Below are 54993 nucleotides of genomic sequence, written 5' to 3' on the forward strand. Positions count from 1 at the left end.
GGGCCGGCGCTCATGGACGTAGAGCGCCGGCCCGCCGCTTTCTCGTGTGTACGGCCGCCTTCCTGGCCGGTCACCAGGCGGTGCCGGTCACCAGGCGGTGCGCTGGTCCTCGTTCGGGAGGAAGATCCACAGCGCGAGGTAGAGCAGGAACTGGGGGCCGGGGAGCAGGCAGGAAAGCAGGAAGATCACCCGCATGGTGGTGGGCTTCATGCCGAAGCGGTGGGCCAGTCCGGCGCACACACCGCCGATCATCCGGCCATGACGAGGGCGGGCAAGTGCGGACATGTCGGTGACTCCTTCGCTTCGTGAGGTATGTGTGCCTTGATGCTTCGACGGTAAGCCGCACGGCACCTCGTGGGCGTCGGTCTACGGGGCGATCCCGACCCTGGGAGCTCTCGGGGTCGAACCCTGAGCGCCCTGCGCCCCGTGGCCTGTGCCGCGCCCCGCGCCGTGGCCCGTGCCGCCGCGCCGGGCGAGCGGGCCCTTCGGCCGCGCCTCACCGGCGGTCCTGCGCAGCAGCCAGGCCCGCAGCGGAGGGAAGAGCAGCAGGCAGCTCAGGGCCACCCCCGCGGTGTTCAGCAGTACCGTGTCCACATTCACGACCTGGCCGGGGATGCCCGTCTGGAGCAGCGCCGTCCCCAGCGAGATCATCGCCCCGGCGAAGACCGTACGGGCACAGGTACCCGCCAGTCCGCGGTGCAGTCGTCCCGCGGCCAGGGGAAGCAGCACGCCGAGCGGCGCGAACATCAGCAGCCCGCAGCCGATGCTCTCCAGCGCGGCGTGCGGTCCGGCGGCGAGGTCGGAGCGGATCGTGGCGAAGGGCCGCAGGTTGCCGGGCGCGACCCAGGGCACGGCCAGGGGCCGCAGCGTCAGCCACCCGGCGATCAGCAGATGCGCGGTCAGCAGGACGAGTCCTGCGACGCGGATACGGGGAGTGGCGGTACCGCCGCCACTGACATCACGCTGCACGCCGGAGAGGACGCCACGACCGGCGGGCGCGGTTCCGGTGCTCTCCGTCACGCCCCTGTCACGCCCGTGTCACCGCGTGCGCCGCGTGCGTCCCGGCGTCGCCCCGTGCCCGTGTCCGTGCCCGTGTCCGACGTCAGACCCGGGTGCCCGCCGTTCTGGCCGCCTCCGGCCGCGTGCGCAGCGCTGTCTCGCACTCGTAGCGGCGCGGCGGTTCGTCCGCCTTGGCCGGGCCGCCCAGGGTCACCGACTTCTCGGCGTCCCCCGCCGGGGTGTTCGCGTAGGTGCAGACGATCTGCGCGAGCGCGAAGGCGGGCAGTTCGTCCGGGGCCGTGCTCAGCCGCAGCGTCGCGTCGGGGTCGCCCTCGCGGGGGGCCTCGGCCTCCAGGTCGCGCGGCACGGCCGTCTCGAAGCCTGCCGCGTGCTCCTCGGGGTACGGCTCGGCCTGCAACTCGTCCAGGAGTGTGCGCGCCGCGGTGAGCCGGTCCTTGTCCGTGGTCCCGTCGGGCAGGTCCACGCGGCGCTCGACGTGGGAGACGCGGGAGCTGCACACGAGGTAGATCCGTACCTGCGGATTCCCCTTGGCCTCGTCCGCGCTGTCGTCGTCCGCCCTGTCGACGGGCATGACGCAGCCCACCCGCGAGGGCGCGGCGCCCGCGTCCACGGGCACGGACGTGGCCCGGATGCCGCACCCGGCGAGGAGCAGCGCGGCCGTCGCGGTCCCGGCGGCGAGGGCCACGAGCCGCCAGGGTCCGGCAGCGCGCGCGGCCCCGGCAACGCGTCCCGTCGTCCCGTCGCCCCTCATCGGCTGCCCCCTTCGTCGCCGTCACCGTCGCCCCGGCCCGTGCCGGGGGTGTCGTCGCCCGGGTCCGCGTCCGGGTCGCCGTGGGCCTCGTCGTCCTCGGGGAGCGCGTTCGCGCCGTGGGGGAGGCGGAGGGTGAAGACGGCGCCGCCCTCGGGCGCGTTGTGCGCGGTGATCGAGCCGCCGTGGATGTGCGCGTTCTCCTGCGCGATGGACAGGCCCAGGCCGCTGCCCTCGGAGCGGGGGCGGGAGGCGCTGGCCTTGTAGAAGCGGTCGAAGACGTGCGGCAGCACCTCTTCGGGGATGCCGGGGCCCCGGTCAGCGACCTCGATCACCAGCACGTCGGGCTCCGTACGCACTGAGATCCGCACCGGCGAACCGCCGTGCTTCAGCGCGTTGCCGATCAGGTTCGCGAGGATGACGTCGAGCCTGCGGGGGTCGAGCCGCACCATGATGCCCCGGTCCGCGTCCAGCTCGACGGCGTCCAGCCAGGCCCGCGCGTCGATGCAGGCGGTCACCTGGTCGGCCACGTCCACGTCGTCGAGCACGACCTTGGCGGTGCCCGCGTCGAACCGGGTGACCTCCATCAGGTTCTCCACCAGGTCGTTGAGCCGACGGGTCTCGCTGACCACCAGCTGGACGGCGGGTGCGATCATCGGATCGAGGTTGTCCTGCTCCTCCTCCAGCACCTCGGTCACCGCCGAGATCGCGGTCATCGGGGTGCGCAGCTCGTGCGACATGTCCGCGACGAAGCGTCGGCTGGACGCCTCGCGGGCGCTCAGCTCGGCCACCCGCCGCTCCAGCGACGAGGCGGTCTGGTTGAACGTGCGCGACAGCTCGGCCAGTTCGTCCGTGCCCGACACCTTCAGCCGGGTGTCCAGCTTGCCCTCGCCCAGCCGGGTCGCCGCGTCCGCCAGTCTGCGCACGGGGCGCAGCACCGTGGTGGCGGCGGCCTGCGCGATGAGCATCGCGCCGATCAGCGCGAGCCCGGTGGCGATCCCGAGGGACCAGGCCAGCGAGTTGAGGTCGTCGCGCTCCGGCGCCAGCGACTTGAGCATGTAGCCCGAGGGCGTGCCCGTGTCGCTGTCACCGATGAGCTTCGCGCCGCCGACGAGATAGGGGTCGCCGTCGCTCTTCTTCGTGATCCGCTGCCAGTAGAGGTGGTACGGGTAGGAGTTGCCGTCGTCCACGGGGCGGCGCTTGGCGACGGCCTTGCGCAGCGCGGACGGCACGTCGGAGACGGCGAACGCGCTACGGTCCGACGCGACCGCGCACGGCTCGCCGCGCGCGTCCTCGCCGAAGAGGAGGACCTGGTAGTTCTGCGTGGTGCCCGCCATGTTCCGCGCCGCGTCGCGCAACTGCTCGCAGTCGAACTTGCGCGGCAGGCTGCCCGCGTTGTCCTCCATGGACTTGCGGAAGTCGTTGAGCGCGGCGTTCTGGGCGCGGGTGAGGACGGCGTCCCTGTTGAGCCAGTAGGCGATGCCCGAGGCCGAGACGGCGGCCGTCAGCGCGACCAGCGCGAACACGACGACGAGCCGCAGCCGCAGCGTCGGCAGCACCCCCGCGAACCACGCGCGCAGCCGGCCCGGCCGCGTCGCGTCTGTCACGAGGGAGTGTCCAGCCGGTAGCCGACGCCGCGCACGGTACGGATCAGGGTCGGGGACGAGGGCACGTCCTCGACCTTGGCGCGCAGCCGCTGCACACAGGCGTCGACGAGCCGCGAGTCACCGAGATAGTCGTGCTCCCACACCAGCCGCAGCAACTGCTGCCGCGACAGGGCCTGTCCCGGGCGCCTGCTCAGCTCCAGCAGGAGCCGCAGCTCCGTGGGGGTGAGCTGGAGGTCCTCGCCGTTCTTGGTCACCGTCATCGCCGAGCGGTCGATGACCAGGCTGCCGAACGTCGCCGCGTCGTTGGACTCCCGCTCGCCGCGCCGCATCACCGCGCGGATACGGGCGTCGAGCACCCGGCCCTGCACGGGCTTGACGACATAGTCGTCGGCGCCGGACTCCAGGCCCACCACCACGTCGATGTCGTCGCTGCGCGCGGTGAGCAGGATGATCGGCAACTGGTCGGTGCGGCGGATGCGGCGGCACACCTCGAAGCCGTCGATGCCCGGCAGCATCACGTCCAGCACGATCAGATCCGGCCGCTGCTCGCGCAGCAGTTTGAGGCCGTCCTCGCCGGACGCGGCGGTCACCACGCGATGACCCTGACGGGTCAACCCCATCTCCAGGGCCGTACGGACAGCGTCGTCGTCCTCGATCAGCAACAGGAAAGGCACGCGCGCCATTCTGGCCCATGGGCGGCCCGGACTTCGACCGCGGGCCTGTGAGGGGGCTGTGGCGGGTGCCGCGGTGGTGGGGGAGACGGGTGGCGGGGACGGGTGGCGGTAACGGATCACGCAACGATCACGGCGCACGGGAGATCCGGCCTGTGACACCCCTGTGACAGTCGGGGGACCTCGCGATGAAACTGGCGCGGCAAGGTTTACCGCATCGAGCAAGCGACCGGGATGGCTCCGAGGGGGGCGCAAAGATGAACACACTGCACCGCACCACTACCAGCGCAGTTATTCACACGCGCCTGCACACCCCTGCGGTTCCAACGAGCCGGATCGCGGAGAAGTCCGGTGCCGTGAGCGGGCGGGGGTGCGCTCGCGGCACCGGGCGTCAGCGTCCACAGCACATCGGTGCGGTGGAGGGTCTCAGGGGAGAGACCAGGGGGGAAGCGGAGTACAGGGAGGAATCGGGGGAGCGGAGCGAGAGCGTCTCGGAAGCGGAGTTCACCGCCTACGTACGCGAGCGCCGTGCCTCCCTGTACGCCACCGCCTACCACCTGACCGGTGACCGCTTCGAGGCCGAGGACCTGCTCCAGAGCGCGCTGTTCTCCACGTACCGCGCCTGGGACCGGATCAGCGACAAGGCGGCCGTCGGCGGTTATCTGCGCCGGACGATGACGAACCTGCACATCAGCGCGTGGCGCCGCCGCAAGCTGAACGAGTACCCGACGGAGGAGCTGCCGGAGACGCCGCACGACCAGGACGCGATGCGCGGTACCGAACTGCGCGCCGTGCTCTGGCAGGCGCTCGCCCGGCTCCCCGAACTCCAGCGCACGATGCTGGTCCTCCGCTACTACGAGGGCCGCACGGACCCGGAGATCGCGGAGATCCTCGACATCAGCGTCGGCACCGTCAAGAGCAGCATCTGGCGCTCGCTGCGCAGGCTGCGCGACGACGAGGTGCTCAGCTTCGGCCGGGACCAGGACGAGACCTTCGGCGAACTGGTCGCCTGACAGACGCCCGAGGGGGGCGTGGGGGCCACCGGGGGGTGGGGAAACGGGGATCACGGGGGATCCACGGGGGAAAGAGAGAGCGGGTCCAGCCGGCCGGGGGGTCTGGCTGGGCCCGCTCTTTCGTGTGCGCGGGTGCGTGACGTGCCCCGTCGCGCCGGGTCAGGCGCGCGGGCGCGCCGCCTCCCGGAGCCGGGCGATACGGGCCATCGCCTCGTCCCGCGCGCACGGCAGCGCTCCCAGCGCCCGGTGCCGCTCCACGATCGCGCCCTCGGCGCGCAGCAGCCGCCAGCCGCGGCGCAGCAGTACGGGCACCGACTTGCGGCCCTCGCGCAGGTCCCGCAGCAGCCGCCGCCGGAAGGTGGTGGAGGGGCGGCCGCGCAGGCAGATCGCCTCGGCCAGCACGCCCAGTTCACGGCAGCGGGCCACTATGTCGGCGGCGAAGATGCCCTCGGCGACGAACAGGGGCGCGCCGTCCAGGCGCAGTTCCTCCTCGCCGACGCGGGCGCTGGTGGCGATGTCGTACACCGGGGCCGTCGTACGGCCGCTCGCGCACAGCTCCACGACGGCGGCGACCGCCGCCTCCGCGTCCCAGGAGAGCGGGGAGTCCCAGTCGGTCCCGGCGGCGTCGGGGAGCCGGGGGAGGGTGGGGTCGTCGTGCTCCTTGTAGAAGTCGTCGAGGCGCAGCACCGGCAGCCCCGTGCGGGCCGAGAGGCGGGACTTGCCCGAGCCGGAGGGCCCGGTCAACAGGATGACGCGGGGGGCGCGGCGGGGCCCGGCGGAGGCGGGGGCGTGGGCGGTGCCGGGGGCGGTGCCGGTGTGGTGGGTGCTGGTCACGAGGAACCATTGTCGGTCATGGTTCCGAGCCGTGAACCCCCTCGGGACGGGGCGCTACGTGCCCCGTCCGCGCGGTCACTGGCGGTAGCCGTCGAGGAAGCGGCCGATGCGGCTGATGGCGGCGTCCAGGTCGTCCGCGTAGGGGAGGGTGAGGATGCGGAAGTGGTCGGGCGTGGGCCAGGCGAAGCCGGTGCCCTGGACGACCTGGATCTTCTCGCGCAGCAGCAGGTCCAGCACGAAGCGCTCGTCGTCGTGGATCTTGTGGACCTTGGGGTCCAGACGCGGGAAGGCGTAGAGCGCGCCCTTGGGCTTCACGCAGGAGACACCCGGGATGTCGTTGAGCCGTTCCCAGGCGCGGTCGCGCTGTTCGTGGAGCCTGCCGCCGGGGAGGACGAGGTCCTGGATGGACTGGCGTCCGCCGAGCGCGGCCTGGATGGCGTACTGCGCGGGGGCGTTGGGGCACAGCCGCATGGAGGCGAGCGTGCCCAGGCCCTCCAGATAGTTCTTCGCGTGCTGCTTGGGGCCCGAGACGACGAGCCAGCCGGAGCGGAACCCGGCCACGCGGTACGCCTTGGACAGGCCGCTGAAGGTCAGGCAGACGAGGTCGGGCGCGAGGGCGGCGGCGTGGTGGTGGACGGTGCCGTCGTAGAGGATCTTGTCGTAGATCTCGTCGGCGAAGACCATCAGATGGTGGCGGCGGGCGAGGTCGAGGATGCCTTCGAGGATCTCGCGCGGGTAGACGGCGCCCGTGGGGTTGTTGGGGTTGATGATCACGACGGCGCGGGTGCGGTCGGTGATCTTGGCGGCCATGTCCGCCAGGTCCGGGTACCAGTCGGAGGACTCGTCGCACATGTAGTGGACGGCCTTGCCGCCCGCCATCGTCGTCACGGCCGTCCACAGGGGGAAGTCGGGCGCGGGGATCAGGACTTCGTCGCCGTCGTCGACGAGCGCGTGCACGGCCATGGAGACGAGTTCGGAGACGCCGTTGCCGAGGTAGACGTCGTCCACGCCGGTGTCGGGCAGGCCGCGCTCCTGGTAGTGCTGGGCTACGGCGCGACGGGCCGGGAGGATGCCGCGCGAGTCGGTGTAGCCGTGGGCCTGGGGCAGCATCCGGATGACGTCCTGGAGGATCTCCTCCGGTGCCTCGAAGCCGAAGAGGGCCGGGTTGCCCGTGTTGAGGCGCAGGACGCTGTGGCCCGCCTCCTCCAGTGCGTCGGCCTGCTCGATGACCGGGCCGCGGATCTCGTAACAGACCTCGCTGAGCTTGCTCGACTGCCGGAACTCCATGGGTGGGCCTTCCTCTCGTCCCCGCCGTGTCCGCGTGGCCGTCGCGTGGCCCCCGCTTGCTTGGTTCTACCAAGTGGCCACTTGGAAAGTCCAACTTATTGCTTAGACTGCGTCGTATGCCACGCCGAACGCACCGCAGCTACGACCAGTTCTGCGCCATCGCCCGCGCCCTCGACCTCGCCGGGGACCGGTGGACCCTGCTGATCGTCCGGGAACTGCTGGCCGGGCCCCGCCGCTATACGGACCTGCACACCGATCTGCCGGGCGTCAGCACGGACATGCTGGCCACCCGGCTCAAGGACATGGAGCGCGACGGGCTCGCCGAGCGCAGGAAGCTGTCGCGGCCCGGCGCCGCGCACGTCTACGAGCTGACGGACAAGGGGCGCGGGCTGCTGCCCGTTCTCACCGCGCTGGCCGCGTTCGGCGCGCCCGAGCTGGCCGAGCGCCACGACACCGACGCGCTGCGCGCGCACTGGTTCGCGCTGCCGCTGCTGCGCGCGCTGGAGCGGGCGGCGGGGGCGTCGGGGGTGGCGGGTGCTGCGGGGGCGCATACCGTCGGCACCGTCGACGTCCAGCTGGACGAGGGCGCGTTCCATCTGCGGCTCGGCGCGGGCGGGGATGCGGGTGCGGGCGCCGTGTACGGGGAGGGTCCCGCCGAGCCCGCCGCCGACGTGCGGATCGAGCTGGACGTGGACGCGTGCGTGGGACTGGCCGAGGGTTCGCTGACGGTGGAGGCGGGGGCGAAGGACGGCACGGTCAGGGTGTGCGGGGAGGGGGCGCTGGCGCGGGCGCTTCGAGGAGAGGCGTAGGGGAGGGTTCCGGTTCGGGCGCTTCGCGTACGGCCGTCGTCCCGGGTCCGGAAACGGGGGAAGTGGCGTCGTGCGCGCGGTTATTGTCGCGGCACCGGGTGGCTCGCCCCACGAGTCACCGTGCTCTTCGCGCGAGGAGAAGCATGACCGCCGTCGCACCGCCCGCGTACTTCGACGCCTACGACGCCGTGCTGCGCCGGTGGCCCGCCGGGACCGAGACCGTCGAGGTGCCCTCGCTGTACGGCACCACCCGCGTCAACGTCCTCGGCCCGCGCGAGGCGCGCCCCCTCGTCCTGCTGCACGGGGGCGGCGCCACCTCCACCGTCTGGGCGGCGAACGTGGCCGCGCTCAGCCGTACGCACCGCGTCTGCGCCGTCGACCTCATCGGCGACCCGGGACGCAGCACGCTCGCCCCTGGCCAGCGGCTCACGGGCGTCGGGGACCTGATGGCCTGGCTGGACGGGGTGCTGGACCACTTCGCGCCCGGTGAGGGGGAGAGCGAGGGCGGCCAGGCGGTCCAGGCGGACCTGTGCGGGCACTCCTACGGTGCCTGGATCGCGCTCACCTACGCGCTGCACGCCACGGGACGCGTGCGCCGCCTCGCGCTCCTCGACCCCACCCAGTGCTTCGCGTCCTTCTCGCCGCGCTATCTGCTGCGGGCGCTGCCGCTGCTGCTGCGTCCGACGGCGGCGCGTGCGCGCGGGCTCGTCGACTGGGAGACGGGCGGCGCCGCGCTGGACCCCGACTGGCTGGAGCTGTACGCGCGGGGCACCTCCGACTTCCCCTCGGCCCGCCCCGTCACGGGCCCGCGCCCCTCCGCCGCACGACTGCGCGGGCTGACGGCGCCGTTGCTGGTGCTGCTCGCGGGGGAGAGCCGCGCGCACGACGTGCGTCGGGTCGCGGCGGGGGCGCGGCGCGCGGTGCCCGGGGCCGTCGTGGAGACGCTGCCCGGCGTCTCGCACCACGCGCTCCCGCTGCACGCGCCCGCCTCGGCGCGGCTCGACGAGCGCCTCACGGACTTCTTCGGGGACGACGGCCGCTGACGAGCGGTTCTTCGGCGGGCGGGACTTCGGTACCGGTCCCGTCGCCGTCGTCCAAGAGCCCCGCCGGGCGTGGCACGGACGGTTCGGGCAGGGTGCGGAACAGCAGCCAGCTCAGTGCGGGCATCAGGATCAGTGGCGCCAGGGCCGTCCGCAGGGACGTCGCGTCGGCGACGGCGCCGATGAGGGGGCTCGCGAGACCGCCGACGCTGACGGTCAGACCGAGCGTGATGCCGCCCGCCGTGCCGACGTGCGAGGGCAGATAGTCCTGCCCGAGCGTGACCTGGAGCGAGAACGGCACGTACAGGCCGACCGACGTCAGCGCGACGAACACGTACAGCGCCGGACCCGGCACGCAGACCACGCCTGCGACCGATCCGGCCGAGAGCAGATACGACCAGCGGGCGACGGTGACCCGGTCCCAGCGGTCGGCCAGCGCGCCGCCCAGCACGGAGCCCACCGCGCCGCCGAGGTAGAGCACGACGAGGGCCGCGGTGCCCGCCGTCGTGCTGCCGCCCATCCGTTCCCCGGCGAACAGCGAGAGGAAGGCGAGCGCGTTCATCGACGTCTTCCGGCGCACCTTCGGGCACACGCCGGGCACGCACCAGCAGGCCGCCCGTCACGGCTGAGACCGGGGCCGGGGCCCAGCCGTGACGGGCGCGACGCTCAGGCCCCCACGGGGTGCCAGACCGTCTTCGTCTCCAGGAACGCGAGCAGCCGCTCCGTGCCGGGGTCCGCGCTCCAGTCGGCGGCGCCTTCGCCGGGCCGTACGACCCGCTTCAGGTTGTCGGCCGCCGCCACCTCAAGCTCCGTCGCCAGCTCCGCGTCCCCCGCCCCTGTGCCGGTGGCGCCCGTGGCGCCCGCGAGGTCGATCGCGTTGACGTCCTGGTGCGCCGCGAGCGGGACGGCCAGCTCGCGGGTACGGCCCGCGAGGACGTTCACCACGCCGCCCGGCACGTCGGAGGTGGCCAGCACCTCGGCCAGCGCGAGTGCGGGGAGGGGACGGTCCTCGGACGCGACGACGACCGCCGTGTTGCCCGTGACGAGGACCGGGGCCAGCACCGAGACCAGGCCCAGGAACGACGACTTCTGCGGGGCCAGCACCGCGACCACGCCCGTGGGCTCGGGCGAGGAGAGGTTGAAGTACGGGCCCGCGACGGGGTTGGCCGACCCGGCGATCTGCGCCACCTTGTCCGACCAGCCCGCGTACCAGACCCAGCGGTCGACGGCCGCGTCCACCTGGGCCGCCGCCTTGGCCCGAGGCAGGCCCTCCGCCGACGCGACCTCGGCCGTGAACTGCTCGCGGCGGCCCTCCAGCATCTCCGCGACGCGGTAGAGGACCTGGCCGCGGTTGTAGGCCGTCGCGCCCGACCAGCCGCCGAACGCCTTGCGGGCCGCCGACACCGCGTCCCGCGCGTCCTTGCGGGAGGACAGCGGCGCGTTGGCCAGCCATGTGCCCTTGGAGTCGGTCACCTCGTACACCCGCCCGCTCTCGGACCGGGGGAACTTGCCCCCGACGTACAGCTTGTAGGTCTTGAAGACCGGCAGTCGCTCAGCGCGCTCAGACATCGAGGTAGCCCTCCAGACCGTGACGGCCGCCCTCGCGGCCCGAACCCGACTCCTTGTAGCCGCCGAAGGGGGAGGCCGGATCGAACTTGTTGAACGTGTTGGACCAGACGACCCCGGCCCGCAGCTCCCGCGCCATCTTGAGCATCCGCGAGCCCTTCTCCGTCCACACACCCGCCGACAGGCCGTACGGCGTGTTGTTGGCCTTGGCCACGGCCTCGTCCGGGGTGCGGAAGGTGAGGACGGACAGCACGGGGCCGAAGATCTCCTCGCGGGCGATCCGGTGCGCCTGGGTGACGCCCGTGAAGAGCGTCGGCGCGAACCAGTAGCCGCTGGAGGGCAGTTCGCACGGCGCCGACCAGCGCTCCGCGCCCTCCGTCTCGCCGGAGTCGGCCAGCTCGCTGATCCGGGCGAGCTGCTCGGCGGAGTTGATGGCGCCGACGTCGGTGTTCTTGTCGAGCGGGTCGCCGACGCGCAGCGTGGACAGCCGCCGCTTGAGCGCGTCGAGCAGCTCGTCCTGCACCGACTCCTGCACCAGCAGCCGCGAACCGGCGCAGCAGACCTGGCCCTGGTTGAAGAAAATGCCGTTGACGATGCCCTCGACGGCCTGGTCGAGCGGCGCGTCGTCGAAGACGATGTTGGCGCCCTTGCCGCCCAGTTCGAGGGTGACCTTCTTCCTGGTGCCCGCCGCCGTACGGGCGATCTCCTTGCCGACGGCCGTCGAGCCCGTGAACGCGATCTTGTCGATGTCCGGGTGCCCGACGAGCGCCGCGCCCGTCGCGCCGTCGCCCGTGACGATGTTGACGACGCCCCTGGGCAGCCCCGCCTGGCGGCAGATGTCCGCGAAGAAGAGAGCGGAGAGCGGCGTCGTCTCGGCGGGCTTGAGCACCACGGTGTTGCCGGTGGCCAGCGCCGGGGCGATCTTCCAGGCCAGCATCAGGAGGGGGAAGTTCCACGGGATGACCTGGCCCGCGACGCCCAGCGGCCTGGGGTCGGGGCCGTAGCCCGCGTAGGCCAGCTTGTCGGCCCAGCCCGCGTAGTAGAAGAAGTGGGCGGCGACGAGCGGGAGGTCGCCGTCGCGCGTCTCGCGGATCGGCTTGCCGTTGTCCAGCGTCTCCAGGACCGCCAGCTCGCGCGAGCGCTCCTGGATGATGCGGGCGATGCGGAACAGGTACTTCGCGCGCTCGGCGCCCGGCAGCGCCGACCACGTCCCGAACGCCTTGCGGGCCGCCTTCACCGCGCGGTCGACGTCCTCGGCGTCGGCCTGCGTGTACTCGGACAGCACCTCCTCGGTGGCGGGCGAGACTGTCTTGCGCAGACCGCCGCCCGTGCCCGAGCCGGTGCCCCCGCCCGTACCCTCGGTGAACTCGCCGTCGATGAAGAGGCCGTAGCTCGGGGCGATGTCGACGACCGCGCGGGACTCCGGAGCCGGCGCGTACTCGAAAGCTGCCATGGGTCAGTCCACCGTCACGTAGTCGGGGCCGGAGTAGCGGCCGGTGCTCAGCTTCTGGCGCTGCATCAGCAGGTCGTTGAGGAGGCTGGAGGCGCCGAAGCGGAACAGCGCCGGGTCCAGCCAGGCGTCGTCCAGCGTCTCGTTCACCATCACCAGGTACTTGATCGCGTCCTTCGACGTCCGGATGCCCCCGGCGGGCTTCACGCCCACCCGGGTGCCCGTCGCCGCGTGGAAGTCCCGTACGGCCTCCAGCATCAGCAGCGTGTTGGGCGGCGTCGCGTTCACCGCGACCTTGCCGGTCGACGTCTTGATGAAGTCAGCGCCCGCGAGCATCGCCAGCCAGGAGGCGCGGCGGATGTTGTCGTACGTGGACAGCTCGCCGTTCTCGAAGATCACCTTCAGGTGCGCGGCCTCGCCGTCGGCGCGGCGGCAGGTGTCCTTGACGGCGGTGATCTCCTCGAAGACCTGCATATAGCGGCCGGCGAGGAACGCGCCTCGGTCGATCACCATGTCGACCTCGTCCGCGCCAGCGGCGACGGCGTCCCTGGTGTCGGCGAGCTTGACGGGCACGGAGGCGCGCCCGGCGGGGAAGGCGGTGGCCACGGACGCGACATGGATGCCGCTGCCCTCCAGCGCCTCCTTCGCGGTGGCCACCATGTCCGGGTACACGCAGATCGCGGCGACGCGGGGCACGGTGCGGTCGGTGGGGTCGGGTCGCGCACCCTTGGCGCAGAGCGCGCGGACCTTGCCGGGGGTGTCGGCGCCCTCCAGGGTGGTCAGGTCGATCATCGAGATGGCCAGGTCGATGGCGTACGCCTTGGCCGACGTCTTCACCGAGCGCGTGCCGAGGGTCGCGGCGCGGGCCTCGAGGCCGACCGCGTCGACGCCGGGCAGGCCGTGGAGATAGCGGCGCAACGCCGCGTCGGACGAGGTCACGTCCGCCAGTGCGGGAGCAGTAGGCATGGTCACCAGGGCAGCATATCTACACGCGTAGCGTCGTGGGTGGGCCCCGGAAACGGATCGATGCCGGACCGCAACGTCCGCCATGCGGACGTTCCGGCAGAATCGGCCCTATGACGAGCGAGTCCCGGCCGCCCGAGCGCGAGTCCGCATCCGAGCCCGAATCCGCGCCCGAGGGCGTGTCCGAGGGCGTGTCCGAGGGTGGGTCCGCGCACGGGCCCGCACCCGTGAAGTACGAGGACCGCTGCTACCGCTCACCGGCCGGGATGGCCGGGGGCGCGCTGCTGCTCGCGCTGGGCGTGTGGCTCGGGGTGGACGGGGTGCTCAACGGCTCGGGCCGCACCCCCTGGGTCGCCCTCGCGGGGCTCCTGCTGATGGCCCCGCTGGTGATCGCGTTCACGCTGCGGCCCGCGGTGTACGCGGGGGACGAGCGGATGCGGGTGCGCAACCCCTTCCGCACCGTCACCGTGCCGTGGGGCGCGGTGGAGTCGGTGCGCTCCGGGTACTCCAGCGAGGTGCTGGCGGACGGCAAGAAGTACCAGCTCTGGGCGATCCCGGTCTCCCTGCGCGCCCGCAAGAAGGCGGCCCGCCACAACGAGAACGTCGCCGCCGGCCGCCCGCCCTCGCGCGGCTTCGGCCTCTTCGGGCCCGGCGCCCAGACGTCCCAGATCCACGACACCTCCGAGCGCCGCGCCCCCTCCGACCAGGCCATCGACGAACTCCGCGCCCTGGCCGAACGCCACGGCGAAGCCGCCCCGGCCCAGGGCAGGGTCACGGTCCGCTGGGCCTACGAGATCCTCGCCCCGGCGGTGGCGGGTGCTGTGGCACTGGCGGTGCTGCTGGGCATGGGGTGACGGGCCGCTGACGCCACGGGGGTGGACGCTCACCTCAAGGAGCTGCGCCCGGCGAGTTCGGGGAGCACGGAGGTCCGGATTCTCTTTGTCTTTGATCCGGAGCGGGAGGCGATCCTCTAGGGCCGAGTCGGAGGAGGGCTGATGAGCGAGCACAGCAGTTGGGGCGAGGTGAAGGGGCGGATGCGTGAGCGCTCCGCACCGGTGTCCGAGACGGAGTGGGAGTCCCGTAAGCAGGCGGCGCGTCTCGCGACGGAAGCGTATGTGCTGGGGCACCACCTGCGAGAGCTGCGGGAGGAGCAGGGGCTGACACAAGCGCAGGTAGCGGCGTCCCTGGGCATCTCGCAGGCGCGGGTGTCACAGGTCGAGCGTGGCGAGATCCACCAACTGGAGACCATGTGCACCTACGCCGCCGCGCTCGGTGCGAAGGTGACGCTGGCTCTTGAGTACGAGGGGCGCGTCATCGGGGCCGCCTCGTGACGGGCCGAAGAGTCCCAGGAGCCCGTTCTCCCGATGCGAGGGGGTCAGGGTGGGCCGGGCCGCCCCGGCGCCTTGCCCGGGGGCCGGGGGTCGGGGGCCGGGTGACCATGTCGCGAATCCGCCAGTGCTGCGCTCTCCGCGCGGTCATGCTCGACGTATGCAGGCACAGCGGGCAGCGCGAGCGAAGGCGAATCCACGGCGGGACGGAGCGAGGGTGCACGCCGTCGTCGACAGTCCCTATGACCCCCTCACGCTGGTCGCGGCGGACGGGCATCTCGTCGGGCTGTACATGGTCGACCAGCGGCACCGGCCGGACGACAGCTGCTTCGGCGAGCGTGTGCGGTCCTGTGACGAGCCCGTGCTGGCCGAGACGGAGCGGCAGTTGGGGGAGTTCTTCGCGGGGGAGCGCGAGACGTTCGGCCTTCCGCTGAAGCCCGAGGGCACCGCCTTCCAGCAGCGGGTCTGGGCCGCGCTGGCCCAGATCCCGTACGGCCGCACCTGGACCTACGGCGAACTCGCCGCGCACATCGGCAGCCCGTCGGCCTCGCGCGCGGTGGGCCTCGCCAACGGCAAGAACCCGATCGGCGTGATCCTGCCCTGCCACCGCGTGGTCGGAGCCGACGGCAGCCTCACCGGCTACGGCGGCGGTCTGGAGCGCAAGCGGGCGCTGCTGCGGCACGAGGGGGCACTGCCGTCAGGGGCGGCGCCGGGTGCGAGGGGCGTCAGGGGCGCGACGGAGCAGCAGATGCTCGCCTTCTGACGGCTCCGTTTCCGCGAGGGCGACCATGCCCCGCGCCACCGCGCCACCGCGCCGAGGCCGTTCCGCCGGTGAGCGCGGCAGCGGCCGGTGAACCGCCGACGGCGGCCCGGACCGTCAGGTCCGGGTCGGTGGTGCGCTCATCGCTGCCGTCAGGAACGTGATCGCCCAGCGCCGGGCCGCCTCGCCCGCTACGGGGGACGCGCAGCCGGGGGAGGGCCGCTGGTGGGCCTCGAGGCGGTCGACGGCCGTCACGGCGAGGATCCCCCGCATCCGGAACCGCAGTTCCTCCGGGGAGAGGCCGGGCAGTACGCGTGCGAAGGCCGCGAGGTAGCGCTCGCGGACCGTGTCCTCGGCCGGTCCTGTCCAGCCGCGTGCCTCATCGGCCGGGTCGCTGAGGATCGTCATGATCAGCCGGGATCTCCGGGCGCCGCCCTCGTCGCCGGCCGGCATCCCGTCGAACAGTGGCCCCGCGAATGCCTCCACCAGTTCGCCGACCGCCGGGTCGGGGGCCCTGGCGAGCAATGCGTCGAGCCCGGCGCACTGGGCGGCGTTGATGGGCTCGATCACGCGGCGGGCGACCGCGGCCATCAGCTCCGCCTTCGAGCCGAAGTGGTAGCCGACGGCGGCCAGGTTTGCTCCGGCGAGTCCGGTGATCGCGCGGACCGAGGTGCCGCGGTATCCGTGCTCGGCGAAGAGGTGCTCGGCCGCGTCGAGGATCTGGGTGCGGGTGTCCGGGGTCGCCACACGAGGGACTATACATGTGTTTGAATGAAACGAACGTATGATTCAAACGCTCGTGTGAAAGAGCCCCTGCGAAAGAGGTCCGCCATGAAGCTGCTCGTGTACGGCGCCGGAGTGCTCGGCAGCCTGTTCGCCGCCCGCATGCACGAGGCCGGTCACGACGTCTCTCTCCTCGCCCGGGGCGAGCGCCTGGCCGCCCTGCGCAGGCACGGGGTGCGGCTCGCCGAGGAAGACAGCCCAGCCGTCAGGCGGGTACCGGTACCGGTGGTCGAGCATCCGGACGGCGGGTACGACCTGATCACCGTCTTCGTCCGCACCCATCAGGTGGACGCGGTGCTGGAGTCGCTCGCCGGTGTCCAAGGCGACGTGCTGTTCCTCCACAACTGGGCGGCCGGAGCGCAGCCGCTGGGCGCGGTGATCGGCCACGAGCGGGTGCTGCTCGGTTTCCCCGCGAACGGCGGCACGATGGACGGCGACGTGGTCCGCTACCGCAAGAGCAACCTCGTGACACGCTGGGTCGCGATGCCGGTCGGCGAGCCCGACGGCCGCACCACCCCGCGGCTGGAGCGGATCGTGGAGACGTTCCGTAGCGCCGGGTTCAACGCCAGGGCCGAGCCGCGGATGGACGCCTGGCTCAGGACGCACGCCGCGTTCACGGTCCCGCTCGGGCAGGCGGCCCACGCGGCGGGCGGGCCGGTGGAGCTGGCCGCCGACCCGGATGCGGTCCGCGGCATGCTCCACCGCATACGGGAGAACCTCGCCGCGCTGGAGACGCCGCCGGTACCTCGCGCGTTCGCCGCGCTGCGGGCTCTGCCGCAGGGGCTCCTCGTGGCCGTGTTCCGGCGCTTCCTGAAGAGCCCGACGGCCGTGCACAGCGGACTCAGCGACTCCTCGCCCGCCACGGCAGCCGAACTCGATCGGCTGGCCGGACAGCTCCGTGTCCCCGCGGGAGGCCGCTGAGCCACCCAGGCCGGCGAGATCATCGCCGGGCGGCGCGGCGCCAGCGGTACTGGCGCGACGCCGAGGAACGCCGGCCCGACCGAACGCCGGCCCGACGGGGCAGGGCCTCAGCGCACCCTCACAGCCCCGTCGACGCCCGCAGGTCCGTCTTCATCTCCGCCAGGACCTCCGCCGCGCGGGCGCGGGCCCGCGACAGGCCGGCCGGGTCCGCGACGGGGAGCACGACCTCCAGGTAGCACTTGAGCTTCGGCTCCGTGCCGCTCGGCCTGACGACCACGCGCCCGGAGCCGACCTCCCCGCTCCCCGCGAGGTGGTAGCGCAGGCCGTCCGTCGGCGGGAGCGCGGGCGAGCCCGCGGTCAGGTCCTCGGCCGAGGCGACGGCGAGACCCGCGAGGGAGGACGGGGGCCGGGAGCGCAGGCGCTCCATCGCCGCGCCGATCAGCGACAGGTCCTCGACGCGGACGGACAGCTGGTCCGTCGCGTGCAGCCCGTACTCGACGGTGATGTCGTCGAGCAGGTCGGAGAGCGTGCGGTCGGCCTGCTTCAGCTCGGCCGCCAGCTCGGCGACGAGCAGCGCGGCCGTGATGCCGTCCTTGTCGTTGACGCCGTCCGGGTCGACGCAGTAGCCGAGGGCTTCCTCGTACGCGTAGCGCAGCTCCGGCACGCGCGCCAGCCACTTGAAGCCGGTGAGGGTCTCCTCGTACGCGAGCCCACCGGCCCGCGCGATCTTGGACAGCAGCGACGAGGAGACGATCGTCGTCGCGAACGTGCCGCGCGCCCGCTTGTGCACGAGGTGCGTGGCGAGCAGTGCGCCGACCTCGTCGCCCCGCAGCATGCGCCAGCCGTCGGCCGACTCCGCGTCGGGGACGGCGACGGCGCAGCGGTCCGCGTCGGGGTCGTTCGCGAGGACGAGATCGGGCCGCACCTCGCGCGCCGTCGCGAAGGCGAGGCCCATCGCGCCAGGCTCCTCCGGGTTGGGGAACGCGACGGTGGGGAAGTCCGGGTCAGGACCGGCCTGCTCGGGGGTGGCGACGGGGGCGGGGAAGCCCGCCCGTACGAACGCCTCGTGCACCGTCCGCGCGCCCACACCGTGCAGCGCGGTGTGCACGGTGCGCAGGTCGCGCGGGGAGCCCTCGGTCAGTACGGCGCCGCTGCGCGCGAGGTACGCGTCGATCGTCTCGTCGCCGAGCACCTGCCAGCCGGAGCCGGGCCGTGGCACCCCGGACAGCGGTCCGACGGCCTCGATCGCGGCGGCGATCTCGGCGTCGGCGGGCGGGACGATCTGGGAGCCGTCGCCGAGGTAGACCTTGTAGCCGTTGTCGCGGGGCGGGTTGTGGCTCGCGGTGACCATGATGCCCGCGACGGCGCCCAGATGCCGGATGGCGAAGGCCAGCACGGGCGTCGGCAGCGGCCCTGGCAGCAGCGCCGCGCGCAGCCCGGCGCCGGTCATCACGGCGGCGGTGTCCCGCGCGAAGTCGGCGCTCTTGTGGCGGGCGTCGTAGCCGATGACGACGAGGCCGTTGGCGTCGCCGTCGCCCTCGCCGCCTCCGTGGCCCTGGCCGCGCAGGTAGGCGGCCAGCCCGGCCGCGGCGCGGATCACCACGCTCCGGTTCATCCGCATGGGGCCCGCGCCCAGCTCGCCCCGCAGTCCCGCGGTGCCGAACTGGAGCGTGCCGGAGAAGCGCGCGGTCAGCTCGTCGAGGTCGCCCGCCTCGATGAGCTTGGCCAGCTCCTCCCGGGTCTCCGGGTCAGGGTCCTCGGCCAGCCACGTGCGGGCACGCGCTGTCACGTCCTCGTGCACGGTTCGCTCCTGCCTGTCAGCCTCTGTCGGTCACGGTCACGGTCACGGTTGCGGTACTCGCTGTGCTCCCATACTCGGCGCGGACGCCGCACGGGTTCCCTCAGACGCGCCCGAGTACCTGCGCCAGGAGCGTGCCCATCCGGGAGGCCGAGTCCCGGCCCGCCTGGAGGACCTCCTCGTGGTTGAGGGGTTCCCCCGTCATGCCCGCGGCGAGGTTCGTGACCAGTGAGATGCCGAGCACCTCCGCGCCCGCCTCGCGCGCCGCGATGGCCTCCAGGACGGTGGACATGCCCACCAGGTCCCCGCCGATCGCCCTGACCATGCCGATCTCGGCCGGGGTCTCGTAGTGCGGCCCGGGGAACTGCACGTAGACGCCCTCTTCGAGGGACGGGTCGATCTCCTGGCAGAGGGCGCGCAGGCGCGGGGAGTAGAGGTCGGTGAGGTCGACGAAGTTGGCGCCGACGATGGGGGAGGTGGCGGTGAGGTTGATGTGATCGCTGATGAGGACCGGCTGGCCGGGGCGCATGCCCTCGCGCAGACCGCCGCAGCCGTTGGTGAGGACGATCGTCTTGCAGCCGGCGGCCACGGCCGTGCGCACCCCGTGCGCGACGGCGGCGACGCCGCGTCCCTCGTAGTAGTGGGTGCGGCCGAGGAAGACGAGTGCGCGCTTGTCGCCCGCCCGGTACGAGCGGATCATGCCCGCGTGCCCGGCGACGGCGGGTGCCGGGAACCCCGGCAGATCCGTGACGGGGAACTCCTGCTCGGGCGTCCCGAGCGCGTCTGCGGCGGGCACCCAGCCGGAGCCCATGACCAGGGCGACGTCGTGGCTGTCCGTACCCGTCAGCTCGCGCAGCCGCGCCGCGGCGGCGTCGGCGGAACGGTGGGGGTCTTCGGCAATGTGTGCGGTGGCGGAAGCGTTCACGCGACGAAGGGTAGCCTGTTGTCGCCTACGCGCGTAGAAGGGTGGCCGAAGTCAAGGGGAAAGCACATGTCAGCGCGGTGATCGGCCGCTGACTCCTGTGCTTTCCCCCAGCCTCGCGGGAGAAGATCAGACTTCGTCGGTGACGAAGATGTCCTTGTCGTTGAAGACCTCGACGATGAAGATCAGCAGCCGCCCCATGGTCACCGTGTACTCGACGAGGATGTTCTGCGTGAGCCTGATGGTGCGGTCGTCGCCCGTCGCGCTTATGGGGCGGGACAGCTTCGGGAACGGGTCGCGCGCGAGCAGGGCGACGCCTTTGTCGAAGGCGGCCCGCTGCTGATCGTCCAGCCGGTCCCTCGCGGCTGCCGCCTGCTCGGTGAAATGCACCTGGTACGTGGGCATCGTGCTCTCCCCTCAGGGCCTCCCGGCCCCGTCCGGGCACAAGTCTAGGGCCGTCGCGCGAGGCGCGCGGGCCGTCGGAGGCAGTGGGCGGCGGGCGGGACCGCGGGGGTGGTCAGCAGGGGCGCTTGCGCAGTTCCATGACGTAGTCGTGGGGGGCACCGGCCGACTCCGCCGCGTCCGCGATGTCGCCGAGATAGCGGGCCGAGGGCAGGCCGCCCTCGTATCCGTTCAGGACGTAGCACCAGGCGGCCTCGTCCCCGTCGAGCGTGTGCACGCGCAGCCGGGCACGGCGGTAGATGCCCATGCCGACGCCCTCCCAGCGGTCCATCGAGTCCTCGTCCATGGGCGCGATGTCGTACAGGGCGACGAACGTCTGCGACACCGGGGCCTCGACCACGGTGGCCAGCGCTCCCTCCCAGCCCATCTGCTCGCCCCCGAACGTCAGCCGCCACCCGGAGACCCAGCCCGTGCCGCGCAGCGGGGAGTGGGGGGCGCGGCGTGCCATGAGCCGTGCGTCGAGATTGACCGCGTAGGCGGCGTAGAGCGACATAGGCACGAGGGTACGGGAGGGACGTCCGGGACTCAGGGGGGCAGAAGCCCCGAACGGAGGGGGCGGGCGGGTGGCGGCGCGGCGGGTGCGGGACACTGGAGTATGTGACTCGGATCGTGATCATTGGTGGCGGACCCGGCGGCTACGAGGCGGCGCTTGTCGCGGCCCAGCTCGGAGCGGAGGTGACCGTCGTCGACTGCGACGGTCTCGGCGGCGCTTCGGTGCTCACCGACTGCGTGCCGTCGAAGACCCTCATCGCCACCGCCGAGGTCATGACGAACTTCGACTCCTCTTACGAGGAGCTCGGCATCCGCGTCGAGGACAGCACCCACGACCCCAACGACCCGGCCCGGGTCGTCGGCGTGGACCTCGGCAAGGTCAACCGCAGGGTGAAGCGGCTCGCGCTCGCCCAGTCCCACGACATCACCGCCTCGGTCACCCGCGCGGGCGCGCGGGTCATGCGGGGCCGTGGCCGCCTGGAGCCCGCGCAGGCCCCTGACGGTTCGCGCCAGGTCGTGGTCACCGTCGCGGACGGCACGGAGGAGCGGCTGACGGCCGACGCGGTGCTGATCTCGACGGGCGGCCACCCCCGCGAGATCCCGGACGCGCGGCCCGACGGCGAGCGCATCCTCAACTGGACGCAGCTCTACGACCTCGACGAGCTGCCCGACGAACTGATCGTCGTCGGCTCCGGTGTCACGGGCGCCGAGTTCGCCGGTGCCTACCAGGCGCTGGGCTCGCAGGTCACCCTCGTCTCCTCGCGCGACAGGGTGCTGCCCGGCGAGGACGCCGACGCGGCGGCCGTGCTGGAGGACGTCTTCCGGCGGCGCGGCATGAACGTCATGAGCCGCTCCCGTGCCTCGTCGGCGAAGCGGGTGGGGGACCGGGTCGAGGTCACGCTCCAGGACGGGCGCACCATCACGGGCTCGCACTGCCTCGTCGCGGTCGGCGCCGTCCCCAACACGACGGACATGGGCCTGGAGGAGGCCGGGGTACGGCTCAAGGACTCCGGGCACGTCTGGACCGACAAGGTCTCGCGCACCTCGGCACCCGGCGTCTACGCGGCAGGTGACTGCACGGGCGTCTTCGCGCTCGCCTCGGTCGCCGCCATGCAGGGCCGCATCGCGATGTACCACTTCCTGGGCGACGCGGTCACCCCGCTCAACCTGAAGGCCGTATCCGCGAACATCTTCACCGACCCCGAGATCGCCACCGTCGGCTACAGCCAGGCCGACGTCGAGGCGGGCGTCATAGACGCGCGCGTCGTGAAGCTGCCGCTGCTGCGCAATCCGCGCGCCAAGATGCAGGGCATCAGGGACGGTTTCGTGAAGCTGTTCTGCCGTCCGGGAACGGGGATCGTCGTGGGCGGTGTCGTCGTCGCGCCCCGCGCGAGCGAGCTGATCCATCCGATCTCGATCGCGGTGGACAACAATCTGACCGTCGAACAGATCGCTAACGCGTTCACCGTGTACCCCTCGCTGACCGGCTCGATCGCCGAGGTGGCGCGGCAGTTGCACACGAGGAAGACCGCGGAAGAGGGCTGATGGGGGCCGATCAGGGCTGACGAGGGCCGATCGGCGCTGATCACGGGCCCGTTGGCGCGTACGGGCCACCGGATGACGCTTCTATACCACGCTGGGCGCTCTGGTACGAACAACTTCTGTTAATCGGCGCAAACCGCTGAAAGCAGACGGACATTGGCGTTACTGTCAGTTTCGTGTTCGCTGCGGAACGTCGTCAATTGATCCTCGAAATGGTGCGCGCGAACGGAGCCGTATCGCTCCGTGAGCTCGCACGCGTCGTCCAGACCTCCGAAGTGACCGTCCGACGTGACGTACGGGCGCTGGAGGCAGAAGGGCTGCTCGACCGCCGGCACGGCGGCGCCGTCCTCCCCGGTGGCTTCACCAGGGAGTCCGGCTTTCCCCAGAAATCCCACCTATCGACCGCGGAGAAGACGGCCATCGCCGATCTCGCCTCGGGACTCGTCGAAGAGGGCGAGGCGATCGTCGTCGGAGCGGGGACGACCACACAGGAACTGGCACGCAGGCTCGCCCGCGTGCCGGGGCTGACGGTGGTCACCAACTCGCTGCTCGTCGCCCAGGCCCTGGCACACGCCAACCGGGTCGAAGTCGTCATGACCGGTGGCACCCTCAGAGGTTCCAACTACGCGCTGGTCGGCAGCGGAGCCGAGCAGTCGCTCCAGGGGCTCCGCGTCTCCCGCGCCTTCCTCTCCGGAAGCGGCCTCACGGCCGAACGCGGTCTCTCCACGTCCAACATGCTCTCCGCGAGCGTCGACCGTGCGCTGGTCCAGGCCGCCACGGAAGTCGTCGTCCTCGCCGACCACACCAAGCTGGGCTCGGACACCATGTTCCAGACGGTGCCGACGGACGTCATCACCCGGCTGGTGACCGACGAGCCGCCCCCGCACGACGACCGTGCCGCGACGGAGTTGCAGGCCCTGGCCGATCAGGGTGTGCAGATCACCGTCGCGGGCCCCGCCGCGGGCGGCCCCGACGGGGTCGCGGGTTCGGGGGGAGCGCAGGGCGGTGCCGCCGCGCACGGGCAGCACGGTCAGCACGGGCAGGGCCGACGGGACATGCCGCTGCCCGGCCAGCGGCGCAACCACCAGCAGGGCGCGGGCGGCTCCCCGCCGTCGCCGCCCCAACTGCGCAGCGCCTCCGGCGGTCTCGCGGACGGGGCGCCGGGGCGCGTGGCCGATCTGGCGCCGAGGCGCCGATAGCGGCCGGCGGCGGACGGAGGAAGGCGGAAGGCCCGGCGCCGAGGCGCCGGGCCGCGCTGTACGGGGCTCCGGGGGCTCCGGGGAGGACCCGGGGGCTCCGGGGCCCCCGGCGTCAGTCCTTGATCTGGCAGATCACGGTGCCCGCGGAGAGCGAGCCGCCGATCTCGGCGCTGAGGTCCTTCACGGTCCCGGAGCGGTGCGCGTTCAGCGGCTGCTCCATCTTCATGGCCTCCAGGACGACGATGAGTTCGCCTTCCTCGACCTGCTGGCCCTCCTCGACGGCCACCTTGACGATGGTGCCCTGCATGGGCGAGGCCAGCTCGTCGCCAGAGGCGGCGGAACCGGACTTCTTGGCCGCCTTGCGCTTGGGCTTCTTCGCCGCGCCGTTGGCCGCCGGAGCCGCCGAGACACCCAGCGACGAGGGCAGCGAGACCTCCAGGCGCTTGCCGCCGACCTCCACGACGACGGTCTCGCGCCCGCCCTCGTCCTCGTCGGCCTCGGCACCGGCGCCCGCGAAGGGCTTGATCTCGTTGTTGAACTCCGTCTCGATCCACCGGGTGTGGACGTCGAAGGGCTCGCCCTCGCGGCCGTGGACCTCCGGCGCGAACGCCGGGTCCTTCACCACGACCTGGTGGAAGGGGATGGCCGTGGCCATGCCCTCGACGGTGAACTCGTCCAGGGCGCGGGCCGCGCGCTGGAGCGCCTGCTGACGGGTGGCGCCGGTGACGATGAGCTTGGCCAGCAGCGAGTCCCAGGCCGGGCCGATGACGCTGCCCGACTCCACGCCCGCGTCCAGCCGGACACCGGGGCCCGACGGCGGAGCGAAGGTGGTCACGGTGCCGGGCGCGGGGAGGAAGTTGCGGCCCGGGTCCTCGCCGTTGATGCGGAACTCGAAGGAGTGGCCGCGCATCGGCGGGTCGCTGTAGCCCAGCTCCTCGCCGTCGGCGATCCGGAACATCTCCCGGACCAGGTCGAGGCCCGTGACCTCCTCGGTGACCGGGTGCTCGACCTGGAGGCGCGTGTTGACCTCCAGGAAGGAGATCGTGCCGTCCTGGCCCACCAGGAACTCGCAGGTCCCGGCGCCCTCGTAGCCCGCCTCGGAGAGGATGGCCTTGGAGGCGCGGTACAGCTCCGCGTTCTGCTCCTCGCTCAGGAACGGGGCCGGGGCCTCCTCCACCAGCTTCTGGTGGCGGCGCTGGAGCGAGCAGTCACGGGTGGAGACGACCACGACGTTGCCGTGCTTGTCGGCCAGGCACTGGGTCTCCACGTGCCGGGGGCGGTCGAGATAGCGCTCGACGAAGCACTCGCCGCGGCCGAAGGCGGCCACGGCCTCGCGGACCGCGGAGTCGTACAGCTCCGGGACCTCCTCCAGCGTGCGGGCGACCTTCAGGCCGCGCCCGCCGCCGCCGAAGGCGGCCTTGATGGCGATGGGCAGGCCGTGCTCCTCGGCGAACGCGACGACCTCCTCGGACCCGGAGACCGGGTCCTTGGTCCCCGCGACCAGGGGCGCGCCCGCGCGCTGGGCGATGTGCCGCGCGGCGACCTTGTCGCCCAGATCGCGGATCGCCTGCGGGGGCGGGCCGATCCAGGTGAGCCCGGCGTCCAGGACGGCCTGGGCGAAGTCGGCGTTCTCGGAGAGGAACCCGTAGCCGGGGTGGATGGCGTCGGCGCCGGACTCGGCGGCGGCCTTGAGTACCTTCTCGACATCCAGGTAGCTGGCTGCGGGAGTGTCACCGCCCAGGGCGTATGCCTCGTCGGCGACGCGCACGTGCAGCGCGTCCCGGTCGGGCTCCGCGTAGACGGCGACGCTCGCGATACCCGCGTCCCGGCAGGCGCGGGCGACGCGGACTGCGATCTCGCCGCGGTTGGCGATGAGCACCTTGCGCACGATGACTCCCTACTTGGCGCTGCGCCGCAACAGTTGACGCTGTGATTTTAGGTACTGGCGACACCGGACGCCGAGTCGCCTTGGGGGGTGAGCTTGCCCACAGAGGCGGTGCTCCGCGGGCGCGGAAACTGCCACCGACCCTGTTGTTCCACGGTACGCCGGGTTTCGCCGCTTGCTCACCGAACCTCGGATGTGGGCAACGTCTCTGTAGGTGGACACCGGGACCGCCCGCGCATTTTTGTGGGATTCCTACGAAGTAGAGGGGGAAACTTTGCTTCGCGTCGATCCCCTTGCCGAGCCTGATACCCGTAAGTAGCGTTCGGCCTGCTGTACGACGTACTCGCGGTAACGAGCGGAAGTGGGTGGCGGGGTGGTGCTCAGACGTCCAGTGGCGGCGGTCGCGGCGCTGGTGCTGGTGCTGGAGGCGGCGGGGATCGTGCTGATCAACCTCGTCCTCGGCCTGGTCGTTGACGATCAGGACATGTCCCTCGCCGGTCTCGACCCCCGCGCGATGAGCGCGTCGGCCTGGATAGCGGGGTGCCTGTTCGGAGCCTATCTGCTGCTCTGCGCGGCGATCCTGCTGACCATGGCCGCGCGGGACAGGCCGCCGAAGAGCTTCTTCCGTATCGTCCTCATCAGCTGCGCCGTGGTGCAGGGACTGCTCGGGGCCGCGTCCGTGGGGCTCGTGGGGTGGGCCGCCTTCTTCTTCATGATGCTGTCGCTCGCGCTGATCGTGTGGTCGCTGGTCAGCTACGGCGACGGTGCGGGCAGGGGCCCGCGCGGCGCGGACGGGACGGCGGGCTCCGGTTCCGGTCCGGGTTCCGGATCGGGTTCGGGCTCCGGTTCCGGCGCGGGGCCCGAGCCCATGGGCCCGAGCCCCGAACCCTCGGCCTCCTGACCTTTCTGACGGACCTTCGGCCCGGACCCCCGCGGTCCGGTCGGGGCCCGGGCCGAAGGAACGTCAGCAGCAGTGGCCGCCCTCGCGGGGGTCGGCGTCGCGCCGGTCGGTGCGGCGGCGCTCGAACTCGCCGCGCGTGAGCACCCGCGCGTGCGGGTCCTCGGCGCGGGCGCGGGCCGCGTAACGCTCGTAGGCGTGCTCGCCGTTCAGCTCGCGCACGTACCAGAGCGTCCACGCGACGGTGTGCCGCAGCCGCGCCCGGACACCGGCGCCCGCGGGGAGCCGCGGCGCGGCGCCCGGCACGCGCGTGGTGCGGCTCTCGCGGCCGGCGCGGCGTCCGAGGCCGCCTCCGGTACGGCGTCCGGTGCCGCGCTCCTCGCGCCCTTCGCGGCGCTTACGGCCGGTGCGCGACGCCGACGACCTCGCACCCGGCACCGAGGGCGTGGCCGCACCGGGCGCGTGGGGCGGCTCGTACGCGCCGGACCCGTGGGAGCGTCCCGCACCGCTGGAGCCGGAGGCGCCACGCCTGCGGGGCCAGATCACGGCGCCCCGCCGGAGCCAGAGCCGGAACCGTCACCCGTCGCGGAACCCGTTCCCGCCCCCACAAGCGCGTCCTCGCGCGTCGCGCGCCGCTCCTCCGCCGTCGGGAACATCCCCGAGGGCGCGGTCAGCTTGGACTCCACGTAGGCGTCCTCGTGCGTCGGGAGCGAGCCCCCGTTGCGCAGCGCCTTCACGCAGACGCGGGCGCACGCCAGGAAGATGACGATCGTCAGCGCGGCGAAGACGGCGGACAGCGTGCCCGTGACGGTGGAGTTGTGGACGACGGTCTCCATGTCGGAGAGCGTCTTGGCCGGGGCCAGCACCTTCCCGTCGGCCAGCGCGTCCTGGTACTTGGCGCGCTGCGCGAAGAAGCCCACGGCGGGGTCGGACGAGAAGACCTTCTGCCAGCTCGCCGTCATCGTCACGGCCAGCGCCCAGGCCAGCGGCGCACCCGTCACCCAGGCCCACTTGAGCCGCCCGGACTTGATCAGCAGCGTGGTGCAGATGGTCAGGGCGATGGAGGCGAGGAGCTGGTTGGCCGTGCCGAAGAGCGGGAAGAGCTGGTTGATGCCGCCGAGCGGGTCGGTGACGCCGACCCACAGGAAGTAGCCCCATGCGAGGACGACGAGCGCCGAGGTGATCCAGATGCCGGGCTTCCACTCCTTGTCGCGGAAGCGCGGCAGGAAGTTGCCGAAGGTGTCCTGGAGCATGAAGCGCCCGACGCGGGTGGCGGCGTCGACGGCGGTGAGGATGAACAGCGCCTCGAACATGATGGCGAAGTGGTACCAGAAGGACATCATGCCGTCGCTGCCGAACGCCTTGGCGAGGATCACCGCCATGCCGACGGCCAGCGTCGGAGCGCCGCCCGTGCGCGCGACAAGGCTCTCCTCGCCGACCGCGTCCGCCATCGACTGGAGCTGATCGGGGCTGATGTGGAAGCCGAAGCCCTGCACGGCCTGCGAGGCGGACTGGAGGCTGTCGCCGAGCACGCCGGCCGGGGCGTTCATGGCGTAGTAGAGGCCCGGGTCGATCACGCAGGCGGCGACCAGCGCCATGATGGCCACGAAGGACTCCATCAGCATGGAGCCGTAGCCGATCAGCGGGACCTGGCCCTCCTTCTCGATCATCTTCGGGGTGGTCCCGGAGGAGATCAGGGCGTGGAAGCCGGAGAGCGCGCCGCAGGCGATGGTGATGAACGCGAACGGGAAGAGCGACCCGGCGAAGACCGGTCCGTTGCCCTCGCGCGCGAAGTGGGTGAGGGGGTCGGCCGCGAGGTCGGGGTTGGCCATCAGCACGCCGACGGCGAGCAGGATGATCGTGCCGACCTTCATGAAGGTGGAGAGGTAGTCGCGGGGCGCGAGCAGCATCCAGACGGGCAGCACGGACGCGACGAACCCGTACACGACGAGGCAGACGACCAGCGTCTTCGGCGACAGGACGAACGCGTCGCCCCACGGCGCCTCGGCCACCCAGCGCCCGCTGACGATGGCGAGCAGCAGCAGCGCGACCCCGATCAGCGAGACTTCGGTGATCCGGCCGGGGCGCAGCCAGCGCAGATAGACGCCCATGAAGAAGGCGATGGGGATGGTCATCGCGATGGAGAAGGTGCCCCAGGCGGACTCGGCGAGGGACTGCACGACGATGAGCGCCAGCACCGCGAGGATGATGATCATGATGGCGAACACGGCGATCAGCGCGGCGATTCCGCCGACCCTGCCGATCTCGTCCCGCGCGATCTGCCCGAGCGACTTGCCGTCGCGGCGCATCGAGAAGAAGAGGACGACCATGTCCTGGACCGCGCCCGCGAAGATCACGCCGACGACGATCCAGATCGTGCCCGGCAGATAGCCCATCTGGGCCGCGAGCACGGGGCCTACGAGGGGTCCGGCGCCCGCGATGGCCGCGAAGTGGTGGCCGAAGAGGACGCGGCGGTCGGTGGGGTGGAAGTCGACGCCGTCGTCGTGGCGTTCGGCCGGGGTCGCGCGGCTGTCGTCGGTCCGCAGGACCTTGCGGGCGAGGAAGCGGGCGTAGAAGCGCTGCGCGATGAGGTATGAGCCCACCGCGGCGGCGACGACCCAGATCGCGGAGATCTTCTCGCCCCGGGAGAGCGCGAGTACGGCCCAGCCCGTGGCGCCGAGCGCGGCGACACAGATCCAGGCGGCGATGCGTAGGGGGGAGAACTTGGACACTCCGTCGTGCCTTGCCTTTCCACAGGATGTTGCATGCAGGGGCCAGCGACGATGCTAACCAGCCACGACGGAGTAAAAGATCTCGATTGAGTGTCGTTATGTCCAAGTCGGAGCGGTGGGCGGCGCTTGGGTGGCGCGGGGCCTCACGCCCAGAGACCGGTCACCGGAACGTCCAGTTCCGCGAGCAGCTTGCGCAGCAGCGGCATGGAGAGGCCGAGGACGTTGCCGTGGTCGCCCTCGATGCCCTCGACGAAGGGCGCCGACCGCCCGTCGAGCGTGAACGCGCCCGCGACGTGCAGCGGTTCGCCCGAGGCGACGTACGCCGCGACCTCGGCGTCCGTCGGCTCCCCGAAGTGCACCGTGGTAGAGGCGGTGGCCGAGGCACGGGTGCCGTGGAGGGTGTCGATCACGCAGTGCCCTGTCTGGAGCACCCCGGAACGCCCGCGCATCGCCTTCCAGCGCGCCGTGGCCTCCTCGGCGTCGGCGGGCTTGCCCAGCGCCTGCCCGTCCAGCTCCAGCACCGAGTCGCAGCCGACGACGAGCGCACCGGCCGCCTCCGCGCGACCGGCCACCGCTGTCGCCTTCGCCTCGGCGAGCACGAGGGCCAGCTCGGCCGGTGTGGGCGCGTCGAGCGCGTCCTCGTCGACCCCGCTGACGACCACCTCGGGCGCGAGCCCGGCCTGCCGGAGCAGCCCGAGGCGGGCGGGCGAGGCGGAGGCGAGGACGAGACGGCGGGCGGGGGCGGCGGCCCCGGGGAGCTGAGAGGTCATGACCGCCATCGTAAGGAGGCGGGAGGGGGCGGGGGCCGGGCGGCCGGGCGCGGGCGGGTGTGCCGCGGGCTTCACCGGCGACCGGACGGGCGCGTCAGCGTACCGAGGAGAGCAGGAGCACGATCACGACGGCCACCGGGAGCAGCCAGGTCAGACGCCGCAGCATCGCCTGGGCGGTACGCAGCTCCTCCGGCGGCTCGTCGCGGGGGTCGGACCAGAGCATGCCTTCCATGCTCCGCCCGTCGGCGACGGGAACGCCTGAGTACGGGTACTCAACTCGGCCGCTCCCTCCGGCCTCCCCTTCCCCGCCGGTCTCCCGGCTCCCTTCTGTCCCGCGACCTCCCGTCGCGCCCCGCACGCGGGTGCGGCTACGGCAACCGGACCATGCCGTCCTCGTCGTCCGTCACGAGGCGGAGCGGAGCAGCGTGGGGCGGGGCGTGTGGTGCGCGGGATGCGCCGTTACGGTGCTGTGTGCGCCCGTGACGACTGGTGGGTAACCGGTGGGCCGGTATGTGCCGAGAGGCGGGGAGGACCAGCGGTGGTGGCGAGCGAGTTCGGGGATCTGGACGTCAGCGAGAAGTCCCTGAAGGCCATCACCAAGGGACTGCGCACCGCGATCGGCGAGCTGAAGGAGCTGGACGGCTTCGCCTCGGAGTCGGCTTCGCTGCGGGGCGCCGGGTTCAGCAGCATGGCCATGACGGGCCTGGAGGCGGGCGACGGCGCACTGGCCGACTCCTTCGAGGGCTTCTGCGAGCGCTGGGAGTGGGGGGTGCGGGCACTGGTCGGCGAGGCCAACGTCCTGGCGGAGAAGCTGGGCCTGGCCGCGGGCATGGTGTGGGAGCAGGACGCGTACTGGGCGGGCACCTGGAAGGTGGGCCTCAACTCGCTGGTGGGCAACCCGTACGCGAGCGAGGACGACGTGGCCGAGCAGAGCTACAGCGCCATCATCGAGCCCGACGCGCCCGAGACTCCCGCGCAGCAGAAGGCGGCGCTCAGCGCGATGGGCCAGGAGTGGAAGGACACGGGCCGCAGCCTCAGCACCGAGGGCCTGGGCGGGGCCCGTACGGACTTCGTGCTGGACCGTGCCGGGATACCCGTGGAGGCCCGGGAGCGGGCGCTGGACGACACGTTCGGACCCTCGCCCGAGGACCGGGCCGAGCGGGAGGGCGACGGCTGATGGGCCTGGGGGACTTCACGCCGGACTGGCTGGAGGACGGCGCCGAGAAGGGCGCCGAGATGCTCGGCACCGCCGTCGACCGGAGCACGGACTACGTCGCCGCCCGCTTCGACGAAGCGGGCGCGCCCGAGGGTGCGACGAACTGGCTGCGCGACAAGGGCGACGCCGCCGCCAACCGGCTGGGCGCGAAGGTCGGCGAGGCGCGGCTGGGGGAGACCGAGGACCCGAAGAAGCTGATCCACGGCAGCGTGAGCACGCTGCGCGCGAACGCGTCGCATCTGAAGGACTTCCAGAAGGCGTTCGAGAAGGTCGCCGCAGGACTGAAGGGGCTGGACTCCGAGCATCTGCGGGGCAAGGCGGCGGACGCGTTCCGGGAGAAGGTCGCCGTCGAGCCGAAGAAGTGGCACAAGGCGGCGGACGCCTGCGAGAAGGCGGCCAAGGCGCTGGACGACTTCGCCGGGACCGTCGAGTGGGCGCAGGGGCAGGCGCGGGAGGCGCTGGCGAAGTACAGGAAGGCGAAGGCGGCGTCGGACGCGCACGCGGAGAAGGTCAAGACCTATCAGGACTCGGTCGACTACGGCCTCAAGGGCGACGAACTCCCCGACAAGCCGAGCGACAGCGATCCGGGCGCCTCCGGCATAAAGGCCGCGCAGGCCATCCTCGACGAGGCACGCCGGCAGCGCGACGAGGCCGCGAGCACCGCCCGTACGGCCGTCGACGCGGCCAGGGACGCGGCGCCGCCGAAGCCGCCGGACAACATGCAGCTCGACTCGGGCCTGGACGGGCTGAAGACGGACGCCTCGTTCGCGGCGGGCGGCCTGATACGCGGCACGGCGGGCCTCGCGAACTTCGCGCGCGGCCTGAACCCGCAGGACCCGTACAACCTGACGCACCCCGGCGCGTACGTCATGAACCTGAACAGCACCGTGACCGGGCTGGTCCGGATGAGCAACGACCCGGTCGGCACGGGCAAGGCGATGTGGGACGGGTTCCGCGAGAACCCCTCCGAGTTCCTCGCCCGCCTGATCCCCGAGGCGGCGGGCTCCAAGGGGGTGGGGCTGGCCCGCAAGGGGCTGGGCGCTGCGCGGAGGGTTCCGCACGACGGGCCGTCGGACGACCTCGCCTCCGCCGACCGTTCCCCGCACGACCGCCCCGGAGACCGGCCGAACGACCGCTCCCCGGACGAGGACACGCGGGCACGCGACGACCTGGACCGCGACGGCGCGCAGGAGCACAAGACCGAGAACAAGGACAGGTGCTCCGACGACACCGACCCGGTCGACCTGGCGACCGGCAAGATGTACCTGCCGCAGACGGACGTGGCCCTGCCGGGCGCGCTGCCGCTGGTCTTCCGCCGGCAGGTGGAGTCCGGCTACCGCGCGGGCCGCTGGTTCGGGCCCTCCTGGGCCAGCACCGTCGACCAGCGCCTGGAGATCGACGCCGAGGGCGTCGTCCTCGTTACCGAGGACGGCCTCCTGCTGCCCTACCCCCACCCGGCGCCCGGGGTGCCGACCCTGCCCGCGAGCGGGCCGCGGAGGCCGTTGGAGATCGACGCCAACGGTGACTATCTGCTGACCGACCCCGAGAGCGGCCACAGCCTTCATTTCACGGGTCCGGCCGCGTCCGGTCCCGGCGGCGACGGAGTCGCGCCGCTGGAGGAGATCTCCGACCGCAACGGCAACCGGATCACCTTCGAGTACGCGCCCGACGGCACCCCCTCCCGTATCGCCCACTCGGGCGGCTATGAACTCGCCGTCACCACGGACAACGGCCGCGTCACGGCCCTGAGCCTGGTGGGCGCGGGTCCGGAGGGCGCGGATCAGCTCGTCAAGCGGTACGGCTACGACGAGCGCGGCAACCTCACCGACGTCGTGAACTCCTCCGGGCTGCCGCTGCGTTTCGCGTACGACGAGGAACGCCGGATCACCTCGTGGACCGACACGAACGACCGGCGCTACGACTATGTCTACGACGACCGCCACCGCGTCGTCGCGGAGGGCGGCACGGACGGGCACCTCCAGGTCCGCATCGCCTACGAGGACCCCGACCCGGCCACAGGACACCGCGTCACCACGCTGACCACGGCACGCGGCAACACCACCCGGTACGTCATCAACCGCGCCTGCCAGGTCGTCGCCGTCACCGACGCGCTCGGGCACACCGTCCGCACGGAGAGCGACCGGCACGGACGGCTCCTGTCCCGTACCGACGCGCTGGGCCGGGTCACGCGCGTCGAGCGGGACGGGGAGGGCCGTCCTGTGCGGGTGACGCGTCCGGACGGGCGGGTGAGGGAGGTCGCCTACGGGGAACGGGGCCTGCCGATCCGGGTCGTGGAGGCGGACGGCGCGCGGTGGGAGACCGCGTACGACGGGCGGGGCAACCGGGTGGCCGTCACCGACCCGGCGGGGTGTGTGACGCGGTACGCGTACGACGCGCGCGGCCACCTGGCCTCGGTGACGGACGCGCTGGGCGCCGAGACGCGGGTGGAGTGCGACGCGGCGGGGCTGCCGGTGGTGGTGACGGAGCCGGGCGGGGAGGCGACGCGGTACGAGCGGGACGCGTTCGGGCGGCCCGTCGTGATCACCGACCCGGTGGGCGCGGCGACGCGGCTGGAGTGGACGGTGGAGGGGCGGCTCGCGCGGCGTACGGGTCCTGACGGGGCGAGCGAGTCGTGGGCGTACGACGGGGAGGGCAACCGCGTCCGCCACGTCGACGCGGTCGGGGGCGTGACGTCGTACGAGTACACGCACTTCGACCTGCTGGCGGCGCGGACGGGCCCGGACGGGGTGCGGTACGAGTTCACGCACGATGCGGAGCTGCGCCTGACGCGGGTCACCGATCCGCAGGGCCTGACCTGGGACTACGCGTACGACGCGGCCGGACGCCTGGTGTCGGAGTCGGACTTCGACGATCGCGTGGTCACCTACGCGTACGACGCGGCGGGGCAACTGACGTCCCGTACCAACCCGTTGGGGCAGCCGGTCACCTTCGAGCGGGACCTGCTGGGCCAGGTGGTGCGCAAGGACGCGGACGGCGCGGTGACGACGTTCGGCTACGACCCGGCGGGACGGCTGCTGCACGCGGTGGGCCCGGACGCGGAGGTGATGTGGCAGCGGGACCGGCTGGGGCGGATCAGGACCGAGGTGGTCAACGGCCGCGCGACGACGTACGCCTGGGACGCGGTGGGCCGCCGGACGCGACGGGTGACGCCCACGGGCGCGGTCGCGGAGACGACGTACGACCCCTCCGGCAACCGCGTCTCGCTGACCACGGGCGGGCGCACGGTGGACTTCACGCGGGACGCGGCGGGGCGGGAGACGGGGCGCCGGGTCGGGGACGCGGTCCAGTTCGCGCAGGTGTGGGACCCGGCCGGACGCCTGAGCGCCCAGACGGTCACCGGCGGCCCCTCGGCCGCCACGATCCAGCACCGCGCCTGGACCTACCGCGCGGACGGCCACCTGGTGGGGGTGGAGGACGCGCTGGACGGGCCCCGCGTCTTCGACCTCGACGCGGCGGGGCGGGTGACCGGGGTGCGGGCGCAGGACTGGACGGAGTCCTACGCGTACGACGAGACGGGCAACCAGACCAGTGCCGCCTGGCCCGCCGCCCACCCGGGGGCCGAGGCCCAGGGCACCCGCACCTACACCGGCACACGCCTGCGCACGGCCGGGGCGCTGCGCTACGAACACGACGCGGCAGGGCGGGTGGTCCTGCGCCAGAAGTCCCGCCTGTCCAAGAAGCCGGACACCTGGCGCTACACCTGGGACGCCGAGGACCACCTCACCTCGGTGACCACCCCGGACGGCACCGTGTGGCGCTACGGCTACGACCCGCTGGGCCGCCGCATCGCGAAGCACTCCGCGACAGAACGCGTCGACTTCACCTGGGACGGCCCCACCCTGGCCGAACAGACCACGACAGGGCCCGGCCTGCCCGATCCGGTGACGCTGACCTGGGACCACGACGGCCTGCGCCCCCTTGCCCAGACGGAACGCCTCACGGACGCCACGTCCCAGACCGAGATCGACTCCCGCTTCTTCGCCATCGTCACGGACCTGGTCGGCACCCCGACCGAGCTGGTGGACGACTCAGGCGAGATCGCCTGGCGCACCCGCACCACGCTCTGGGGCACGACAACGTGGAACGCCGACGCCACGACGTACACCCCCCTCCGCTTCCCGGGCCAATACTTCGACCCCGAATCGGGCCTCCACTACAACCTCCACCGCTACTACGACCCATCGACGGGGCGTTACGCGAGCCCGGACCCCTTGGGCCTTGAGCCCGCGCCCAACCCGGCAACGTACGTTCACAACCCGTTGACGTGGGTGGACCCGCTGGGGCTGGCGCCGGAGGGGTGTCCTGAAGAGGAAACCTCAGAAGGCGGAAAAAAGACACCGGACGCGAGTTCCTGGCGCTCCGAATTCGATTCCTTGCCGAGGGGGAAACAGGCGCACGTGCGAGAGATCTCTTCGCCAGAAGAGATGCGCGCTACCTTTGACAGATGGACACAGGATGCGGAGCGACTCCCTGCGCGTGGCCCAAAGATTCCGGATGTCTTCAAGTTGTCGGACGGAACCGTCATACAATGGAGGGCCGGTTCGCGTTCCGGCGGGGAAACGATTGACATTTTCCCCGAAGGGAAAAATAGCCTGAAGGTGCATCTCCCATGAAGAGGAAAGAAGTCATTCGGAGTCTTCTGACTGAAGGACTTGACGACTGGATTCCGGTTGACAGGCTCATTGATCTGGCGCGGGAGTCATCCACTGGCGGATCGCGTGACTTCAAGGAGGAGTTTGCGGAGATCCTGTCATGTCTACTCGACGACGGCTTGGTGATTGTGGGTGACCTTGAGGAGAAAGGTGTTTCCTCATGGGGAAGCGATAATGCGGAGATCTTGGCGAGAGTGGTCCATGACCTGGACGAGGCAAATTGGAGTCCACAAGGCGGCTCTTGCTGGATTGCGAATACCGAGCGCGGGGATCGCCTTGTCTCCTGACGGGTGACGATATGACGGTGAAAGGGCCCGCAGCATCACGCCGCGAGCCCTTTCGAACCGTCACATGTCCCGGACCCCATAAGGGAACCGGAACCGGGACCGTCCCGTCACCCCGGCCAGAATGCCGTGCGCCAGGCCTTCGGGCCCGCCACAGGGACGCGGCGGGGGATGGTGCGGGCAGGGTCGGACCACTCCGGGGGTTCGGAGGGGGGCGGGGACGTGTCCGCCGTCGCCGCGGCGCGGGCGCGGACCACCGCGAGGGCCGCGGCCAGTTCCTCCGGGGTGGGGTTGCCCCGTACGACCTTGATCGGCGGGAACGGCGGGTGTTCCCCTGTCGGCTCCATGGAGTCGAGCATCGTCGAGCGCCTCCTTAAGCCCTCGGCCCGGCCGGGACAGCCGCCCCGGACGGGCACCGGCGTGGTCGTTACAGCGGGATGTTGCCGTGCTTCTTGGGCGGCAACTGCTCGCGCTTCGAGTGCAGCGTCCGCAGCCCCCGCGTGATGTACCGCCGCGTCTCGGACGGCCTGATCACAGCGTCCACATACCCGCGCTCGGCCGCGGTATACGGGTTCAGCAGCGCGTCCTCGTACTCCTGCGTCAGCTCGACGCGCAGTTCCTCGCGCCGTCCCTCGTCCTCCTCGGCCGCCAGCGTCCTGCGGTGCAGGATGTTGACCGCGCCCTGCGCGCCCATGACGGCGATCTGGGCCGTCGGCCAGGCGAAGTTGAGGTCGGCGCCCAGGTGCTTGGAGCCCATGACGTCGTACGCGCCGCCGAACGCCTTCCGCGTGATCACGGTGATCAGCGGAACCGTCGCCTCCGCGTACGCGTAGATCAGCTTCGCGCCGCGCCGGATGATCCCGTCGTACTCCTGGTCCGTGCCCGGCAGGAACCCCGGGACGTCCACGAAGGTGATGACGGGGATGTTGTACGCGTCGCAGGTGCGGACGAAGCGCGCCGCCTTCTCGCTCGCGTCGATGTTCAGGCACCCGGCGAACTGCATCGGCTGGTTGGCGACGACGCCCACCGAGTGCCCCTCGACGCGCCCGAAGCCCGTGATGATGTTCGGCGCGAACAGCGGCTGCGTCTCCAGGAACTCGCCGTCGTCCAGTACGTGTTCGATGACGCTGTGCATCTCGTACGGCTGGTTCGCGGAGTCCGGGATCAGCGTGTCCAGCTCGCGGTCCTCGTCCGAGGTCTCCAGGTCCGCCTCCTCGGGGAAGGCGGGCGGCTCGGAGAGGTTGTTGCTCGGCAGGTAGGACAGCAGCGACTTGACGTAGTCGATCGCGTCCTTCTCGTCCCCGGCCATGTGGTGCGCCACGCCCGAGGTCGAGTTGTGCGTACGGGCGCCGCCCAGCTCCTCGAAGCCGACGTCCTCACCGGTGACGGTCTTGATGACGTCGGGACCCGTGATGAACATGTGCGAGGTCTGGTCGACCATCACGGTGAAGTCGGTGATCGCCGGTGAGTAGACCGCGCCGCCGGCGCAGGGCCCCACCACGAGGCTGATCTGCGGGATGACCCCGGAGGCGTGCGTGTTGCGGCGGAAGATCTCGCCGTACATGCCCAGGGCGCTGACGCCCTCCTGGATGCGGGCGCCGCCGGAGTCGTTGATGCCCACGACCGGGCAGCCGGTTTTCAGCGCGAAGTCCATGACCTTGACGATCTTCTGCCCGAAGACCTCGCCGAGCGCGCCGCCGAAGACCGTGAAGTCCTGCGAGAAGACGGCGACGGGGCGGCCGTCGACCGTGCCGTAGCCGGTCACGACGCCGTCCCCGTACGGCCGGTTCTTCTCCAGGCCGAAGTTGGTGGAACGGTGGCGGGCGAACTCGTCCAGTTCCGTGAAGGACCCCTCGTCGAGCAGCAGCTCCACGCGCTCGCGCGCGGTCAGCTTCCCCTTCGCGTGCTGCTTCTCCACCGCGCGTTCCGAACCCGCGTGCGTCGCCTCCATGGTGCGGCGCTCAAAGTCCGCGATCTTGCCCGCGGTGGTGTGGATGTCAGGGCTGTGCTCGTCACGCGGCTCGGACATCAGCGTGCGGCTCCTACTCGTCAGCGGGTGGCTACCGGCTCGTAGGTTATCGGCGCCACGGCGTTTTGCGGGTGCGGCGTTGGTCACCCTCAACCTTCCGTTTACCCGCCTCGGGCCCGCGAACGGCGCCCGTTCCCGCCGGGTACGGGCGGGTTCCGGATACGCCGCCCACGCCCCGCCCCACGCCCGCCACCCCCGTCCTAGGGTGGGACGCATGACGCCGAACTCGTCCGACAGCCCGGACAATCGCTGGTCCGACCTCGACCGCCCCCCGCTCAACGCCGCCTCGCTGCGCCGTGCGCTGGTGCGGCCCGACGGCCTGTGGACGGGGCTCGACGTCGTGGAACGCACTGGCTCCACCAACACCGACCTCGCCGAACGCGCCCGCGCGGGCACGGCGGAGGAGGGCGCCGTACTCGTCGCCGAGGAGCAGACCGCGGGGCGCGGGCGGCTCGACCGCGCCTGGAGCGCGCCGCCCCGCTCCGGGCTCTTCTTCTCCGTACTGCTCAAGCCGGACGTCCCCCAGGAGCGCTGGGGCTGGCTGCCGCTGCTCGCCGGGGTCGCCGCGGCGAGCGCCCTCGCGCGCACGGCGGGCGTGGACACGGCGCTGAAGTGGCCGAACGACCTCCTCATCGACGTCGAAGGGGACGAGCGCAAGCTCGGCGGCATCCTCGCCGAGCGCACGGGCGAGGACGGGGTCGTCCTCGGCATGGGCCTCAACGTCTCCCTGCGCGCCGGCGAACTGCCCGTCCCCACCGCGGGCTCCCTCACCCTCGCGGGCGCCCAGGGCAGCGACCGCGACCCGGTGCTGCGCGCCGTGCTGCGCTCCCTGGAGGACTGGTACGGCCGCTGGTGCGCGGCGGAAGGCGACCCCTCGGAGAGCCGCCTGCTGGACGCGTACGCGGCGGGCTGCGCGACCCTCGGCCGCACGGTGCGGGCCGAGCTGCCGGGCGGGGAGGCGCTCGTCGGCGAGGCCGTCGCCGTGGACGGCGACGGGCGGCTCGTCCTCGCCACGGCGGAGGGCGTGCAGCGGCCCGTCGCGGCGGGCGACATCGTCCATCTGCGCCCGGCCGCGCCCGGCGAGTCCGGCGGCGGTTCCGGCGGCTGACGGGGCGGCGGTACGGGCGGCGAGTCCGGCGGCGGTACGAGCGGCGGACCGGGCGCCGGTGCAGGTGCCTAGGAGGCGCGCGCAGGCCCCTTCGGGCAGGTGGCGCGCTGATGACGGGGGCACCCTTCCGGGCAGGTGAGGAGTGAGCTAGCCCACAGCTGCCGTATTGTGGGCAACCGGCGGATGCGAGGGAGCCGTGGGTGACCCGGCATCCCCGGGACGGCTCGGCAATAGAACGGAAGGGCAGTGCGCAGGGACGACCGGACCTGGCGAGGGGCGGGGCAGTGACCGAGGACGAACCGGGCACTCCCGCGCGTGCGACAGAGTCCGAGGGCGTACAGGGCGGCGGTGGCCGTAAGGGCACCGAGGACGACCCCAGTGCGCTCCGGATCGAAGAACTGATCCTGGGCTCCGAGCGCCAGTACACGCCGTTCCAGGCGGCGCGCGCCGCCGGGGTCTCCATGGAGCTGGCGTCGCGCTTCTGGCGCGCGATGGGCTTCGCCGACGTCGGCCAGGCGCGGGCGCTCACGGAAGCGGACGTGCTGGCGCTGCGGCGGCTCGCGGGCCTCGTCGAGGCGGGGCTGCTCAGCGAGACGATGGCGGTGCAGGTCGCCCGTTCGACGGGGCAGACCACGGCCCGGCTCGCCGACTGGCAGATCGACTCCTTCCTGATGGGCCTCACGGAGCCGCCCGAGCCGGGCATGACCCGTAACGAGGTCACCTATCCGCTGGTGCAGCTCCTCCTCCCCGAGCTGGAGGAGTTCCTCGTCTACGTGTGGCGGCGCCAGCTCGCGGCCTCCACGGGCCGGGTCGTGCAGGCGATGGACGACGAGGACACCGTCGACAGGCGCCAGGCCATCGGCTTCGCCGACCTCGTCGGCTTCACCCGGCTGACCAGGCGCCTTGAGGAGGAGGAGCTGGGCGAGCTGGTCGAGGCGTTCGAGACGACGGCGGCCGACCTCGTCGCGGCGAACGGCGGACGCCTCATCAAGGCCCTGGGAGACGAGGTCCTCTACGTCGCCGAGGACGCGGGCACGGCGGCCGAGATCGGGCTGCGCCTCATCGAGACGCTGGCGAACGACGAGACCATGCCCGAGCTGCGCGTCGGCATCGCCTTCGGCACGATGACGACGCGGATGGGCGACGTCTTCGGCAACACGGTGAACCTCGCCAGCAGGCTGACCTCGATAGCGCCCAAGGACACGGTGCTGGTGGACGGCGCGTTCCGGGCGGAGCTGGTCGCGGCCGGTGACGCGCCCGAGTCCGAGAAGGAGACCGAGGACCTCTCGGACTTCCCCTTCGCCCTCCAGCCGCTCTACCAGCGGCCCGTGCGGGGGCTCGGCGTGGTGGAGCCCTGGATGCTGGGGCGGCGTCAGTAACCGAGGCCTACCGAAGCGGCCTGGCCACCCACAGGCGTCGGACATGACCGTACGGTTGCCGTATGAGCGTCAGTGAAGAGCGTTACGGGGAATGGGTCGCGGTACGGACCGACAGCGAGACGCACGTCGCCGAGCTGGTCCTGGACAGGCCCAAGGCCATGAACGCCGTCTCCACCGAGATGGCCTTCTGCATCAGCGAGGCGTGCGCGGCGCTGGCGGCGGACAAGGAAGTGCGGGCCACGGTGCTCACCTCCACCCACCCGCGTGCCTTCTGCGTCGGCGCCGACCTCAAGGAGCGCAACGCGCTCAGCGACGCGGACCTGGGCAGGCAGCGCCCGTACACGCGTGCCGCGTACACCGGGGTGCTGGAGCTGCCGATGCCGACGGTCGCGGCGGTGCACGGGTACGCGCTCGGCGGCGGCTACGAGCTGGCGCTGTCCTGCGACGTGATCGTGGCCGACCCCGGGGCCGTGGTCGGGCTGCCCGAGGTCTCCGTCGGCGTCATCCCGGGCGGCGGCGGTACGCAGTTGCTGCCGCGCCGTGTCGGGGCGGCGCGCGCCGCCGAGCTGATCTTCACCGCGCGCAGGGTGGAGGCCGCCGAGGCACGCGAGCTGGGGCTCGTCGATCTGCTGGTGGACGAGGGCCGCGCCCGCGAGGAGGCGCTCGCGCTCGCCACCCGGATCGCCGCCAACTCGCCAGTGGGGCTGCGCGCCGCCAAGCGGGCCCTGCGCACCGGCTGGGGCATGGACCTCCACGCGGGCCTCGAGACAGAGGACGCGGCCTGGCGCACCGTCGCCTTCTCCGGCGACCGCGCGGAGGGCGTGGCGGCCTTCAACGAGAAGCGGAAGCCGCAGTGGCCGGGCGAGTGACGCCGGTGGCGGGCGCCCGGCCCGCGGGTGTGACGGAGGGGGCGCGCGTGACGGGAGCAACCCACCCGGCATAGTGGGGCAAAGCCTCCTAACCTTGGCCTATGGGAGAGGAAGCGCGGCTTCGCGCTGTCGTGGCGCTCGCTCAGGCGATGGCCGCCGCGCACACGGCGCGCGAGGTCGCGCACGCGGCGGCCACCGGGGCGCGGGAGGCGATGGACGCCTCGTTCGCCGCTGTCTCGGTGTGGGAGCGGGCCCGCGGCAGACTGCGCGTCCTCGTGAACGTGGGGGAGCTGGCGGAGGGCGAGGAGGAGTACCCGGAGGACGAGTCGTATCCGGTGCACGACTTCCCCGAGATCACCGAGTTCCTCCACGCGCGCTGGGCGGGCGGGGGCGGCGGCCCCCACGCCTGGGTGGAGGACGTGCACGACGAGTACGACGCGCACGCCGGGAACGCTGGGGCTGCCGGGAGCGCCAGGACGGCCGGGACCACGGGGACTGCCGGGACTGCCGGGGCGGCCGGGAGCGCCGGGCATGCCGGGGCGGCCGGGAACGCTGGGGCTGCTGGGTGCGTCGGGTCGGCCGGAGCTGCCGGGAGCGCCAGGGCGGCCGGGACCACGGGGACTGCCGGGCACGCCGGGACTGCCGGGGCGGCCGGAGCCGCCGGGAGCGCCGGGCACACCGGGCACGCTGGAAGCGCCGGGCATGCCGGGCACGCCGGGGCCACTGGGACTGCCGGGGCAGCCGGGGCGGTCGGAGCCGCCGGGAGCACAGGGCACACCGGGACCGCCCACACGGCGCGGGCGGTGCCCGGACCGGAGTCCGGGGCCGGTCCCAGGGCCAGCCCCGGCCCCTACGCCGTACGCGCGGACAGCGTCGGCAGCGCGGGCCGCCGCGCCGTGCTGCGCCGCAGGGGCCGCGGCTGCTGCCTCGTCGCCCCGATCGTGCTCCACGGCAGGGCCTGGGGCGAGCTATATCTCGCGCGCGGCCCGCGCGAGCCCGTCTTCGGGAGCGAGGACGCGGACTTCGCGACCGTGCTCGCCGCGATCATCGCGTCGGGCATCGCGCAGAACGAGCGCCTCGAAGAGGTGCGCCGCCTCGCCTTCACCGACCCCCTCACCGGGCTCGCCAACCGCCGCGCCGTCGACGCGACGCTCGACGAGGGGCTGGAGCGGCACCGCGCCGAGGGCGCCGTGGTCAGCCTCGCTGTCTGCGACGTCAACGGGCTCAAGCGCGTCAACGACCAGTACGGGCACGAGGAGGGCGACCGACTGCTGGAACGATTCGCCGCGGTGCTGTCCCTGTGCGGCGCGATGCTGCCCGGCGCACTGGCCGCGCGGCTGGGCGGGGACGAGTTCTGCCTGCTGGCGGTGGGCCCGGACGCCGACGAGGTGGTGCGCGTCGCCGACGAGCTGTGCCGGCGGGCGGCCGGTCTCGAGACGGGCGAGGGCGTCGCGTGCGGTGTCGCCTCGACGGGCGATCCCGTCGGGCCCGTGCGGTCGGCGCGCCGCCTCTTCCGGCTCGCCGACGCCGCCCAGTACCGCGCGAAGGCGGCCCGCGCCGCGCGGCCCGTGGTCGCGGGGCGGCACGGCGGCACGGACGATCCCGTCGTCCGCCTCGCCGACGCCCCCGCCGGGCGGCGGGGCGGGGAGCGGCGCCGCTTCCGTGGCCGGTGAGTGGCCGGTGAGTGGCCGGTGAGTGGCCGGTGAAGGGCGCGCCCGGCGGGCGCCGGCCGGGCGCCGCGCGGCGAGCGCCGGGCCCCGGCCGTGACAGAGAAGGATTCACTCTTTAGGGTGCCTGAATATGAGTATGCAAACTGTGGTGGTAGGGGCCTCGGGGACCACGCCCGAGGACGTCATCGCCGTCGCCCGTGACGGCGCCCGTGTCGAGCTGTCGGCGGACGCCCTCGCGGCCGTCGGAGCAGCGCGCCGGTTCATCGACGAGCTGGCCGCCAAGCCCGACCCCGTCTACGGCGTCTCCACCGGTTTCGGCGCCCTCGCCGTACGCCACATCAGCCCCGGCCTGCGCGCCCAGCTCCAGCGCAACATCGTCCGCTCCCACGCCGCCGGCATGGGGCCCCGCGTGGAGCGGGAGGTCGTGCGCGCGCTGATGTTCCTGCGCCTGAAGACCGTCGCGTCGGGCCGTACGGGCGTGCGTCCCGAGGTCGTGCGGACCATGGCCGACGTGCTCAACGCGGGCATCACCCCCGTCGTCCACGAGTACGGCTCCCTCGGCTGCTCCGGCGACCTCGCGCCCCTCTCGCACTGCGCCCTGACCCTCATGGGCGAGGGCGAGGCCGAGGGCCCCGACGGCGAGGTGCGGGACGCGGGCGAACTGCTCGCGGCACACGGGATCGCGCCCGTCGAGCTGCGCGAGAAGGAGGGGCTGGCGCTCCTCAACGGCACCGACGGCATGCTCGGCATGCTGCTCATGGCCTGCGCCGACCTCGGCCGCCTGTTCACCTCGGCCGACATCACCGCGGCCCTCAGCCTCGAAGCGCTCCTGGGCACGGACCGCGTCCTCGCGCCCGAGCTGCACGCCATCCGCCCGCACCCGGGCCAGGCGGCGGCCGCCGCCAACATGCTCAAGGTCCTGGAGGGCTCGCAGCTCACGGGCCACCACCAGGACGACGCGCCCCGCGTCCAGGACGCCTACTCGGTGCGCTGCGCCCCGCAGGTCGCGGGCGCGGGTCGCGACACGCTCGCGCACGCCCGTACGGTCGCGGAGCGCGAGCTGGCGGCGGCCGTCGACAACCCCGTGGTGCTGCCCGACGGCCGCGTCGAGTCCAACGGGAACTTCCACGGGGCGCCCGTCGCGTACGTCTTGGACTTCCTGGCCATCGCCACGGCCGACCTCGCGAGCATCGCGGAGCGGCGCACGGACCGGCTCCTCGATAAAAACCGGTCGCACGGTCTGCCGCCCTTCCTCGCGGGCGACGCGGGCGTGGACTCGGGGCTGATGATCGCGCAGTACACGCAGGCGGCACTGGTCAGCGAGCTGAAGCGGCTCGCCGTGCCCGCCTCGGCCGACTCGATCCCCTCCTCGGCGATGCAGGAGGACCACGTCTCGATGGGCTGGTCGGCGGCGCGGAAGCTGCGTACCGCGGTGGACAACCTGACCCGCGTCGTCGCCGTGGAGCTGTACGCGGCGGCGCGCGCCGTCGAGCTGCGCGCCGACGCCGGCCTGACGCCGGGCGCCGCCTCGCGGGCCGTCGTACGGGCGCTGCGCGAGGCGGGCGTCCAGGGCCCGGGCGAGGACCGCTTCCTGGCCCCCGACTTGGCGGCGGCGGAGCGCTTCGTGCGGGACGGGCTGCTGGTCGCTGCGGTGGAGTCCGAGGTGGGCGAGCTGGCCTGACGGCGGGCGGTACGGCTAGGACCGGCCGAGTGGGGGCGCGGGCGTCAGGCGCTGGCGTCAGGCGCTGGCGTCGGCGTCAGGCGCGGCGCAGGGAGCGCGCGACGAGCGCGCCGCCCGCGCCCACGAAGCCGAGGCCGCCGAGCATGTACGGCGCGGCGTCAAAGCCGCCGGTGTCGGCCAGCCGCGACTGTGACTGCGACGCGGTTCCGCCCGTCCCCGCGGCCTCGGCGTGGTCCGTCCGTGTGGTGGAGGCGGAGGAGACCGTCGAGGAGGAGGCGGAGGCGGCAGCGTGGTCCGGCGTGGCCTTCGCGGAGGGGACGAACCAGAGGGCGAAGAGCACGGCGCCCGCTGCGGCGGCCGTGACCAGCAGACGGCGGTGTGCGGACAAGGCGGAGTGCCCGGCTCCCGGCACGAAGAGCCCCTTCCGAGTGAGGTGGTCCTGGGGACACGCGGTGAACTGGCGGCGTGAAAGCCGATGTTACTGATAGCAGCGGGTCGTACGGAAGCGGAAGCCCGGCCGCCGCCTACGCTCCGTCCCATGAGTGCTGACGAGACATCAACTTCTTCACCGCACGTGCGGCTCCGTGTGGAACTGGTGGTCGAGATCGCCGATCCTGCCGAGCTGACGAGGGCGGCCCTCGCCCGTATCGAGGGCGACGCGCTGATGCCCGACGAGGAGCGCGAGCACGCCAGGGAGATCGTCGCGGCCGACGCGGGCGAGGCCATCGCGTACCTCGTGGACCCCGTCGACCTGGTCAACGGGCTCCCCGGCGTCGAGCTGGCCCACGCGAGCTGGGGCAGCGAGGGCACGCACTACGATCCCGACGACCCGGAGGGCCCTGACGGCTTCGACTTCGACGACCTGGACGACGTGGAGGACCCGGCGGCCGAGAACGCGGTGGTGAACGCGGGACGCGGCTGAGCTGTGACAGAGAGCGGACGGACGGGCGCGGGCCTCTGCGGGGGCCCGCGCCCGGCGCGTGAGGGCCCGGACCAGCGCGCGGGGGCGACAGGGGGAACGTGTGGCACGGTGGGGGAGAGCGCGACACGCGAGGAGCCGGGAACGTCCTGTGACGATCCCGTGACGGCTTCGCGGTGTCCCCGGGGGAATGTGAAAAGAGGCGCGGATCGGGGAATCCGAACCGGGTCCGCGCGCGTCCTACTCGGTATTCCACGCTGCCTGGGTACCCCTACTCTGGTGGCCGCGTGGCCTGGCCCACAGTTTTACGGAAAGTGGAACCGGTCATAGGCAGTTTGCGTTCTCTTGCGTAGAGCTGGGGTGCGCATGTCCGGTTTGATCCGGTAGGGGGCGTACGCAGCATATCGGGGAGACATGGGGTTTCAGAAGCAATGGAGAAGCGTGTGACGACGCTCGGTAAACACCGCAAGGGCATAGCGACAACCGCAGCGCTGCTCGGTGGTGTGCTGACGCTGAGCGGATGCGGCATGTTCGGTGGCGACGGCGGCGACTCCGGGGGATCCAAGGCCAAGTCGGAGATATCCGACAAGAAGGACGAGTCGCAGGCCCGAATAAAGATCGCCTCCAAGGACGGCTCCGACGGCGCCAGCATCAACACCGGCGGCAATGTCACCGTCACCAAGGGCAAGCTCACGGACGTGAGCATGGAGACCGCCCAGGGCGGGACCGCTGTCGAGGGCTCGCTGTCCGCGGACGGCAAGTCCTGGAAGCCCAAGGAACAGCTTGAGCGGGCGACCCAGTACAAGATCACTGCTACGGCGAAGGACAGCGAGGGCCGCAAGGCCGTCGAGAACTCGTCCTTCACCACGGTCTCCCCGGACAACAGCTTCATCGGCACCTACGCGGGCGAGGACGGCCAGACCGTCGGCGTCGGCATGCCGGTCTCGATCACCTTCGACAAGGAGATCACCGACAAGAAGGCCGTCCAGTCCGCGATCAAGGTCAACTCGACCAGCGGGCAGGAGGTCGTCGGCCACTGGTTCGACGGCAAGCGCCTGGACTTCCGTCCCGAGGAGTACTGGAAGGCCGGTTCCAAGGTCACCCTGGACCTCGATCTCGACGGCGTGAAGGGCGGCCAGAACCTCACCGGTGTCCAGGACAAGAAGGTCACCTTCAACATCGGTCGCTCGCAGGTCAGCACCGTGGACGTCAAGAACCACACGATGACCGTCGTGCGTGATGGCAAGAAGCTGAAGACCATCCCGATCTCCGCGGGCAGCGCCAGCAACCCCACGTACAACGGCAAGATGGTGATCTCCGAGAAGCACAAGGAGACCCGGATGGACGGCAACACCGTGGGCTTCGGGCGCAAGGGCGAGGAGGGCTACGACATCAAGGACGTGCCCCACGCCATGCGTCTCTCGACCTCCGGCACCTTCATCCACGGCAACTACTGGGGCGCCCCGTTCGGCTCGGGCAACACCAGCCACGGCTGCGTCGGCCTGAAGGACAGCCAGGGCGCGAACGACAGCAGCACCGACGGTGCCTGGTTCTACGAGAACTCGCTGATCGGCGACATCGTCGACGTCGAGGGCTCCCCCGACAAGACCGTCCAGCCCGACAACGGTCTCAACGGCTGGAACATGGACTGGTCCGAGTGGAAGGCGGGCTCGGCGGTCTGAGCCTGAGCCTGAGCCCGAGTCCTCGACGGCGACCGCCGCACACGGACACCACGCCGGGGGGGGGTCGCGGAACTGTGACCGAAACCCCCCCCCGCGGTTGTTAAGCCCCGGGCCCACGCGGCGGGGGGACGCGGCCCACCCCGGGCGCCCCCCGCACCGGCACACCCGGCGGGGGGGGGTTGGTTATCTTCTCCCGTACCCGCCCCGGCGGTTTTGTGCTCCGAGGCCCGGAGGAGGCGGGGTCAGGCGCCGAACGCGGTCAGCGCCGCCTCTTCGAACGCCTTCAGATCATCCGGCTTACGACTGGTGACCAGCGTGTTCGGGCCGCCCGAGCAGACGACGACCTTCTCGTCGACCCAGGCGCCGCCCGCGTTGCGGATGTCCGTCTGGAGGCTCGGCCAGGACGTGAGAGTGCGCCCGCGCACGACGTCGGCCTCCACCAGCACCCAGGGCGCGTGACAGATCGCCGCGACGGGCTTCCCCGCCTCGAAGAAGCCCCGCACCAGGCCCACGGCGCCGTCGTCCAGCCGCAGCGCGTCCGGGTTCGCGACCCCGCCGGGCAGCACCAGCCCGTCGTACTCGGAGACCGACGCCTCGTCGACCGTCTGGTCCACGGGGAAGGTGCCCGCCTTGTCGAGGTGCTGGAACGCCTGCACGTTGCCGGGGCGCGTCGACACCAGCCGCGGTGTCCCGCCCGCGTCGCCGACGGCCTGCCACGGGTGGGTCAGCTCCACCTGCTCGATTCCCTCGTGCGCCACGAGAAAGGCGATCCGCATCGCGGCCACTCCCTTCCGGTGCTCGGTGTGATCGTCGCTCGGTGTGACGGTTGACTGGCCGACGGGTCCCCTCCGGGGGCGGGGTCATGCGCGGGAGCCGTCCGTCGTCCGCCGTGCGCCGTCGGCCGTCAGAGCTGGCGCTCGATGCGGATGGCCTTCTTCAGGTCCTCGTGGGCCTCGCGGCCCCTGCCCTCGTGCTGTTCCAGCAGGGCCGCGGCTATCGCGTCCAGCTTGTGCTGGAGCGCGTGCTCGGCGCGGCGCTCGGAGTTCTTCAGCAGGGCGAGCAGCAGCAGGTTGACGGCGGTCATCATGTCGCCGACGAAGATCAGCCAGTGTGCTGCCGCGCCCGCGAAGTGGATCACGACGAAGCCCGCGATCAGCAAGAGGCAGACCACGTAGAAGAAGGGGGAGGCCGTCACGTTGGAGGCCGTCTCGGAGAAGTTGTCGAAGCGCCCGCGTCGGTAGCCGCCACGGGCGGCTGGATGCTGCATCGTCATGAACCCCGGGTATCCCGCGCGGGCGGGATCATGGCCCGTCGCGCCGCGCCGTGGGCCGTGCCGTGGGCGCCGTACGGCCGCGGTGCGCGTACGCCCCGTGCGGGGTCGTCCTCACACGGGCGCCCCCGCCTCCGCCCCCGCGCCCTGGCGGCGGCGCGGTCCGGCGCGGAAGACCTGGCGCGTGTGCCAGTCCACGAACCGCGCGTCGACAGCCTCGGCCCCGCGCCGGGGACCGTGCAGCGGACGCCCCGCGAGGTCGGACACCTGGCTGCGCGCCGCCGCGCCGGACCCGGCGAACCCCTGGGACACGACGATGCGCAGACCGGGGTCCAGACCCAGCGCACCCTTGTCGAACAGCTTGTGGTGGAGGGCGCAGAGGCACAGCGCGTTGGAGAGATCGTCCGGCCCGCTGAACGCCCACCACCTGACGTGGGCCGCCTCCAGCCCGACGGGCCTGCCCCCGAGCGCTCCGTCGAAGCCGCAGAAGGCGCACGCGTTCTCGTACGCCTCCAGGACGCGGCGCCGCATCTCGACGGCACGCGCGCGGTCGCGTACGAGGCCCGTCGCGCGCACGGCCCAGGGCGCGGTCTCCAGATCGAGCCCGACGTCCGCCGCGATGTCCTCGTGCAGCGAGGCCGGGAAGTGGCAGGTGAGCAGCAGCCGCGCCAGCTCGGGCAGCAGCTCCGCGTCCTCGGCGAGCGCGGCCCGCAGCCCGGGCGCGAGCCGCCCGGCCGCGCCGCTCTCCCGCAGCGCGGTGATCCCGGAGCCCGGACTGCCCCCGCCGCTGTCCGTGCGCACCTCCCAGACGCCGTCCGAGGTGAGGTGGTGGAACGGATAGGCGGGAGTGGTGCCGCGCGGCGGGCCGTACTCCTCCAGGAGCGTCCGGAGGTCCCGCTCGACGTCCGAATAGCGCAGCGCGGCATCGGGATCCCGCTGATGCCGCCCCAGCGCGTACAGCATCAACAACGGCTTGTGCGGCGCCCGTTCACCACCCCGCGACCACTGCCGCAGATCCCGCACCTTCCCGATCCAGTCCATGAACGCGACTGTAACGGCGGGCACTGACACCGGCGCGGGACGGAGCGGGATGGTGCGGAACGGGCCGGTGCGGAACGGGCCGGTGCGGAACGGGGATGCGGGCCCGCCGCCGCTCCCCGGTCACCGCCGTGGGCGGCCCAGAGCGGCGTGCGCTTCGTCCAGGATGTGGCCGATCCCGGACGCCGCCTGCCGTGCCCGCGAGGCGTCGCCCTCGTCGGCGAGGGCCTCCAGTTCCCGGAAGCGCTCCGCCGACTGAGGCCGGCGGTGGATGTGGACGTAGACCGCCCACTGGGCGATGAACCGCTGGAGGGGAGCGAGATCGGCCCCCTCCAGCGACTGGACGGCGGCCAGATCCAGCTCTCGCGTGAACGCGGGCAGCGCGGCAGGGGCGGTCTGTGCGACGGACTCTCGCAGCGCCGTGACGGAAGCGGGCGGCTGGGCGATCAAGGGTGGTGTCAGCCGTCCGCCGGGGCGACCCCCACCGGGCAGCTCACGCCCGTGCCGCCGATGCCGCAGTAGCCGCCGGGGTTCTTGTCCAGGTACTGCTGGTGGTAGCCCTCGGCCGGGTAGAAGGCGCGGTCGTCGGCCGGGAGGATCTCCGTGGTGATCGTGCCGTGGCCCGAGCCGGTGAGGACCTGCTGGTAGGCGTCGCGGGACGCCTCGGCCGCCGACTGCTGGGCGGGGGAGTGGGTGTAGACGGCGGAGCGGTACTGGGTGCCGACGTCGTTGCCCTGGCGGAAGCCCTGCGTCGGGTCGTGGGACTCCCAGAAGAGCTTCAGGAGCGCTTCGTAGCTCGTTTTCGACGGGTCGAAGACGACGCGGACGGCCTCGGTGTGGCCCGTGAGCCCGGAGCAGACCTCTTCGTAGGAGGGGTTGGGCGTCGAGCCACCCTGGTAGCCGACGAGCGTCGTGAAGACGCCGTCCGCCTGCCAGAAGACGCGCTCGGCGCCCCAGAAGCAGCCCATGCCGAAGTCGGCCGTCTCCAGACCTTCCGGGTAGGGGCCCAGCAGCGGTGTGCCGAGGACCGTGTGCCGCTCCGGGACCGTGAAATCGCGTTCCGGGCGGCCCTTGAGCGCTTCGTCGGGGGTCGGGATGTGGTTCTTGTGGCGGCCGAACAGCATGGGTCGCTCCTGTTCGTGCTTCGGGTGTACGGCGTGGGCCGCCGTACCGCTGGTCAGGTGTGACGGGTGCCGGAGCCCGGCTCCGGCTTGTCCCGCTCCGGCTCGGTGGCGTTGGCCTCGGCGGTGGCGGTCGCCGTGGAGGTGGCGGTGGACGTCGCGGCGGCGCCCTCCGCCGCCGCCGCCGCGGGCGCCGGCACCTTCGCGCCGCCCGACGCCGCCCCGCCCGCCGCCGCGGCCGGTTCCTCGAAGTTCACCCTGTTCATGTGCCGGTTCATCGACTTCATCAGCATCCACACCGCGACGCCGATGACGGCGAAGACGAGAAAGCCGAGGACACCGGGCGTCACCTTGTTCTCGTCCAGCTCCTTCGCCAGGGGGACGAGCTGGACCATGGTCGTCTGCGTCGCGCTCATGACGTCAATTCTCCCGGATGCCCGCGAAGAGGTCATCCTCGGGGAGCGAGGTGGCCACGAGGGACTTCGCCAGCTCGTACTCCTCCGTCGGCCAGACCTCCCGCTGGACGTCCATCGGGACGCGGAACCAGCCACCGTCGGGGTCGATCTGCGTAGCGTGGGCGATCAGTGCCTTGTCGCGGATCTCGAAGAACTCCCCGCAGGGGATGTACGTCGTCAGGCTGCGCTCGCGGCCCATCTTCTCCCAGCGCTTGAGCCACTCCCCGTAGGGCGACTCCAGCCCGCGCGCCAGCAGCGCCTCGTGCAGCGCCTCGGTGCGCTGACGGTTGAAGCCCTGGTTGTAGTAGACCTTCAGCGGCTGCCAGACGGGACCGGCCTCCGGGTACTTCTCGGGGTCGCCCGCCGCCTCGAAGGCCGCCATCGTGATCTTGTGGGTCATGATGTGGTCCGGGTGCGGGTAACCGCCGTTCTCGTCGTAGGTGGTGATCACCTGCGGCTTGAACTCGCGGATCAGCTTCACCAGCCGCCCCGCCGCCTCGTCCACGTCCTGGACCGCGAAGCAGTCCTCGGGGAGCGGGGGCAGCGGATCGCCCTCGGGCAGGCCGGAGTCGACGAAGCCGAGCCACGCCTGCTTGACCCCGAGGATCTCGCGGGCCTCGTCCATCTCTTTCTTGCGGACCTCGTGAATGTGCTCCTCGACGTATTTGTCGCCCTGGAGCTTCGGGTTGAGGATGGAGCCGCGCTCGCCTCCCGTGCAGGTCGCGACCAGCACGTCCACCCCCTCGGACACGTACTTCGCCATGGTCGCCGCGCCCTTGCTCGACTCGTCGTCGGGGTGGGCGTGCACGGCCATCAGTCGCATCTGCTCAGTCAAGACTCGTTCCTCGTCAACTCGTCACGGCCCCGGTGTCCGGGCTACGCGGGCGGCTTCTATAGTGACTGAATCGGCACCCTGATGTATTCCCGACCACCCCTTGGAGAGGACCGGCGATGGCTGACAAGGAGCCTCCCGAGGGGCGTTACGGGCGGTACGGCCGCTCGGGCGACGACGATGACGCGCGCACCGACCGCAAGTTGAAGATCATCGGCGGGGTGCTGGGCGTCGCGATGCTCGGGCTCATCGGCTGGATCGGTGTCTCGTACGTCTCGGGGCAGGACGTCAGCGGCGAGTTGATCAAGTTCAAGGTCGTCTCGGACACTGCCGTCGAGGCCCACCTGGAGGTCCGCAAGGAGGCCGGTGCGGCAGGCGTGTGCACGCTGCGCACCCAGGAGGAGAGCGGCGCCGAGGTCGGCCGCAAGGACGTCCGGATCGGCGCGGGCGAGGACCGTCTCGACACGGTCGTCACGATCCGCACCACCAAGCCCGCGACCAGTGCCGAGCTGGTCGGATGCCAGTCGACGGCGCGTGGCTGACCAGTTACAGCCTGGTCCGACCTTCTTCCCTTTTCCGCCGGAATTGTTAGGCTCGTAGTTTCCGCCCGCCCATCAAGGCGCAGCCTCATGGGCAGGGCGTTGTTTATATTCCCAGTACCGACGAGGAGCACCTGTGACCCAGACCAGCGACAACGTCACCTGGCTGACCCAGGAGGCGTACAACCAGCTCAAGGCCGAGCTGGATTACCTGTCGGGTCCTGCACGCACCGAGATCTCCAAGAAGATCGAGGCGGCTCGCGAAGAGGGTGACCTCCGCGAGAACGGCGGGTACCACGCGGCCAAGGAGGAGCAGGGCAAGCAGGAGCTGCGTGTGCGGCAGCTCCAGCAACTGCTGGAGTCGGCGAAGGTCGGAGAGGCCCCGGCCGACACCGGTGTGGTAGCCCCCGGCATGGTCGTGACGATCGCGTTCGACGGTGACGAGGACGACACCCTCACCTTCCTGCTCGCCTCGCGCGAGTACGCGAGCACGGACGTCGAGACGTACTCGCCGCAGTCGCCGCTCGGCAGCGGCGTGAACGGCAAGAAGGTCGGTGCGGACGCGGAGTACGAGCTGCCCAACGGCAAGATGGCGTCGGTCAAGATCATGGACGCCAAGCCCTACCAGGGCTGACCGGGGCATACCAGGGCTGAAGACGCCCCCGGCCCCTTCACGGGCCTCTTTCACACCACGTGTGCCACGCACACCACGTACGCCCTGTACGCCAAGCACGCACTGAGGGGTCCCGGCTTCCGGCCGGGGCCCCTCGGCGCGTGTGCCCGGGCGGGTGGCGGGTGTGCCCGGGTGCGCGTGCGCGTCAGGAGGCCGCCTTGTACTTGCGGACCGCCAGCGTCCGGAACAGCGCGATGATCAGGACGGACCAGATCACCGAGGCCAGGACGGGGTGCTGCATGGGCCAGGCGTCCGGCACGGGATAGCCCGGCGGTATGTTGCCGAACAGCTCGCGGCACGCCTGGACCGTCGCGCTGAACGGGTTCCACTCGGCGATGTGCCGCAGGAACGTCGGCATGTTCTGGGACGGCACGAACGCGTTCGAGATGAACGTGAGCGGGAAGAGCCAGATGAGCCCGCCCGAGGTGGCCGCCTCCGGCGTCCGCACCGTCAGGCCGATGAGGGCGCCGATCCACGAGAAGGCGTAGCCGAGCAGGAGCAGCAGGCCGAAGCCCGCGAGCACCTTGCCGAAGTTCTCGTGGGTGCGCCAGCCGACGAGCAGCGCGACGACCGCCAGCACGACCAGCGTCAGGGCCGTCTGCGCCAGATCGGCGAGGGTGCGTCCGGTGAGGACCGCGCCCCGTGCCATGGGCAGGGAGCGGAAGCGGTCGATGAGGCCCTTGTGCATGTCGTCGGCTATGCCGGCGCCCGCGCCCGCCGTGGCGAACGTGACCGTCTGGGCGAAGATGCCCGCCATCAGGAACTCGCGGTATCCGGAGGAGCTGAGGCCCGAGCCGGGGACGCTGATGGAGCCGCCGAAGACATAGCTGAACAGCACCACGAACATGACCGGTTGGATGACCCCGAAAAGGACCATTTCGGGGATCCGGGTCATGCGGATCGCGTTCCTGCGGGCGATGACCAGGGAATCGCTCACACTGCTCACTTCGCCTGCTCCTTCTTCCGCTGCTGCTTCCCGGGCTTCTTCTTGCGGCCGCCCCGCGTGGCCCCGGCGGCCCCCGCCGCCGCCGCGGTCCCGTCTTCGCCCTCGCCGTTCTCACCGTTCGGTGCCTTGTCCTCCTCGGCCGCGTGGCCGGTGAGGGAGATGAAGACGTCGTCGAGGGTGGGGCGGCGGAGGCCGATGTCGTCGATCTCGACGCCTCGCGTGTCCAGTTCGCGGATGACCTCGGCGAGGAGCTTGGCGCCGCCGGTGACCGGGACCGTCAGCTTGCGGGTGTGGGGCTCGACGGCGACGGCGTCCTTGCCGGGGCCGTGCAGGCTGTGGCGGTCCAGGACGGCGCGGGCCGTGTCGATGTCCTCGGGCTCGTGCGCGACGACCTCGATGCGCTCGCCGCCCGTCTGGGCCTTGAGCTGGTCCGAGGTGCCGCGTGCGATGACCCTGCCGTGGTCGACGACGGCGATGTCGTGGGCCAGGCGGTCGGCCTCCTCCAGATACTGCGTGGTGAGCAGCAGTGTGGTGCCGCCGGAGACCAGTTCCTCGATGACCTCCCACAACTGCTGTCTGTTGCGCGGGTCCAGGCCCGTGGTCGGCTCGTCCATGAACATGACGGGCGGGCTGACGACGAGCGCGGCGGCGAGGTCGAGACGGCGGCGCATGCCGCCGGAGTAGGTCTTGGCGGTGCGGTCGGCGGCATCGGCGAGGTTGAAGCGCTCCAGCAGCTCCACCGCCCGCTTCTTCGCGGCCCGCGCGGACATCTGATAGAGCTGCCCGACCATCTGGAGGTTCTCGCGGCCGGTCAGATACTCGTCGACGGCGGCGAACTGGCCGGAGAGGCCGATGGAGCGGCGCACCTCCGTCGGCTGCTTGAGGACGTCGATCCCGGCGACGACGGCCTTGCCGCTGTCGGGCTGGAGGAGAGTGGTGAGCACGCGCACCGCGGTGGTCTTGCCCGCGCCGTTCGGCCCGAGCAGGCCGAGCACGGTGCCTTCGGGTACATCGAGATCGACACCGTCCAGTGCCCTTACGTCGCCGAAGGTCTTCACCAGACCCTCGGCGTAAATGGCGCCTGGCATACAGGAACTCCCAGTGTTGTG

53 protein-coding genes and 4 pseudogenes are annotated in these 54993 nt (G+C 72.1%); 24 read left to right on the top strand and 33 right to left on the bottom strand.

What is annotated here, in order from left to right:
• Positions 1 to 87: 87 nt before the first annotated feature.
• From ACWGJ2_RS22150 to afsQ1, 5 genes are all read right to left on the bottom strand, one after another.
• Positions 88 to 285: a PspC domain-containing protein gene (locus ACWGJ2_RS22150; protein ID WP_453347890.1), complete on the bottom strand. Its 198-nt coding sequence runs from the start codon at positions 283 to 285 to the stop codon at positions 88 to 90.
• Positions 286 to 366: 81 nt separating this feature from the next.
• Positions 367 to 969 carry a VanZ family protein gene (locus tag ACWGJ2_RS22155; protein ID WP_453348001.1) on the bottom strand — a complete coding sequence of 201 codons (603 nt, stop codon included), beginning with the start codon at positions 967 to 969 and terminating at the stop codon, positions 367 to 369.
• A 133-nt stretch (positions 970 to 1102) separates the two neighbouring features.
• Positions 1103 to 1771, bottom strand: a complete 669-nt coding sequence (locus ACWGJ2_RS22160) for a hypothetical protein (protein WP_453347891.1) — start codon at positions 1769 to 1771, stop codon at positions 1103 to 1105.
• Complete coding sequence (locus tag ACWGJ2_RS22165; RefSeq protein WP_453347892.1) at positions 1768 to 3375, bottom strand: ATP-binding protein; 1608 nt, start codon at positions 3373 to 3375, stop codon at positions 1768 to 1770. The genes ACWGJ2_RS22160 and ACWGJ2_RS22165 overlap by 4 nt, the downstream gene beginning before the upstream one ends.
• A complete protein-coding gene (gene afsQ1 / locus ACWGJ2_RS22170; RefSeq protein ID WP_453347893.1) occupies positions 3372 to 4049 on the bottom strand; it encodes a two-component system response regulator AfsQ1 in 678 nt (225 codons plus the stop codon). Before afsQ1 ends, ACWGJ2_RS22165 begins: the two co-directional genes overlap by 4 nt.
• Before the next feature lie 254 nt (positions 4050 to 4303).
• Between afsQ1 and ACWGJ2_RS22175 the strand changes: the two genes are divergently transcribed.
• Complete coding sequence (locus ACWGJ2_RS22175; RefSeq protein WP_453347894.1) at positions 4304 to 5059, top strand: SigE family RNA polymerase sigma factor; 756 nt, start codon at positions 4304 to 4306, stop codon at positions 5057 to 5059.
• Positions 5060 to 5218: 159 nt separating this feature from the next.
• On the opposite strand, the gene ACWGJ2_RS22180 is transcribed toward ACWGJ2_RS22175, so the two are convergent.
• Positions 5219 to 5809 (bottom strand): uridine kinase, encoded by a 591-nt coding sequence (locus ACWGJ2_RS22180; protein WP_453348002.1) that lies wholly within the window; start codon positions 5807 to 5809, stop codon positions 5219 to 5221.
• Positions 5810 to 5968: 159 nt separating this feature from the next.
• A complete protein-coding gene (locus ACWGJ2_RS22185; protein WP_453347895.1) occupies positions 5969 to 7180 on the bottom strand; it encodes a pyridoxal phosphate-dependent aminotransferase in 1212 nt (403 codons plus the stop codon).
• Positions 7181 to 7296: 116 nt separating this feature from the next.
• On the opposite strand from ACWGJ2_RS22185, the gene ACWGJ2_RS22190 reads away from it, so the two are divergent.
• Positions 7297 to 7989 carry a winged helix-turn-helix transcriptional regulator gene (locus ACWGJ2_RS22190; protein ID WP_453347896.1) on the top strand — a complete coding sequence of 231 codons (693 nt, stop codon included), beginning with the start codon at positions 7297 to 7299 and terminating at the stop codon, positions 7987 to 7989.
• Positions 7990 to 8132: 143 nt separating this feature from the next.
• On the top strand, positions 8133 to 9032 hold the full coding sequence (locus ACWGJ2_RS22195; RefSeq protein WP_453347897.1) for an alpha/beta fold hydrolase: 900 nt from the start codon (positions 8133 to 8135) through the stop codon (positions 9030 to 9032).
• Here the strand turns inward: ACWGJ2_RS22195 and ACWGJ2_RS22200 are convergent.
• From ACWGJ2_RS22200 to deoC, 4 genes and pseudogenes are all read right to left on the bottom strand, one after another.
• Positions 9001 to 9576: pseudogene (locus ACWGJ2_RS22200) on the bottom strand (MFS transporter); the annotation flags it as partial. The gene ACWGJ2_RS22195 and the pseudogene ACWGJ2_RS22200 sit on opposite strands and share 32 nt — an antisense overlap.
• A 119-nt stretch (positions 9577 to 9695) precedes the next feature.
• Complete coding sequence (locus ACWGJ2_RS22205; protein WP_453347898.1) at positions 9696 to 10598, bottom strand: aldehyde dehydrogenase family protein; 903 nt, start codon at positions 10596 to 10598, stop codon at positions 9696 to 9698.
• Positions 10591 to 12048, bottom strand: a complete 1458-nt coding sequence (locus tag ACWGJ2_RS22210) for an aldehyde dehydrogenase family protein (RefSeq protein WP_453347899.1) — start codon at positions 12046 to 12048, stop codon at positions 10591 to 10593. Before ACWGJ2_RS22210 ends, ACWGJ2_RS22205 begins: the two co-directional genes overlap by 8 nt.
• A 3-nt stretch (positions 12049 to 12051) precedes the next feature.
• Positions 12052 to 13011, bottom strand: a complete 960-nt coding sequence (deoC, locus tag ACWGJ2_RS22215; protein ID WP_453348003.1) for a deoxyribose-phosphate aldolase — start codon at positions 13009 to 13011, stop codon at positions 12052 to 12054.
• 110 nt (positions 13012 to 13121) lie between these two features.
• Between deoC and ACWGJ2_RS22220 the strand changes: the two genes are divergently transcribed.
• The 4 genes and pseudogenes from ACWGJ2_RS22220 to ACWGJ2_RS22235 all read left to right on the top strand — a co-directional run bounded on the left by ACWGJ2_RS22220 (position 13122) and on the right by ACWGJ2_RS22235 (position 15099).
• On the top strand, positions 13122 to 13862 hold the full coding sequence (locus ACWGJ2_RS22220; RefSeq protein ID WP_453347900.1) for a PH domain-containing protein: 741 nt from the start codon (positions 13122 to 13124) through the stop codon (positions 13860 to 13862).
• A 30-nt stretch (positions 13863 to 13892) separates the two neighbouring features.
• Positions 13893 to 13979: pseudogene (locus ACWGJ2_RS22225) on the top strand (type II toxin-antitoxin system RelE/ParE family toxin); the annotation flags it as partial.
• A 24-nt stretch (positions 13980 to 14003) separates the two neighbouring features.
• Positions 14004 to 14339 carry a helix-turn-helix domain-containing protein gene (locus ACWGJ2_RS22230; RefSeq protein ID WP_453347901.1) on the top strand — a complete coding sequence of 112 codons (336 nt, stop codon included), beginning with the start codon at positions 14004 to 14006 and terminating at the stop codon, positions 14337 to 14339.
• Between the two features lie 157 nt (positions 14340 to 14496).
• A complete protein-coding gene (locus ACWGJ2_RS22235; RefSeq protein ID WP_453347902.1) occupies positions 14497 to 15099 on the top strand; it encodes a methylated-DNA--[protein]-cysteine S-methyltransferase in 603 nt (200 codons plus the stop codon).
• Between the two features lie 114 nt (positions 15100 to 15213).
• On the opposite strand, the gene ACWGJ2_RS22240 is transcribed toward ACWGJ2_RS22235, so the two are convergent.
• Complete coding sequence (locus ACWGJ2_RS22240) at positions 15214 to 15843, bottom strand: TetR/AcrR family transcriptional regulator (RefSeq protein ID WP_453347903.1); 630 nt, start codon at positions 15841 to 15843, stop codon at positions 15214 to 15216.
• Positions 15844 to 15927: 84 nt separating this feature from the next.
• Between ACWGJ2_RS22240 and ACWGJ2_RS22245 the strand changes: the two genes are divergently transcribed.
• Positions 15928 to 16800 (top strand): ketopantoate reductase family protein, encoded by an 873-nt coding sequence (locus ACWGJ2_RS22245; RefSeq protein ID WP_453347904.1) that lies wholly within the window; start codon positions 15928 to 15930, stop codon positions 16798 to 16800.
• Positions 16801 to 16918: 118 nt separating this feature from the next.
• Here the strand turns inward: ACWGJ2_RS22245 and ACWGJ2_RS22250 are convergent, their stop codons facing one another.
• The 4 genes from ACWGJ2_RS22250 to ACWGJ2_RS22265 all read right to left on the bottom strand — a co-directional run bounded on the left by ACWGJ2_RS22250 (position 16919) and on the right by ACWGJ2_RS22265 (position 20475).
• A complete protein-coding gene (locus ACWGJ2_RS22250; RefSeq protein WP_453347905.1) occupies positions 16919 to 18601 on the bottom strand; it encodes a phospho-sugar mutase in 1683 nt (560 codons plus the stop codon).
• Positions 18602 to 18701: 100 nt separating this feature from the next.
• Positions 18702 to 19523, bottom strand: a complete 822-nt coding sequence (locus ACWGJ2_RS22255) for a purine-nucleoside phosphorylase (RefSeq protein WP_453347906.1) — start codon at positions 19521 to 19523, stop codon at positions 18702 to 18704.
• A gap of 126 nt (positions 19524 to 19649) precedes the next feature.
• Positions 19650 to 19925, bottom strand: a complete 276-nt coding sequence (locus ACWGJ2_RS22260) for a type II toxin-antitoxin system RelE family toxin (protein WP_453347907.1) — start codon at positions 19923 to 19925, stop codon at positions 19650 to 19652.
• A gap of 112 nt (positions 19926 to 20037) precedes the next feature.
• Positions 20038 to 20475 carry a gamma-glutamylcyclotransferase gene (locus ACWGJ2_RS22265; protein WP_453347908.1) on the bottom strand — a complete coding sequence of 146 codons (438 nt, stop codon included), beginning with the start codon at positions 20473 to 20475 and terminating at the stop codon, positions 20038 to 20040.
• 95 nt (positions 20476 to 20570) lie between these two features.
• On the opposite strand from ACWGJ2_RS22265, the gene ACWGJ2_RS22270 reads away from it, so the two are divergent.
• Positions 20571 to 22019 carry an NAD(P)H-quinone dehydrogenase gene (locus ACWGJ2_RS22270; RefSeq protein WP_453348004.1) on the top strand — a complete coding sequence of 483 codons (1449 nt, stop codon included), beginning with the start codon at positions 20571 to 20573 and terminating at the stop codon, positions 22017 to 22019.
• Between the two features lie 209 nt (positions 22020 to 22228).
• Positions 22229 to 23215 carry a DeoR/GlpR family DNA-binding transcription regulator gene (locus ACWGJ2_RS22275; RefSeq protein ID WP_453348005.1) on the top strand — a complete coding sequence of 329 codons (987 nt, stop codon included), beginning with the start codon at positions 22229 to 22231 and terminating at the stop codon, positions 23213 to 23215.
• 112 nt (positions 23216 to 23327) lie between these two features.
• On the opposite strand, the gene ACWGJ2_RS22280 is transcribed toward ACWGJ2_RS22275, so the two are convergent.
• Positions 23328 to 25103: an acetyl/propionyl/methylcrotonyl-CoA carboxylase subunit alpha gene (locus ACWGJ2_RS22280; RefSeq protein ID WP_453347909.1), complete on the bottom strand. Its 1776-nt coding sequence runs from the start codon at positions 25101 to 25103 to the stop codon at positions 23328 to 23330.
• 373 nt (positions 25104 to 25476) lie between these two features.
• Between ACWGJ2_RS22280 and ACWGJ2_RS22285 the strand changes: the two genes are divergently transcribed.
• On the top strand, positions 25477 to 26001 hold the full coding sequence (locus tag ACWGJ2_RS22285; RefSeq protein ID WP_453347910.1) for a hypothetical protein: 525 nt from the start codon (positions 25477 to 25479) through the stop codon (positions 25999 to 26001).
• 63 nt (positions 26002 to 26064) lie between these two features.
• Here the strand turns inward: ACWGJ2_RS22285 and ACWGJ2_RS22290 are convergent, their stop codons facing one another.
• From ACWGJ2_RS22290 to mmpB, 4 genes are all read right to left on the bottom strand, one after another.
• Positions 26065 to 26544, bottom strand: coding sequence for a CstA-like transporter-associated (seleno)protein (locus tag ACWGJ2_RS22290; protein ID WP_453347911.1), 480 nt, complete (start codon positions 26542 to 26544; stop codon positions 26065 to 26067).
• Positions 26541 to 28730, bottom strand: coding sequence for a carbon starvation CstA family protein (locus ACWGJ2_RS22295; RefSeq protein WP_453347912.1), 2190 nt, complete (start codon positions 28728 to 28730; stop codon positions 26541 to 26543). The genes ACWGJ2_RS22290 and ACWGJ2_RS22295 overlap by 4 nt, the downstream gene beginning before the upstream one ends.
• A gap of 143 nt (positions 28731 to 28873) precedes the next feature.
• On the bottom strand, positions 28874 to 29509 hold the full coding sequence (locus ACWGJ2_RS22300; protein ID WP_453347913.1) for a Maf family protein: 636 nt from the start codon (positions 29507 to 29509) through the stop codon (positions 28874 to 28876).
• Between the two features lie 85 nt (positions 29510 to 29594).
• Positions 29595 to 29723: a morphogenic membrane protein MmpB gene (gene mmpB, locus ACWGJ2_RS22305; protein ID WP_453347914.1), complete on the bottom strand. Its 129-nt coding sequence runs from the start codon at positions 29721 to 29723 to the stop codon at positions 29595 to 29597.
• Positions 29724 to 30041: 318 nt separating this feature from the next.
• Between mmpB and ACWGJ2_RS22310 the strand changes: the two genes are divergently transcribed.
• From ACWGJ2_RS22310 to ACWGJ2_RS22320, 3 genes are read left to right on the top strand one after another with little or no spacing between them, the layout of a single operon-like run.
• Positions 30042 to 30677, top strand: a complete 636-nt coding sequence (locus ACWGJ2_RS22310) for a hypothetical protein (RefSeq protein ID WP_453347915.1) — start codon at positions 30042 to 30044, stop codon at positions 30675 to 30677.
• Positions 30677 to 35350 carry a putative T7SS-secreted protein gene (locus ACWGJ2_RS22315; protein ID WP_453347916.1) on the top strand — a complete coding sequence of 1558 codons (4674 nt, stop codon included), beginning with the start codon at positions 30677 to 30679 and terminating at the stop codon, positions 35348 to 35350. Before ACWGJ2_RS22310 ends, ACWGJ2_RS22315 begins: the two co-directional genes overlap by 1 nt.
• Positions 35347 to 35676: a hypothetical protein gene (locus ACWGJ2_RS22320; RefSeq protein ID WP_453347917.1), complete on the top strand. Its 330-nt coding sequence runs from the start codon at positions 35347 to 35349 to the stop codon at positions 35674 to 35676. Before ACWGJ2_RS22315 ends, ACWGJ2_RS22320 begins: the two co-directional genes overlap by 4 nt.
• Before the next feature lie 107 nt (positions 35677 to 35783).
• On the opposite strand, the gene ACWGJ2_RS22325 is transcribed toward ACWGJ2_RS22320, so the two are convergent.
• Positions 35784 to 36032: an acyl-CoA carboxylase epsilon subunit gene (locus ACWGJ2_RS22325; protein WP_453347918.1), complete on the bottom strand. Its 249-nt coding sequence runs from the start codon at positions 36030 to 36032 to the stop codon at positions 35784 to 35786.
• 68 nt (positions 36033 to 36100) lie between these two features.
• Entirely contained in the window at positions 36101 to 37702 is a 1602-nt protein-coding gene (locus ACWGJ2_RS22330; RefSeq protein ID WP_453347919.1) for an acyl-CoA carboxylase subunit beta, read from the bottom strand.
• Positions 37703 to 37916: 214 nt separating this feature from the next.
• On the opposite strand from ACWGJ2_RS22330, the gene ACWGJ2_RS22335 reads away from it, so the two are divergent.
• The 6 genes and pseudogenes from ACWGJ2_RS22335 (at position 37917) to hutH (ending at position 44409) form a co-directional block, all read left to right on the top strand.
• Positions 37917 to 38810: a biotin--[acetyl-CoA-carboxylase] ligase gene (locus tag ACWGJ2_RS22335; RefSeq protein ID WP_453347920.1), complete on the top strand. Its 894-nt coding sequence runs from the start codon at positions 37917 to 37919 to the stop codon at positions 38808 to 38810.
• Between the two features lie 284 nt (positions 38811 to 39094).
• The gene (locus ACWGJ2_RS22340; protein WP_453347921.1) at positions 39095 to 40189 is read left to right on the top strand and encodes an adenylate/guanylate cyclase domain-containing protein; all 1095 of its coding nucleotides are present in this window, start codon (positions 39095 to 39097) and stop codon (positions 40187 to 40189) included.
• Positions 40190 to 40251: 62 nt separating this feature from the next.
• Positions 40252 to 41058: an enoyl-CoA hydratase/isomerase family protein gene (locus ACWGJ2_RS22345; protein ID WP_453347922.1), complete on the top strand. Its 807-nt coding sequence runs from the start codon at positions 40252 to 40254 to the stop codon at positions 41056 to 41058.
• Positions 41059 to 41159: 101 nt separating this feature from the next.
• Positions 41160 to 41478, top strand: a pseudogene (locus ACWGJ2_RS22350) (diguanylate cyclase); the annotation flags it as partial.
• Positions 41479 to 41945: 467 nt separating this feature from the next.
• A pseudogene (locus ACWGJ2_RS22355) lies at positions 41946 to 42731 on the top strand (diguanylate cyclase domain-containing protein); the annotation flags it as partial.
• 133 nt (positions 42732 to 42864) lie between these two features.
• Positions 42865 to 44409 carry a histidine ammonia-lyase gene (gene hutH / locus ACWGJ2_RS22360; RefSeq protein WP_453348006.1) on the top strand — a complete coding sequence of 515 codons (1545 nt, stop codon included), beginning with the start codon at positions 42865 to 42867 and terminating at the stop codon, positions 44407 to 44409.
• 76 nt (positions 44410 to 44485) lie between these two features.
• On the opposite strand, the gene ACWGJ2_RS22365 is transcribed toward hutH, so the two are convergent.
• Entirely contained in the window at positions 44486 to 44797 is a 312-nt protein-coding gene (locus tag ACWGJ2_RS22365) for a hypothetical protein (protein ID WP_453347923.1), read from the bottom strand.
• Positions 44798 to 44983: 186 nt separating this feature from the next.
• Here ACWGJ2_RS22365 and ACWGJ2_RS22370 point away from each other — a divergent pair, with 186 nt between their 5' ends.
• The gene (locus ACWGJ2_RS22370) at positions 44984 to 45331 is read left to right on the top strand and encodes a hypothetical protein (RefSeq protein WP_453347924.1); all 348 of its coding nucleotides are present in this window, start codon (positions 44984 to 44986) and stop codon (positions 45329 to 45331) included.
• Positions 45332 to 45759: 428 nt separating this feature from the next.
• Positions 45760 to 47010, top strand: a complete 1251-nt coding sequence (locus ACWGJ2_RS22375; RefSeq protein WP_453347925.1) for a L,D-transpeptidase — start codon at positions 45760 to 45762, stop codon at positions 47008 to 47010.
• A 242-nt stretch (positions 47011 to 47252) separates the two neighbouring features.
• Here ACWGJ2_RS22375 and ACWGJ2_RS22380 read toward each other — a convergent pair whose 3' ends face one another.
• The 7 genes from ACWGJ2_RS22380 to mca all read right to left on the bottom strand — a co-directional run bounded on the left by ACWGJ2_RS22380 (position 47253) and on the right by mca (position 51729).
• Positions 47253 to 47786 (bottom strand): type 1 glutamine amidotransferase domain-containing protein, encoded by a 534-nt coding sequence (locus ACWGJ2_RS22380; protein WP_453347926.1) that lies wholly within the window; start codon positions 47784 to 47786, stop codon positions 47253 to 47255.
• A gap of 128 nt (positions 47787 to 47914) precedes the next feature.
• Complete coding sequence (locus tag ACWGJ2_RS22385; RefSeq protein WP_453347927.1) at positions 47915 to 48283, bottom strand: hypothetical protein; 369 nt, start codon at positions 48281 to 48283, stop codon at positions 47915 to 47917.
• A gap of 111 nt (positions 48284 to 48394) precedes the next feature.
• A complete protein-coding gene (locus tag ACWGJ2_RS22390; RefSeq protein ID WP_453347928.1) occupies positions 48395 to 49321 on the bottom strand; it encodes a phosphorothioated DNA-binding restriction endonuclease in 927 nt (308 codons plus the stop codon).
• A 120-nt stretch (positions 49322 to 49441) separates the two neighbouring features.
• Complete coding sequence (locus ACWGJ2_RS22395; RefSeq protein ID WP_453347929.1) at positions 49442 to 49768, bottom strand: hypothetical protein; 327 nt, start codon at positions 49766 to 49768, stop codon at positions 49442 to 49444.
• A gap of 8 nt (positions 49769 to 49776) precedes the next feature.
• A complete protein-coding gene (gene msrA, locus ACWGJ2_RS22400) occupies positions 49777 to 50442 on the bottom strand; it encodes a peptide-methionine (S)-S-oxide reductase MsrA (protein ID WP_453347930.1) in 666 nt (221 codons plus the stop codon).
• A gap of 53 nt (positions 50443 to 50495) precedes the next feature.
• Positions 50496 to 50855: a hypothetical protein gene (locus ACWGJ2_RS22405; protein WP_453347931.1), complete on the bottom strand. Its 360-nt coding sequence runs from the start codon at positions 50853 to 50855 to the stop codon at positions 50496 to 50498.
• A 4-nt stretch (positions 50856 to 50859) separates the two neighbouring features.
• Entirely contained in the window at positions 50860 to 51729 is an 870-nt protein-coding gene (mca, locus tag ACWGJ2_RS22410) for a mycothiol conjugate amidase Mca (protein WP_453347932.1), read from the bottom strand.
• Between the two features lie 116 nt (positions 51730 to 51845).
• On the opposite strand from mca, the gene ACWGJ2_RS22415 reads away from it, so the two are divergent.
• Both ACWGJ2_RS22415 and greA read left to right on the top strand, forming a co-directional pair.
• Positions 51846 to 52268, top strand: coding sequence for a DUF4307 domain-containing protein (locus tag ACWGJ2_RS22415; protein WP_453347933.1), 423 nt, complete (start codon positions 51846 to 51848; stop codon positions 52266 to 52268).
• Between the two features lie 133 nt (positions 52269 to 52401).
• Positions 52402 to 52899, top strand: coding sequence for a transcription elongation factor GreA (gene greA / locus ACWGJ2_RS22420; protein ID WP_453347934.1), 498 nt, complete (start codon positions 52402 to 52404; stop codon positions 52897 to 52899).
• Between the two features lie 184 nt (positions 52900 to 53083).
• Here the strand turns inward: greA and ACWGJ2_RS22425 are convergent, their stop codons facing one another.
• Together ACWGJ2_RS22425 and ACWGJ2_RS22430 are read right to left on the bottom strand one after the other, a co-directional pair.
• Positions 53084 to 53884, bottom strand: a complete 801-nt coding sequence (locus ACWGJ2_RS22425) for an ABC transporter permease (protein ID WP_453347935.1) — start codon at positions 53882 to 53884, stop codon at positions 53084 to 53086.
• A complete protein-coding gene (locus tag ACWGJ2_RS22430) occupies positions 53881 to 54972 on the bottom strand; it encodes an ATP-binding cassette domain-containing protein (RefSeq protein WP_453347936.1) in 1092 nt (363 codons plus the stop codon). Before ACWGJ2_RS22430 ends, ACWGJ2_RS22425 begins: the two co-directional genes overlap by 4 nt.
• Between the last annotated feature and the right edge of the window lie 21 nt (positions 54973 to 54993).

The organism is Streptomyces sp. NPDC054796, assembly GCF_053611545.1.

What these genes read in the sequence shown, in the direction of transcription:
- msrA (WP_453347930.1), bottom strand. Translation starts at nt 50,442, where the DNA reads ATGCTGTTCGGCCGCCACAAGAACCACATCCCGACCCCCGACGAAGCG.
- ACWGJ2_RS22375 (WP_453347925.1), top strand. Translation starts at nt 45,760, where the DNA reads ATGGAGAAGCGTGTGACGACGCTCGGTAAACACCGCAAGGGCATAGCG.
- ACWGJ2_RS22195 (WP_453347897.1), top strand. Translation starts at nt 8,133, where the DNA reads ATGACCGCCGTCGCACCGCCCGCGTACTTCGACGCCTACGACGCCGTG.
- deoC (WP_453348003.1), bottom strand. Translation starts at nt 13,011, where the DNA reads ATGCCTACTGCTCCCGCACTGGCGGACGTGACCTCGTCCGACGCGGCG.
- ACWGJ2_RS22330 (WP_453347919.1), bottom strand. Translation starts at nt 37,702, where the DNA reads ATGTCCGAGCCGCGTGACGAGCACAGCCCTGACATCCACACCACCGCG.
- ACWGJ2_RS22300 (WP_453347913.1), bottom strand. Translation starts at nt 29,509, where the DNA reads ATGGCGGTCATGACCTCTCAGCTCCCCGGGGCCGCCGCCCCCGCCCGC.
- ACWGJ2_RS22265 (WP_453347908.1), bottom strand. Translation starts at nt 20,475, where the DNA reads ATGTCGCTCTACGCCGCCTACGCGGTCAATCTCGACGCACGGCTCATG.
- ACWGJ2_RS22345 (WP_453347922.1), top strand. Translation starts at nt 40,252, where the DNA reads ATGAGCGTCAGTGAAGAGCGTTACGGGGAATGGGTCGCGGTACGGACC.
- ACWGJ2_RS22405 (WP_453347931.1), bottom strand. Translation starts at nt 50,855, where the DNA reads ATGAGCGCGACGCAGACGACCATGGTCCAGCTCGTCCCCCTGGCGAAG.
- ACWGJ2_RS22325 (WP_453347918.1), bottom strand. Translation starts at nt 36,032, where the DNA reads ATGCTCGACTCCATGGAGCCGACAGGGGAACACCCGCCGTTCCCGCCG.
- ACWGJ2_RS22430 (WP_453347936.1), bottom strand. Translation starts at nt 54,972, where the DNA reads ATGCCAGGCGCCATTTACGCCGAGGGTCTGGTGAAGACCTTCGGCGAC.
- ACWGJ2_RS22320 (WP_453347917.1), top strand. Translation starts at nt 35,347, where the DNA reads ATGAAGAGGAAAGAAGTCATTCGGAGTCTTCTGACTGAAGGACTTGAC.
- ACWGJ2_RS22210 (WP_453347899.1), bottom strand. Translation starts at nt 12,048, where the DNA reads ATGGCAGCTTTCGAGTACGCGCCGGCTCCGGAGTCCCGCGCGGTCGTC.
- ACWGJ2_RS22175 (WP_453347894.1), top strand. Translation starts at nt 4,304, where the DNA reads ATGAACACACTGCACCGCACCACTACCAGCGCAGTTATTCACACGCGC.
- ACWGJ2_RS22380 (WP_453347926.1), bottom strand. Translation starts at nt 47,786, where the DNA reads ATGCGGATCGCCTTTCTCGTGGCGCACGAGGGAATCGAGCAGGTGGAG.
- ACWGJ2_RS22390 (WP_453347928.1), bottom strand. Translation starts at nt 49,321, where the DNA reads ATGGACTGGATCGGGAAGGTGCGGGATCTGCGGCAGTGGTCGCGGGGT.
- ACWGJ2_RS22160 (WP_453347891.1), bottom strand. Translation starts at nt 1,771, where the DNA reads ATGAGGGGCGACGGGACGACGGGACGCGTTGCCGGGGCCGCGCGCGCT.
- ACWGJ2_RS22385 (WP_453347927.1), bottom strand. Translation starts at nt 48,283, where the DNA reads ATGACGATGCAGCATCCAGCCGCCCGTGGCGGCTACCGACGCGGGCGC.
- ACWGJ2_RS22205 (WP_453347898.1), bottom strand. Translation starts at nt 10,598, where the DNA reads ATGTCTGAGCGCGCTGAGCGACTGCCGGTCTTCAAGACCTACAAGCTG.
- ACWGJ2_RS22335 (WP_453347920.1), top strand. Translation starts at nt 37,917, where the DNA reads ATGACGCCGAACTCGTCCGACAGCCCGGACAATCGCTGGTCCGACCTC.
- ACWGJ2_RS22315 (WP_453347916.1), top strand. Translation starts at nt 30,677, where the DNA reads ATGGGCCTGGGGGACTTCACGCCGGACTGGCTGGAGGACGGCGCCGAG.
- hutH (WP_453348006.1), top strand. Translation starts at nt 42,865, where the DNA reads ATGCAAACTGTGGTGGTAGGGGCCTCGGGGACCACGCCCGAGGACGTC.
- ACWGJ2_RS22275 (WP_453348005.1), top strand. Translation starts at nt 22,229, where the DNA reads ATGGTGCGCGCGAACGGAGCCGTATCGCTCCGTGAGCTCGCACGCGTC.
- ACWGJ2_RS22260 (WP_453347907.1), bottom strand. Translation starts at nt 19,925, where the DNA reads ATGCCCACGTACCAGGTGCATTTCACCGAGCAGGCGGCAGCCGCGAGG.
- ACWGJ2_RS22230 (WP_453347901.1), top strand. Translation starts at nt 14,004, where the DNA reads ATGAGCGAGCACAGCAGTTGGGGCGAGGTGAAGGGGCGGATGCGTGAG.
- ACWGJ2_RS22245 (WP_453347904.1), top strand. Translation starts at nt 15,928, where the DNA reads ATGAAGCTGCTCGTGTACGGCGCCGGAGTGCTCGGCAGCCTGTTCGCC.
- ACWGJ2_RS22415 (WP_453347933.1), top strand. Translation starts at nt 51,846, where the DNA reads ATGGCTGACAAGGAGCCTCCCGAGGGGCGTTACGGGCGGTACGGCCGC.
- ACWGJ2_RS22150 (WP_453347890.1), bottom strand. Translation starts at nt 285, where the DNA reads ATGTCCGCACTTGCCCGCCCTCGTCATGGCCGGATGATCGGCGGTGTG.
- ACWGJ2_RS22220 (WP_453347900.1), top strand. Translation starts at nt 13,122, where the DNA reads ATGACGAGCGAGTCCCGGCCGCCCGAGCGCGAGTCCGCATCCGAGCCC.
- ACWGJ2_RS22185 (WP_453347895.1), bottom strand. Translation starts at nt 7,180, where the DNA reads ATGGAGTTCCGGCAGTCGAGCAAGCTCAGCGAGGTCTGTTACGAGATC.
- ACWGJ2_RS22235 (WP_453347902.1), top strand. Translation starts at nt 14,497, where the DNA reads ATGCAGGCACAGCGGGCAGCGCGAGCGAAGGCGAATCCACGGCGGGAC.
- ACWGJ2_RS22190 (WP_453347896.1), top strand. Translation starts at nt 7,297, where the DNA reads ATGCCACGCCGAACGCACCGCAGCTACGACCAGTTCTGCGCCATCGCC.
- mmpB (WP_453347914.1), bottom strand. Translation starts at nt 29,723, where the DNA reads ATGCTCTGGTCCGACCCCCGCGACGAGCCGCCGGAGGAGCTGCGTACC.